Here is a 56482-nt window from a genome sequence, read left to right on the forward strand (position 1 = left end):
GCGCCCAGCGTCACCCGCCGGCTGCTGGACAAGTTCGCGACGCGCCTGCCCTCGGTGCGGGAGTCGACGCCCCCGCCTGGCCTGGACACTCTGACGGAGCGGGAGCGGGAGGTCCTGCGGCATGTGGCGCGGGGCCTGTCCAACGCCGAGATCGCCGCCGAGCTGGTGGTCAGTGAGACCACGGTGAAGACCCATGTCGGCAATGTCCTCGCGAAGCTGAGGCTGCGGGATCGGGTCCAGGCGGTGGTGTACGCCTACGAGACGGGTATGAGCCAGCCCGGCCAGTCCGGCTGAGCCCGTCCATACCCGGCTCATACCGTCTCAGGGCCGGGTCGCGGCCGGGAGGGTGAGCCCCGGGTCGGCCGAGTCGATGACGAAGGTGTCCCGGTCCTGGCCGAGGAGCACGATGCGGCCGCCGGGGCGCAGAACGCGCCGCGCCTCCTTGAGCGCACGCGTCCACGGCATCCCGCGAGCGAGCTCCCCTAGGGGGACCGGCAGCGCCGCCTCGTCCCCACGGGGGAGGGACAGGGGCGCGCTCATGCGGAAGACGGAGACGGAAGTCCCTTCCCAATGCCGATCACATAAGTCACGGGGACTTCTACCGTTGCTTATGGGTCGAGGGGGCGACCCACCCCAATCCGTACGACCATCCTTACCCCACAGGGAGTTCCAACGTGAAGAACACCGCTCCAACGTCCGCCGAGGGGCTGGAGCAGCCCGGGGCGGGCCCGCTCGCGGCGCAGGTCAGGGAGATCTCGAAGATCTACGGCACCGGTGACGCGGAGGTCATCGCCCTGGACCACGTGACCGTCGGCATCCCCAAGAGCCGGTTCACGGCCATCATGGGCCCTTCCGGGTCCGGCAAGTCCACCCTGATGCACTGCATGGCCGGCCTGGATTCGATCGACTCGGGCCAGGTGTTCCTCGGCGACGTCGAGCTCTCCCGCCTCGACGACAAGCGGCTCACCCGCCTGCGGCGCGACAAGGTCGGCTTCGTCTTCCAGGCCTTCAACCTCGTGCCGACGCTCACGGCGCTCGAGAACATCACGCTGCCCATGGACATCGCCGGCCGCAAGCCGGACACGAACTGGCTCGACCACGTCATCGACACCGTCGGCCTCCGGCCCCGTCTCAAGCACCGCCCCAGCGAACTCTCCGGCGGCCAGCAGCAGCGCGTCGCCTGCGCCCGCGCCCTCGCGGGCCGACCGGAGATCATCTTTGCCGACGAGCCCACCGGGAACCTCGACTCCCGCTCCGGCGCCGAGATCCTGTCCTTTCTGCGCAACTCGGTGCAGGAGATGGGCCAGACCATCGTCATGGTGACCCATGACCCGGCGGCCGCAGCCTACTCCGACGAGGTGCTGTTCCTGACCGACGGCCGCATCGTCGACCAGATGGTGGAGCCCACCGCCGAGAAGGTCCTGGAGCGCATGAAGGGCTTCGACCTGCCGGGGGTCACTGCATCATGATGACCAAGGTCACGCTGCGCAATCTCACCGCGCACAAGCTGCGGCTGGCGCTGACCGCGCTCTCGGTCGTGCTCGGGGTGGCGATGGTCGCCGGTACGTTCATCTTCACCGACTCCATGTCGAAGCAGTTCGACGACCTGTTCGCCGGCATCGGCAAGAACGTCGCGGTCGACGTACGGGCCAAGCAGGCCGTGCAGTCCGGATCGGACGAGCAGGTGAGCAGCCGGCCCCCGGTCCCGGCCGCGCTCGCCGACGAGCTGCGCAAGGTCGAGGGCGTCAAGGACGTCGTCGGCAACGTCGGCGGATACGCGGCGGTGATCGGCAAGAACGGCAAGACCGTCGCCACCCTCGGCCCTCCCCAAATGGGGATGAACTGGGTGAACGGCGGCGACTACGACATACAGTCCGGTCGCGCGCCACAGGGGCCGTCCGAGGTCGCCATCGACGAGGCGACGATGAAGAAGGCGGGCTACGGGCTCGGGGACCGCGCGCGGATCCTGCTCCAGGGCCCGACGCAGACGATGACGGTCGTCGGGGTGATCAAAACCGGCAACATGATGGGCGCGACCGTCACGGCCTTCGACACCGCGACGGCACAGCGGCTGCTGCTCAAGCCCGGTTACTTCAACGACATCCAGCTGGTGAGCAGCGGAGTCGGCGAGACCGTCCTGCGGGACCGGGTGGCGCGGACGCTGCCCGGCGATGTCGAGGCCATCACCGGCAGCGCGCTGCGGGACGAGCTCAAGGACGACATCCAGCAACTCCTGTCGTTCCTCCAGGTCCTGCTGCTGGTCTTCGGGCTCATCGCCGTCTTCGTCGGCGCCTTCATCATCTTCAACACCTTCTCGATGCTGGTCGCCCAGCGCACGAGGGAGCTGGCGCTGCTACGGGCGATCGGCGCGTCGCGCCGGCAGGTCACCCGGGCCGTGATGGGCGAGGCGCTCGGGGTGGGCATCGTCGGCTCGACCATCGGCCTGCTGGCCGGCGTCGGGCTGGCCGCGGGGCTACAGGCGTTGATGAGCGACGGTTCGGAGGGCTCCACCGGCCTGACGTTCACCGTCACCCCGGTCATCTGGTCCTACGCCGTCGGCGTCACGATCACTCTCATCTCGGCCTACTTCCCGTCCCGCCGCGCGGCGAAGATCGCGCCGGTCGCCGCGATGCGCGACGACGTCGCGCTCCCCCAGCGGTCGCTGCGGAGGAGGGCGGGCATCGGCTCGGCTCTGACCGTGCTCGGCGCCGGGCTCGTCGTGGCGGGGATCGCGGACGCCGGGCCGGAGCCGCTGCTACTGCTCGGCATCGGTGTCGGGATGGTGTTCATCGGCGTGGCGGTGCTCGCCCCGATCCTGAGCAAGCCGGTGATCCGGGTGCTCGGCGGGGTGTTCCCCCGGTTGTTCGGCACCCCGGGCCGGCTCGCCCGCGAGAACGCTCTGCGCAACCCGCGGCGCACCGCCGCCACGGCGTCGGCCCTGATGATCGGTCTCGCCCTGGTGAGCGCGATCAACGTGGTGAACTCCTCGGCCGTCGCGTCGATCGGCCGGTCGGTGGACCGGCAGTTCGGCGCCGACTACATGATCATCTCCGAGACCCAGGGCGGCTTCAGTCCCGATGCCATCAAGGCGGTCGGCCAGGCGCCGGGGGTCGACCAGGCCACGGCGATGTACGTCGGCAACATCAACGTGAACGGCAAGCGGGCCTCGGTGCTGTCCGGTGACATGGCCGGCATCACCGAGGGCGCCAAGCTCAAGATGCTGTCGGGCTCGACCGACCTCGGCGCCGACGGGCTGCTCGTCGACGAGGACACCGCGAAATCGAACGACTACAAGGTGGGCAGCACCCTTCCCGCCCAGTTCACCGACGGGGCGCGTCAGCAGTTGCGCGTCGCCGGGATCTACGAGAAGAACGACGTCATCGGATCGCGGCTGCTGTCGGAGCAGGCCTACCTGGCGCACACCGCGAAGCCCCTCGCCTTCATGGGCATGGTGCAGGTGGCGACGCCGGGCACGGCCAGCAAGCAGGCGGTCGAGGGAGCGCTGCGCGACTACCCCAACCTCCAGGTCCAGGACCGCTCCGAGGTGAAGGAGTCGTTCCAGAAGCAGCTCGACCAGGTCGTCGTGTTCTTCACGATCCTGCTGGCGATGTCGATCATCATCGCGGCGGTCGGGGTGATCAACACCTTGGCCCTCTCGGTGGTCGAACGGACCCGGGAGATCGGACTGCTCCGCGCCGTCGGCGTCAGCCGCCGACAGTTGCGCCGGATGATCCGGCTGGAGTCGGTGGTGATCGCGGTCTTCGGCGCGCTGCTCGGCATCGGGATCGGCGTGGCGCTCGGGGCGGCGGTCCAGAACGGTCTCGCCGACCAGGGCCTCGACATCCTCAAGATCCCCGTGGTGACGCTCGTCGTCTACGTCGTGCTCGGCGGCGTGATCGGCATGCTGGCGGCGCTGTGGCCGGCCTGGCGGGCGGGTCGCATGGACGTCCTCAAGGCCATCGCGACCGAATAGGGCCCGGCGCACCGGCCACCAAGGAGGCCCGCGAACGCCATCGCCCCGTACCGGCCACAGGGCCGGTACGGGGCGATTCGTACAGTGCGGTGTCTTACAAGTGCGGCGTCCTACAGTGCGGCGCTCTTGGCGACCGTCTCGGCCGCGCCGGCCGGCGCGTTCTCGGGGAAGTGGCAGGCGGTCTGGTGACCGGGCTTGAGCTCGACCATGGGCGGCTCGACCGTCTTGCAGATCTCCTGCGCCTTCCAGCACCGGGTGTGGAACCGGCAGGCGGGCGGCGGGTTGAGCGGACTCGGCACGTCACCCTGCAGCCGGATCCGCTCCCGTCCCTTGCGCTTGTCCGGGTCCGGAACCGGCACGGCGGACAGCAGCGCGTTGGTGTACGGATGCATCGGCGACTCGTACAGGCTGGTCCGGTCGGCCAGCTCGACGATCTTTCCGAGGTACATGACCGCGACCCGGTCGGCGATGTGGCGGACCACCGACAGGTCGTGCGCGATGACCACGTAGGTCAGCCCGAACTCGTCCTGCAGGTCCTCGAGCAGGTTGACGACCTGGGCCTGGATGGAAACGTCCAGGGCCGACACCGGCTCGTCGGCGACGATGAGCTTGGGCCGCAGGGCCAGCGTGCGGGCCACGCCGATGCGCTGCCGCTGACCACCCGAGAACTCGTGCGGGTACCGGTTGTAGTGCTCGGGGTTCAGGCCGACGAGCTCCAGGATCTCCTGGACCGCCTTCTTGATGCCGCCCTCGGTCTTGACCTTCTGCAGCCTGAACGGCGCCCCGACGATCGCACCGACGGTGTGCCGGGGGTTGAGCGAGGAGTACGGGTCCTGGAAGATCATCTGGATGTCACGCCGCAGCGGCCGAAGCTGCCGCTGTTTCATGTGCGTGATGTCATGGCCCTCGAAGACGATCTTTCCCGCGGACGGCTCGAGCAGCCTCATGATCATCCGGCCGGTGGTGGTCTTGCCACAGCCCGACTCGCCCACCACGCCGAGGGTCTCGCCCTTGCGCACCGAGAAGGAGATGTCGTCAACGGCCTTGACCGCCGCGACCTGCCGCCGGAGCATTCCCGAGGTGATCGGGAAGTGCTTCCGCAGGTCCGTCACCTCGAGGAGGGTCTCGCGGCTCGCCTCGGGCGCCGGTTCCTTGGTGACGTCGACCGTGGAGGTCGCCACCGCGTGGTCGTCCGCCGGCCGGTCCGCGTCGGGCCCGGTGACCGGGCCTTCCGATGTGCTCACACGTACTCCAGGATTGTCTTCAGGAGCGACGCTACTCCTGGTCCCCCGACCATGGCCGTCACAGTTTAGGCCTGATCTCGTTGTCCCAAATCTCCTTGCGCCTGGCCAGGGGCAGATGGCAGGCGACGCTGTGACCGGGCTCGAGCTCCTTGAGCTCGGGCCGTTCGGTCTCGCTCCGGCCGTCGTTCAGCTCGGCATACGCGCACCGCGGGTTGAAGGCACAACCGGACGGGAGGTTGATGAGGCTGGGCGGGGTGCCCTTGATGGGCAGCAGCCGCTCGGAGCGCTCCCGGTCGAGGCGGGGCATGGAGCCCAGCAGTCCCCAGGTGTACGGGTGCAGCGGCCGGTGGAACAGGTCGTCGACGGTCGCGTACTCCACGCTGCGCCCGCCGTACATGACCAGGATGTCGTCGGCCAGCTCGGCCACCACGCCCAGGTCATGAGTGATCATGATGATCGCGGAGTTGAACTCCTCCTGCAGGTCCCGGAGCAGGTCCAGGATCTGCGCCTGCACCGTCACGTCGAGCGCCGTGGTGGGCTCGTCGGCGATGAGCAGTTCCGGATCGCACGAGAGCGCCATCGCGATCATGGCTCGCTGCCGCATGCCGCCGGAGAAGTGGTGCGGGTAGTCGTCCACCCGCTTGTCCGGCTGCGGGATGCCCACCCGGCCCAGCATGTCGATCGCGTGCTTTCGCGCCACCTGCTTGGAAACGTCATTGTGGATCCGGTAGGCCTCGATGATCTGGTTACCGACCGTGTAGAACGGGTGCATCGACGACAGCGGGTCCTGGAAGATCATGGCCATGTTCCGGCCACGGAGCCGGCGGACCTGGTCGGGCGTCGAGCCCACGATCTCCTGGCCGTCGAGCCAGATCTCTCCCGAGACGTTGGCGTTCCGGCGGTTGTGCAGGCCGAGGATGCCGAGGCTCGTCACGCTCTTGCCCGAGCCGGACTCGCCCACGATCCCGAGCGTGCGGCCGCGTTCGAGCTGGAACGACAGGCCGTCGACGGACTTGACCAGGCCGTCGTCGGTCGGGAAGTGGATGCGCAGGTCACGGACCTCCAGGAACGCCGTCGGCGGCCGGTGCGCCGCCTCGGCGGCGGCCGGAGTGCCGTCGAGCGTCTCGGTCCGCTCCTTCTCGTCCCCCATCAGTTGTGCCTCACCCTCGGGTCGACGACCCCGTACAGAAGGTCCACGATCAGGTTGGCCAGGACCACGAAGAGCGCCGTGAACATCACGACTCCGAGCACCACCGGGAGGTCGTTGCCGGTGATGGCGTCGACCACCATCTTGCCCATTCCCGGTAGCGAGAAGGTGCTCTCGGTGAGAACCGCTCCGCCCAGCAACAGGCCGATGTCGAGACCGAAGATCGTGAGAATCGGTGTCAGAGTGGCGCGCAGAGCGTGTTTGGTGATCACGGTGCGTTCCGGGAGCCCCTTGGCCCGCGCCGTCCGGATGTAGTCCTCGTTCAACGTCTCCAGCATTCCCGACCGGGTCAGCCGGGCGTACATCGCCGCGTAGAGGAAGGCCAGCGTCACCCAGGGCAGCACGAGGTTGTAAGCCCATTTCACCGGATTGTCCAGCAGGTTCGCGTACTGAACGCCGTCGGGCCAGATCTTCCAGGTGTACGCGAACAGCGAGAGGGACACCAGGCCGGTGAAGTAGATCGGCAGTGAGACGCCCGCCAGCGCGATCGACATGGCCGCCCGGTCGAAGAAGCTCCGGCGTTTCAGCGCCGAGAGGACACCCACCGCGACACCCCCGGTCAGCCACAGGATCGACGCCCCGAAGACCAAGGAGGCCGTGACCGGGAACCGGTCCTTGATCAGGTCGAGCACGTTCTGCGACGTCCGGAAGGAGTAGCCGAAGCAGGGCGCCGAACATTTGACGGTCTGGGGTCCGTAGTCGAACTCGTCCCCCGCCACGATGCCCTTGACGAAGCGGCCGTACTGCAGCGGGACCGGATCGTCGAGATGCAGCCTCTTCTTGGCGGCCTGTACCGAAGTGGGGCTGGCATCGCGACCCACGTACCGAGACGCGAGGTCGTCGGGGGTCGAGCCGACCAGCCGCGGCACCAGGAAGAAGATCGCGAACGTCACCATGCTGACGATCACGAGGAGGAGAACGGCGGCCACCAGGCGCCGGACGATGAATGCGATCACTACGGGCGGCGGTGACGGCCGGCCGGACGGCGGATCCCCGCTGCCCGGCCGGCCATCGATGCCTTCACCTGCCTTCTACGGACTGTCTTATCTCGCGACTACTGCAGGCCGATGGAAGGGTAGTCGTACATCTTGTAGGCCAGGTGGAAGTAGACGTTGGTGAGGTTCGGCGGACGGTACAGGAGCGTCTTCTCGTAAATGAAGGGCACCAGTGCCGCCGACTCCATGATCTTCTTGTCCACCTGCGACCACATCTGCTCGCGCTGCGCGATGTCCTCGGTCTTCGCGCCGTCGTCCAGCAGCTTGTCGATCGCGGGGTCCTCGAGCTCCATCTCGTTGTAGTTGCTCGAGTCCTTGATCGCCTTGCTGTGCGCGATCTGCGAGAGGAAGCCGAAGCCGGTGGGCCAGTCCGAGCCCCAGCCGGCGATGATGATGCCGAGCTTCTCCTTGTGGACGAACGCCGGCTTGCCCGCGTACTGCGAGCTGTAGTCGCCCGAGGGGTACTTCTTGATCTGCGCCTTGATGCCGACCTTGGCCAGCGACTGCTGCATCGCCTCACCGGCGGCGACTTCCTTGTCGCGGTCACCGCGGACCGCGATGTTGGTCTCGAAGCCGTTCGGCTGGCCACAGGCCTGCAGGGCGGTCTTCGCCTTGTTCACGTCGCCCTTGTTGCCGGGCGTGGCGTACAGGTCGTACTTGGTGTACCCGGTCTCGGTCGGCGGCAGCGCCGTCGTGGCGATGTCACCGGCGACCGGCCCACCGTAGGCACCCTGCGTCGCCGTCCGGTCCAGCGCGTACTGCACGGCCTTGCGGCACTCGATGTTGTCGAACGGCTTCACCTTGGTCGACAGCATCGCGTAGCGCAGGAAGCCGGTCAGCGGGTTGTCGGCGTTCTTCTTCAGGCTGTCCGAGCTCAGAATCTTGGCCCGCGCCGCGGCCTCGGCCCCGGTGCCGGCGAGCATCAGGTGCTCGGTGCCGGCCAGGAGCCGGTTGTCGATGTCGGCGCCGGTCACCTTCATGGTGAGCTCGACCCGGTCGACGAGCTGCTTGCGCAGCGGGTCGGTGGCGGCGCTCCAGTTCGGGTTCTTCACCAGGGCGAAGGACTTGCCGATGGAGTGGTTCTCGAACATGTACGGGCCGGTCGAGACCGGGTGCTCCTGGTACTTCAGCCCGGTGTCCTTCGCCTTGGGCACCGGCGAGGTCTGCGGGTTGGTGAGCAGGTAGTCGAACTCGTAGAACGGCTGGTTCAGCTTGAAGACCAGCGTGTGGTCGTCGGGGGTCTCGATGCCCTTGAAGTCATCGAGGTTCTTGTCCTTGTACGGACCCTTGTAGTCACCCGCCGCGAGGTACTGGGTGAAGTAGTGCGGGCCGCCCTGCAGCTCGTCGGTGTAGTTGCTGCGGGCGACCGCGTACTTGATGTCCTCGGCCTTGACCTCGGTGCCGTCCTCGTACTTGACACCCTTGCGGATCTTGTACGTCCACGTCTTGCCGCCGTCGCTGGGCTGGCCCAGCCCCTCGGCGAGGTCCGGCACGACCTTGAGCCCCGCCTCACCCGGCTTGGGGTCGAAGGTCAGCAGCGCCCGCGCGAAGTACCGGGTGAAGTCCCAGTTGTACGCGTAGTAGGTGTTGCCCGGGTCCATCGAGTCCGGCGCGTCGGTGATGACGTACTTCAGCGTGCCACCGGTCTTGGTCGACGGATTGACGACCTTGCTCACCGCAGCGTCGAAGGCGGAGCCACCGCCGCCGCCATCACCGCCGCCGCCGTTGTCGTCGGAGCCACCGCCACAGGCGGCCAGCCCCAGCGCCAGCACCGCGCTCAGCGCGACGCCGACGGTCGTCTTGGTTCTTTTCATGCCCGAGACATTCCTCTCTGATTACAGAACGGGATGATTAGCGCGCCCGGGGGTCGAGGGCGTCCCGTAGGCCATCACCCAACAGGTTGAAGGCCATGACCGTGATGAAGATCGCCAGACCCGGAACGATCATGAAGTGCGGCGCGATCGGATACAGCTGCTTCGTTACCGCGTCCGACAGCATGCCTCCCCACGACGGGGTCGGCGGCGCCACACCCACTCCGAGGAACGACAGGGCCGCCTCGAACAGGATGTTGGTCGGGATCAGCAGGGTGGAGTAGACGAGGATCGGCCCTATCAGGTTCGGCAGCAGTTCCTTGAACAGGATGTGCGGGCTGCGGGCTCCCATGCTGCGGGCCGCGTCGACGAACTCGCGCTCCCGCAGCGACAGGGTCTGTCCCCGGATGATGCGGCCGATGTAGGGCCAGTTGAAGAAGCCGATGATGAAGATCAGCAGGGCGATGCGCAGCGAGTTGTCCTTCAGCTCGAAGAGGCCGAAGATCGAGGCCTGGCTGGGGATGGCGCCCACCAGCGCGATCGCGAAGAGCAGCAGGGGGAAGGCGAGGAAGACGTCCATCGCGCGGGCGATGACGGTGTCGACCCATCCCCCGAAGTAACCGGCGGCCATCCCGAGCACCACGCCGATCGACACCGACAGCAGCGTGGCGAGGAACGCCACCAGCAGCGAGATCCGCGCGCCGTAGAGGATCCGGCTGAACAGGTCGCGCCCGTTGATGGGCTCGACGCCGAACAGGTGGTCCCAGCCGATGCCGCCGTACGCTCCGGTGGGCCGGCTGAAGACCGGATCGATGAGCTCGCGGTGGAACTCGTCCGGGGGATATCCCAGTAGCTTCACCAGTACGGGCGCGAACACCGCGGCCAGGATGAGCAGCAGCACGACCACGCCGCCGCCGAGAGCGACCTTGTCGCGTTTGAGGCGGAGCCATGCGATCTGGCCGAGAGAGCGCCCCTGGATCGCCTTGCGATCGACTCCCGCAAGGACGGCGTCCGGCTGGGCTTCGACCTCAGACCCGGACACCTCGATCGGTGCGGTCACCTACATACCTCCCCAAACACGGCCACACTACGGACATCCCGACAAGCCAGAAAACCACGGTGTATTCACTGGTCCTGGACTCGCAACGTCCCTCTGCTGGAGGGAAACCTACTCTCCCCGGACGAATGTCGCGCGCAGGGGTCCCGTACGCTAGCCCCCGTGTCTGACTTGTGATCTCGTCGTCATCTAGGGCATATGTGCTCTTGATGCCATAACGGACGAACGCCCCAAAGCGTAACCAAGAGCATGTAACCCCTAGACGAGGGGCTACTGTACCTGAAAGGACGCAAGCAAAGATACGGCCGTAATCAAGTCGCGACCGCGATGGTTTTCAGGAGATCCCGCGCCTGCGCAGGATGTTCTCGATGTCGGCGAGATCAGGGTCGATGTCCGCGGACCGCTTCGGCTCTATCGCCTTCTTCTCGGCTCGGCGTCCAGCACCCCGTTGGTCCGCCGGTCGCGCCTCGGCGGCGCCCTTGTCGGCGCCCTTGCCCCCACCGGCCGCGCCGCGCCGCAGCATCACTCCGGAGACGAGATACAGCACGCCCGCGAGCCCGAGGAGCACGACACCGGCCCATTTCACCGGGCTGAAGACAAGGTCCGTCGCCCAGGCCGTCAGACCCGTGAGGTACGCGGCCATGGGCACCAGCGACCACGCGGTGCCGCGCAGGGCCGAGCCGGCGCCGCGGCGGCGGTAGGCGCGCATGCTGCCGACGAGACCCAGCAGGGTGACGGCGAGACTGACCGCGAACAGAAAGAAGTCATCCATGGCCGGCCTCCGCTCTCACTGCGATACGCCTCCATCCTCGCATCCCCGCGTGCCACGTCCACTCCTCCGCACGGACGGTTCCTCGCGGCCCGGCCTCATCCCAGCGCGCTACCCGATCCCTTAGGGGTGACGAGGGCCCTCAGGGGTCACGAGCGCGGACAGTGTCGGCACATCAAGATCGGACAACGATTCGACGACGAGGCGGCCCGGCGCCGGGGGGATGGCGACGACGCTGGGTACCGCCACGGATGCGCAGCCGGCCGCCTCGGCCGCGGTGATGCCGCTCAGCGAGTCCTCGAGCGCCACGCAGCGCTCGGCGGCGACCCCCAGCAGGCGGGCCGCGGTGAGGTAGGGCTCAGGGTGCGGCTTGTTGCTGGACACCTCGTCCCCGGCCACGGTCACGGTGAAGTGCTCACGGCCGATTCCGTCGAGAGCGTGCTCCATGACCCGCCGATGCGTGGACGACACCAGCGCGCTCGGCAGGCCCGCGTCACGTACCTCCCCCAGCAGGGCCTTGGCGCCGGGCAGCATCGGGACCTCGGTCCGCAACCGCTCGGTCATCCCGTCGAGAAGGCGCCGCCCCACCTCGTCCGGCGGCGCCACCGGCCCGCTGAGCGAGAGCATGTAGGAGACGGTGCGGGTCAGCGAACCGCCCACGAGCCGCTCTTGGTGCTCCGGCCCCCAGTTGCCGCCGAGCCAGGCCATGACCTCGGCCTCGACCTCCAGCCAGAGCCGTTCCGAATCAATGAGCAGCCCGTCCATGTCGAACAGGACCGCCTGCAGGCACCCATCGGGCTCCACGTGTCTCCCTCGCTCGGGCGCCTCGTGACCTCGCCGGATCACGTGTTGAAGTAGTTGGCCTCGGGATGGTGCGCGATGAGCGCGTCGGTGGCCTGCTCGGGCACGAGCTGGAACTCCTCCGACAGTGTTACGCCGACCCGCTCCGGCCTGAGCAGGCGTACGATCTTGGCCCGGTCCTCGAGGTCGGGACAGGCCGCGTAGCCGAAGGAGTAGCGGCATCCGCGGTAGTTCACCTTGAGGATGTCGTCGAGTCCCTCGGGGTCCTGCGCACCGAACCCGATCTCGGAGCGGACCCGCGCGTGCCAGTACTCAGCGAGCGCCTCGGTGAGCTGCACGGACAGGCCGTGCAGTTCGAGGTAGTCGCGGTAGGCGTTGCGCTCGAACAGCTCGGCGGTCGCCTCGCTCGCCTTGGCGCCGACCGTGACGAGCTGGAAGGCCACCACGTCGATCTCACCGGACTCGCGCGGGCGATAGAAGTCGGCGAGGCACAGGTGGCGGTCGCGGCGCTGCCGGGGGAAGGTGAAGCGCTCGCGCTCGGACCCGTCGTCGTGGAGCACGACGAGGTCGTCGCCCTCGCTGACGCACGGGTAGTACCCGTAGACGACGGCGGACTCGATCAGCCCCTCGGCCTGCACGTGGTCGAGCCACATGCGCAGCCGCGGCCGGCCCTCGGTCTCGACGAGCTCCTCGTAGCTCGGGCCGTCCCCGCCCCGGGTCGGCTTGAGACCCCACTGGCCGAGGAAGGTGGCCCGCTCGTCGAGGAACGACACGTAGTCCTTCATGGGGATGCCGCGGACGATCCGGTCGCCCCAGAACGGCGGCTCGGGCACCTTGTTGTCCGTGACGACCTCCGACCGGGCCGGCATGTCCTCGGGTGCGGTGACCTGGAGCCTCGCGCCGGTCTTGACGCGGCGCTCGCGCAGCGGGGGGAGCTGGGCGCCGACCTCGCCGCGCTTCACCGCCATGAACGCGTCCATGAGCCGCAGCCCCTCGAACGCGTCCCTCGCGTAGCGGACCTCGCCGGAGTAGAGCTCGGCGAGGTCCTGCTCGACGTAGGCGCGGGTCAGCGCGGCCCCGCCGAGGAGCACGGGCCACCGCCCGGACAGGCCCCGGGAGTTCAGCTCCTCGAGGTTCTCCTTCATGATCACCGTGGACTTGACGAGGAGGCCGGACATGCCGATCACATCGGCGCTGTGCTCCTTCGCGGCGTCCAGGATCGCCGACATCGGCTGCTTGATGCCGAGGTTCACGACGTCGTAGCCGTTGTTGGACAGGATGATGTCGACGAGGTTCTTGCCGATGTCGTGCACGTCGCCCTTGACCGTGGCGAGCACGATGCGGCCCTTGCCATCGTCGTCGGTCTTCTCCATGTGGGGCTCGAGGTAGGCGACGGCCGTCTTCATGACCTCGGCCGACTGCAGCACGAACGGAAGCTGCATCTGCCCCGACCCGAACAGCTCGCCGACGACCTTCATACCCTGCAACAGGACGTCATTGATGATCTCCAGAGCGGGACGCTCGGCCAGTGCGGCGTCGAGGTCGCCGGTCAGGCCGTGGACCTCGCCGTCGACGATGCGCCGCTTGAGCCGCTCCCACAGCGGCAGCGCGGCCAGTTCCTCGGCGCGCGACTGACGCATCGCCGTGGCGTCGACGCCCTCGAACAGCTCCATGAACCGCTGGAGCGGGTCGTAGGCGGGACGGCCCTCGGCCGCCGGGCGGCGCCGGTCGTAGACCATGTCGAGGGCGACCTGCCGCTGCTCGTCCGGGATCCGCGCCATGGGCAGGATCTTGGAGGCGTGCGCGATCGCCGAGTCGAGGCCCGCGTTGACGCACTCGTTGAGGAACACCGAGTTGAGCACGATGCGTGCGGCCGGGTTGAGGCCGAAGGAGACGTTGGACAGGCCGAGGGTGGTCTGTACGCCCGGGTAGCGCCGCTTGAGCTCGCGGATCGCCTCGATGGTCTCGACGGCGTCGCGCCGGGACTCCTCCAGCCCGGTTCCGATCGTGAAGGTGAGGCAGTCGACGATGATGTCCTCGACGTGCAGGCCCCAGATGCCGGTCAGGTCGTCGATGGTGCGGGAGGCGATCGCCACCTTGCGGTCCGCGGTACGGGCCTGCCCCTGCTCGTCGATCGTCATGACGACCACGGCGGCGCCGTGCTCCTTGATGACCGGCATGATCCTGGCCATCCGCGAGTCGGGGCCGTCGCCGTCCTCGTAGTTCACGGAGTTGACGACGGCGCGCCCGCCCAGCATCTCCAGCCCCGCCTGGATCACGGAGGGCTCGGTGGAGTCGAGCACGATGGGCAGCGTCGAGGCGGTCGCCAGCCGGAACGCGACCTCCTTCATGTCCGCTACGCCGTCCCGGCCGACGTAGTCGACGCAGACGTCGAGCAGGTGCGCGCCGTCCCTGGCCTGCTCACGGGCGATCTTGACGCAGTCGTCCCACCGCTCCTCGAGCATCGCCTCGCGGAAGGCCTTGGAGCCGTTCGCGTTGGTGCGCTCGCCGATGGCGAGATAGGAGGTGTCCTGCCGGAACGGCACGTGCTGGTAGAGAGACGACGCACCCGCCTCAGGGCGCGGCCGGCGCGTGGTCACGGCCCGGCCTCGGGGCGCGCCGTCGCGGGCCGTGCCATCACCGGGCATGCCGGCGCCGGCCGGTGCGGTCGCGCCGGCCCCGTCGAGCCCGACCCGCTCGATGACCCGGCGGAGGTGCTCGGGCGTGGTGCCGCAGCAGCCGCCGACGAGCGAGAGCCCGAACTCGCGGGTGAAGGTGTCGTGGGCGGCGGCCAACTGGTCGGGCGTGAGGGGATAGTGCGCGCCGTCGGAGGTGAGCTGGGGCAGGCCCGCGTTGGGCATGCAGGACAGCCCGATCCGCGCGTGGCGGGCGAGGTAGCGCAGGTGCTCGCTCATCTCGTCGGGACCCGTGGCGCAGTTGAGCCCGATCAGATCGAGTTCGAGCGGCTCGAGCGCCGTGAGCGCCGCGCCGATCTCGGAGCCCATCAGCATCGCGCCGTTCTGCTCGATGGTCACCTGGCCGATGAGCACCGTGTCGGTGCCGGCCTCGGCGATCGCCCGCTTGGCGCCGATGAGCGCGGCCTTGGCCTGGAGCAGGTCCTGGCAGGTCTCGATCAAGAGCGCGTGTACACCCCCGGCGACCAGCCCGGCGGCGTTGCGCTGGTAGGCGTCGCGCAGCTCGGCGAAGCTCACGTGCCCGAGGGTCGGCAGCTTCGTGCCCGGACCGACCGACCCGATCACCCAGCGCGGGCGCTCTGGCGTCGAGTGGGCGTCGGCGGCCTCCCGCGCGATGCGCGCCCCGGTCAGCGACAGCTCCTCGATCCGGTCGGCGATGCCGTACTCGCCGAGGTTGCCGAGGTTGGCGCCGAAAGTATTGGTCTCGACGCAGTCGACGCCCACGTCGAAGTAGGCGTCGTGCACCGAGCGGACGATGTCGGGACGGGTCACGTTGAGGATCTCGTTACAACCCTCGTGCCCCTCGTAGTCGTCCAATGTCGGGTCGTGGGCCTGCAACATCGTCCCCATCGCCCCGTCGGCAACGACCACACGCTCACGAAGTGCCTGACGCAGAGACTCTGGGGTTGCACTCATAGTGGACAACTCTATCCGCGTCCGGCTCGATCGCCGGTCCAGTCGGAGTTGAACAGATCACTGCGCGAACACCGAGCGGGATCTCCCCGTGACGGAAAGGGCATTGTGCCGCTACCGTTTCCCCCGCGACTACTCACCGGTAAGGAGTGCCAAGTGGCGATCTCGTACCGAACGATCCTCGTCGGCACCGACGGATCGGCTACCTCGTTCCGCGCCGTGGACAGGGCGGCCCGGCTGGCCGCCGACACCGGCGCCACGCTGCTCCTCGCCTGCGCCTACCACCCCATGTCCGAGCGGGAGCGCCAGAACGCCGCGGACCGGCTGGGCGACCTGGCGTACAAGGTCCAGGGCTCCACCCCCGCCGACGACGCCCTCCGCGCCGCGCGTGACCGCGCCATCGCCGCGGGCGTGCACGACGTCGACGAGGTGGCGGTCCAGGGCGACCCCGTCGACGTCCTGACCAAGGTCGCCAAGGAGCACTCGGCCGACCTGCTCGTGGTGGGCAACCGCGGGCTCGGCAGCCTGACCGGGCGCATCCTCGGCTCGGTCCCGGCGAGCCTGTCGCACCGCTCACCGTGCGACATCCTCATCGTGCACACGACCGACGGTAGGTAGCCGCACGCGACGGATGATCACTCCTCCGCGCGCGCTAGTCTTCGAGAGGCCGGGTAAGGCCGAAGTCATAGGATCGACACTGGAAGGGAGGCGGCACGTGGTCGAGCTCGAAAGCGTGCCGGATCTCGTGAATCCGGTGCTGGTCGCCGCCTTCGAGGGCTGGAACGACGCGGGCGAGGCCGCCAGCGGGGTGATCCAGCATCTCGAGTCGAGCTGGAACGCGACACCCATCGCCGAGGTCGACCCGGACGACTACTACGACTTCCAGGTGACCCGGCCCCTGGTCGAACTGGTCGACGGCGAGACCCGGGAGATCACCTGGCCCACCACCCGCGTCTCCTGGGCCCGGCCGCCGGACTCGAGGCGCGACGTCATCCTGGTCCGCGGCATCGAGCCCAACATGCGCTGGCGGTCCTTCTGCCGCGAGCTGACCGGGCTCATGCTCGAGCTCGAGGTGGAGACGGTGGTGCTGCTGGGGGCGCTGCTAGCGGACGCACCCCACACCCGCCCGGTGCCGGTCACCGGCGCCACCTCCGATCTGACCGTGACCAAGGCGCTGAACCTGGAGCCCACCCGCTACGAGGGCCCCACCGGCATCCTCGGCGTCCTGCAGGACGCCTGTTCCCGCGCCGACCTCTCGACCGTGGCGCTGTGGGCGGCCATCCCCCACTACGTCGCCCAGCCGCCCTCGCCCAAGGCGACGCTCGCGCTGCTGCGGCGGGTCGAGGACCTGCTCGACGTGACCGTGCCCCTCGGCGACCTGCCCGAAGAGGCGCGCGCGTGGGAGAACGGCGTCAACGAGCTGGCCGAGCAGGACTCCGAGGTGGCCGAGTACGTCAAGGCTCTGGAGGAGCAGAAGGACGCCACCGAGCTGCCCGAGGCCAGCGGTGACGCGATCGCCCGGGAGTTCGAGCGCTTCCTGCGCCGCCGCGGCCCCGGTGACTCCGACCCCCGGACGAACCCGCCAGGGCTGCCCTGAACCCGGCCCGGGCCGGCCACGGTACGGCCTTGTACGGCCCCGCACGCCCCTGATCTGGCCCTGACCGGCCACTGAACGAACCCTCGCTCAGTGCCGTCGCGGCCGCCCGGCACGGATCGCGCGCGGAATCCCTCATTCGCGTGCGTCGTCGATCACTTCATGTTACTTTTGCTCACCTGACGTGATCACGCGCGGCGTCCTCGATCCCTCCCGTACCGGATGCCACGTCCGTCGCGGCGCGCTCACGACATCACAGCACACCGACTGAGGGCTGGATGGGGCAGATGACACGGGGCAAACGGGGACTCGCGGCGGTCACCGGAGCCGGCGTCCTCGGCGCGGGCGTGCTGGGCTGCGGGCAGAGCAGCGCGCAGGACGACATGACGTTGAAGGTCATCGGCTCCGCCGACGTCGACCACCTCGACACCGCCAGCGGCTACGCCACCGTGGGCAGCGCGTTAACCAGGCAGTTCTCCCGCACGCTGTTCAACGTCAAGGCGGCGTCGACCTTCGACGAGGCCGTCGCCATCCATCCCGACGTCGCCACCGCGATGCCGACGACCGCCAACAGGGGCCTGAGCGCCGATCACCGGACCTACACCATCAAGCTGCGCTCGGGCGTGCTCTGGAACACCCCGACACCGCGCGAGGTGACGGCCGAGGACTTCGTGCGAGGCATCAAGCGGCTGTGCAACCCGGCCTCCCCCTCGGGCGCGCTGGCCTACTACACCTCGACCATCCAGGGCATGCAGACCTTCTGCACGGGCTTCGCCAAGGTCGGCGCCGACAACGCGCGCGCCATCGCCGACTACCAGAACCGCACCCGGGTGAGCGGGCTGGTCGCCAAGGACGACAAGACCCTCGTGATCAGGCTCGTCCAGCCCGCCAACGACTTCACCAACATCCTGGCGCTGCCCTTCGCCGCGGCGGCGCCGCGAGAGTACGACGCCTACGTGCCCGACAGCCCCGAGTTCCGGCGGCACACGATCTCCGACGGCCCGTACCAGATCACCTCGTATCTGCCGAACAAGCAGTACGTGCTCGAGAAGAACCAGAACTGGCGGCAGGACGCCGATCCGCTGCGCGCCCAGAACGTCCAGCGGATCCGGATCACGCTGGGGCAGGACTCCCCCGACTCGGTGCAGCAGCAGATCCTGCGGGGAACGGCCGACCTGTCGTGGGACCAGCCGGTCCCCCGGTCCAACCTCCCGCGCCTGCGGTCCAACCCCAACTTCAAGATCATGGACGGCTCGACGAACACGCCCTATCTGGTGTTCAACACGCTCAGCCCCAACAACGGCCGGGCCCTGGCCGACCGCGAGGTCAGGCGCGCGATCCTGTACGCGATCGACAAGGCCACGCTGATCCGGCTCTACGGCGGCTCCGACGTCGGCCAGTTGCTGCACCAGGTCATTCCGCCGGGCAGCATCGGCCATCAGCGGTTCGACCTGTACCCGACGCCGGGCGGCGCCGGCGACGCGGCCATGTGCAAGCGCAAGCTCGCGGCCGCCGGTCACCCGGGCGGGCTGCGGCTGATCTTCCCCTACCGGATCAACAGCTTCCAGCCACAGGTGGCGCAGTCGATCCAGGCCAACCTCAAGGCCTGCGGCATCACCGCACAGCTGTACCCGGACACCACCGGCAACCTCTACGGCCGCACGCTCGTCACCCCCGAGGAGACCAAGGCCGGCAAGTGGGACATCGCCACCCCGGGGTGGGTGCCGGACTGGTACGGCAACAACGGCCGGGCCACGGTCGTACCGCTGTTCGACGGCCGCCACTACGGGCCCAACTCCGCGAACTACGGCGGCTACAACAACGACAAGGTGAACGTCTTGATCGATGAGGCGCTCAAGTCAACGTCGCCGGCGCAGGCGGCGCGGCTCTGGACCCGCGTCGACAAATTGATCATGGAGGACGTGGCGGTCGTGCCCCTCATGAACAAGAAGCACCCGATCCTGCACTCCGCCCGGGTGCGCAACGCGCTCTACCTCCCGACGTCGCAGAGCTTTGACTTCAACCAGGTCAGGCTCTCGTCCTCCTGAGGAGCCGGTGGCGCCCCGCGCCGGCGTCCGCCCGTCGAAGTCACACCGGCGTCGAGTGAAGGACGACGTATGATCTCCATCCGATCGCGGCGCGGCGGCCCCACCGCCGGCGCCGGGTGGGAGCCGGTCCCCGGCAACGATGCCGCGCGGCTCGCGTGGGCGCGGTTACGCCGTGATCGGTCCGCCGCGGTGTCCATCGCGTTGATCGCCCTGATCGCCCTGATCGCCCTCGCGGCCCCCTTGCTGGCGGCGGGCACCGGGCACGCCTATGACGGCACGTATCCCGACAGCGGCCTCGACACCGCCGGGCAGCCGGTGGGACCGGGACGGGAGTTCTGGCTCGGCGCCGACCAACTGGGCCGCGACGTCCTGGTCCGGGCCTCCTACGGTGCCCGGATCTCCCTGGTGGTCGGCGTCGGTGCGACCGCGCTCGCCACGCTGCTCGGCGTCGCCACCGGGCTGGCGGCGGGCTTCCTCGGAGGCGTCGCCGACAGTGTGCTCGCACGCTCTATGGACGTCGTCCTCTCGCTGCCGTACCTGCTCATCGCCGCCGTGCTCGCCACCAGCTTCCAGCTCGGCTCGGTCCCGGCCAGCGTGGCGCTGACGATCCTGACGATCGGCGTCTTCTCCTTCGCCTCCATCGGCCGGGTCGTGCGGGCGAAGGTCAGGTCACTGCGGGAGGAGGAGTTCGTGACGGCCGCACGGGCGCTCGGCGCCGGCCGGTTACGGATCATGTGCGTCGAGCTCGTGCCCAACCTCGTCACCGAGATCACCGTGCTGGCCTCGATGATGCTCCCCGCGGCGATCATGTTCGAGGCGACCATGTCCTTCCTCGGCATCGGCGTCCGGCCCCCGATGCCCAGCTGGGGAAGCATGCTCGGTGAGAGCGGCGAGGTGTTCACGACGGCCTGGTGGCTGCTGGCGGTCCCCGGAACGCTCCTCCTGCTCACGACCCTCTCGTGCGTGCTGCTGGGCGACGGGATCCGGCGGGCGCTGGCCCCGCGTGACCACCTCGCCGGTTCCGGGCGGTAGGGCGCCGTGCTCCGCTTCCTCCTGCACCGGATGCTGTTCGCGCTTCTCGTCATGTGGCTGGTCGCCACCTCGGTCTTCGTGCTTCTGCGGCTGTCGCCGGGCCCGGTCGAGCGGGTCATCGCGGGCCCCCGCGCCTCCGCCGAGACCCTGGCCCAGATCCACCACAATCTCGGGCTCGACCAGCCGGTACTGACGCAGTACGGCGCTTTCCTCGGCGGGCTGGCGCACGGCGATCTCGGCTACTCCTACGTGAACGGCACCGCGGTGACGGCGCTGATCGGCGACCGGCTCCCGACCACGCTGTGCCTGGTGCTCGGCGCCGCGGTCCTGTGCTTCGCGGGTGGTGTCGCCACCGGCGTGCTCAGCGCGATCCGGCCGCACGGCCGATTCGACCGGATATCGACCGGCCTGGTGCTCGTGGGCCTGTCCACGCCCTCCTTCCTGCTGGCCCTGGTGCTGCTCCAGGTGTTCGTGGGCAGGGCGGGTGAGCTCGGACTGACCTTCTTCGAGGCGGGTCCGCCGCTGCAGGAGAACTTCCTGCGCCGGATGATCCTGCCGTGGGTGGGCCTGGCCTTCCTCATGGTCGCCGCCTACACCCGGCTCACCCGCGGCTCGATGCTGGAGGTGCTCGGCGCCGACTACGTCCGTACCGCGCGGGCGAAGGGCCTGCCCGAACGCCGGGTCACCTGCGCGCACGCCCTGCGGTCGGCGCTGAGCCCGGTGGTCGCCCAGTTCGGCGTAGACGTGGGCGTGCTCATCGGCTCGACGATCGTCACCGAACAGGTCTTCGGGCTGCAGGGCATCGGCCAGCTCGTCTACCACTCCATCTCCGTGGGCGACACCCCGGTGATCATCGGAGTGACGATGCTGGCCTCGCTGTGCGTCGTCGCCGCCAACCTGGCCGTCGACGTCGTCCACTCGTTCCTGGACCCGCGGCTGCGCCCGGACTGAGCCCGTACGGGCGCCGGTGACCGGCTCGAACCGACCAGGGGCTAGAGGGCCACGCCGAGCAGGGCGTCGACGATGTCACGAACCTCACCGGGTGCCCGCACATCCGTACCGTCACCGGCGGCGGCGTGCTCGGCCCAGCGGTCCACCACGGTCAGCGCGGCGGGCGCGTCGAGGTCCTCAGCGAGATGACGGCGCACGTCGGCGAGCAGCGGCGCCGCGGACGGCCCGGCCGCCAGCCGTACGGCCGCGCGCCACCGGGCCAGCCGGGCGATCGCGCGATCCAGGTCGGCGGCGGTCCACTCCCAGTCCGACCGGTAGTGGTGCGCCAGCAGCGCGAGCCGGACCGCCATCGGATCGGTGCCGGCGACCCTGAGCCGGGACACGAACACCAGATTGCCCTTGGACTTCGACATCTTCTCGCCGTCGAGGGCGACCATCCCCGCGTGCACGTACGCCCGCGCGTGCGGACGCTCGCCGGTGGCGATCTGAGCGTGCGAGGCGCCCATCTCGTGGTGCGGGAAGGCCAGGTCGGAGCCGCCGCCCTCCACGTCGAACGCCATGCCGAGGGCATCGACCGAGATCGCGGAGCACTCGACGTGCCAGCCGGGCCGGCCACGGCCCAGCGACGAGTCCCATCCGGGCTCACCGGGGCGCTCGGCCATCCAGAGCAGCGCGTCGAGGGGGTCCTTCTTACCGCGGCGGTCGGGGTCGCCGCCGCGGTCGGCGAACAGCGGCAGCATCTCGGCCCGGCTCAGCCCGCTGACCTGACCGAAGTCGGGGTCGGCGCTGATCGGGAAATAGACGTCGCCGTCGAGATCATAGGCCGCGCCCCTGGCCCGCAGCCGCTCGATCATCCGGACGATCAGCGGGATCGCCTCGACCGCTCCGATGTACTGGTCCGGCGGCAGGATCCGCAGCTCGGTCATGTCCTCGCGGAACAACGCGATCTCACGCTCGGCGAGATCCCGCCAGTCGTCGCCGGTCTGCCGGGCGCGTTCCAACAGCGGATCGTCGACGTCGGTCACGTTCTGCACGTAGTGCACGTCATGCCCGGCGTCCCGCCACACCCGGTTGATCAGGTCGAAAGTGAGATAGGTCGCGGCGTGCCCCAGGTGGGTGGCGTCGTACGGCGTGATCCCGCAGACGTACATCCGCGCGGTCGAGCCGGGGTCGGTGGGCCGGACGGCATCCGCTCCGGTGTCGTACACGTGCAGTTGGAGGCCCGTACCGGGCAATCCCTTGTCCGCCAGGCGAGGCACCTGCGGTGCGGGCCACGATCGCATGGGGGCAGCTTATCTGTGCTTTGCACACGCCCGGTGATCGGGCATGCCGGCATCCGCCCGGTTCCCCGGCTCACCGGACGCGGTACCACGCGTCGCGGCGACCCGGTTCGGCGGAGAAGTCAAAGCGCAGCCCTTCGCCGGAGAGGGCGACCAGGCTGGTCGACGTCGTGCCGTAGACCCGGCCGTCGCCGATCTCACGCCGGACGACGAGGGCACGCGGGTCCGCGCGGTCGAGACCGTCGCCGTCGATCAGCGGCAGCCACTCCCCCCATGCCTCCGCGGTGGGGCCGTCACCGGCGACCGGGCGCGGGACGGCCGCCAGCCGGGGCCGGAAGTGGGCGAGGCGTGCCGACATGTGCTCGCCGCCGGGCCCCAGGTCCGCCAGGTCGTCACCCCCCTTCAGGCCGCTGTTCACGATGAGGTGGAGCCCCGGTGCCAGGGAGCGTTCGGTGAGCTCGTCGCCGTTCCAGCTCCACAGCCGCACCTCGGTGGGCTCGGCGCACAGCAGGTGGAACGGGTCCAGCCGCTCCGGGTCGATGTCGCCGGGCTTTCCGTCGGCCGCCGCGTTCAGCGGCAGCACCCCGCGCGACACGCGCACGCCCTCGGGAGCCGGCCGTCCGTGCCCGTTGAGCACGCACGCCACCCGGGACGTCCGGGGGTCCACGGCCAGCCAGGTGCCGCCCGCCCGCAGGTCCCGTCCGCCGATCACCCCCGGCCGGTCCGGCCAGTGCGGGCCGGGTGGCTCCCAGAGGCGGTCGACGACCTCATCCCGGATCCCCGCGAGGAGCACGGGCACGGGAGCTGACGGAACAAAGCTGATCAAGGCGGTGCACATAGCGATATTGGAACATCCGGCGCGCGCGGTGCCCACAGCGGCGCGCGGCTTCCCGGGCCGGCGGCTCCTCCTGCCGGCTGCCGGCGGCTCCTACAACGGCGGCCAGGGGATCGCCGGCCAGTCCTCCGGCGGGTACGGATGGATGCGGTGCTTGAGCATCAGGTCGACGCGCCGCCGGGTCGCGTCGACCTCCTCGGCGGTGAGCAGCGCCGACAGCCTGGTGCGCAGCGCGCCGGCGTCGAGCACGGCCTTGAGCCGACGCAGTGCCTCGACGGCCTCATCGGTCAGCGGCTTGCCCCGCCACTGCCACAGGACCGTGCGGAGCTTGTACTCCACCGAAAAGCACACGCCGTGATCGCAGCCGTACACGTGACCGTCGCCGGGGGGCAGCAGATGCCCGATCTTGCGGTCGGCGTTGTTCACGACCGCGTCGAAGACCGCCATGCGGCGGATGACCGGGTCATCCGCGCGCGACAGCGCGACGAGATCGATGTCGGCGTCGGGCTCGACCCAGAGCTGCACCATGCCCGGGCCGTACGGGCCGTCACGGTGCACGGTGGGCGGCACCACGCGCCACCCCATCGCCTCGGAGACCGCGTAGGCGGCCACCTCGCGGGCGGCCAGCGTACCGTCCGGGAAGTCCCACAGCGGGCGCTCGCCCGCGACCGGCTTGTAGACGCAGGCGCCGGAGAGACCGTCCAGCTCGATCGAGCAGTAGAGGGTCGCGTTGGACGCCGCCATCAGGCGGCCTTCCACGGTGATCCGGCCCTGGGTGAGCAGCGCCTCGGCGGTCTCGACGTCCGCGGGGTCGACCGAGCCGTCGTGGCCGGACGAGGAGGCCCGGTCCCGGGAGGGCTGCGTCATAGGGCCATTGTCCAGGGCTTGGAGCGCGTCATCCAGCGCGCCTCGGTCCGCGGGTCGATGCCCGGACGGTTCACGATCACAGCGCCCATGTCAGCCGAGGTGCCCGTTCTGCCGCGGGCATACATGCCCCGCGGCGTTGAGGGGCAGGCCGCACAGCGGGCAGGGCGGGCGTCCGGCGGCCACCACCTTCAACGCGCGTTCGGTGAACGCGCGCGCCTGCGCCGCGGTGATCCGCACCCGCAGCACGATGACGTGGGGCTCCTCGACGCCGATCGTGGCCTCTTCCTCGTCCTCGGTGACCTCCTGGGCCTCGATGATGACCCGCTCGTCCTCGGGATCCCAGGCCAGCGCCATCGTGCCGACGCGGAACTCCTCCTCGACCGGCTGGTCGAGGGGGTCGTCGTCCTGCAGTTCGGCCGGGGTCACGGCGGGCACGGAGGCCGAACCACCGCTGCGGCGCAGCACCTCGTCGAGCAGTTCCTCGAGCCGCTCGGCCAGCAGAGTCACCTGGAACTTCTCCAGGCCGACGCTCGTGACCCTACGGCCCGCCCGGGCCTGCAGATAGAAGGCACGCTCGCCCGGCTGTCCGACCGCACCGGCGATGAACCTGTCCGGCATGTCGTAGGAGATGACGGGCATACGACGACCCTACCGCCGAGCCGGGCCGTTGCCGCGCTCCGCACGGCGCCGCGCGGCCACCCGGAGGCGGCGGCGTGCCGTCCGCCCGTTCACGCACCACCGCCGACCGGCGCGTCGCCGCCCGTCTCCCCGACCGGGGGCAAGATCCCCTCGGTGCCGCCGCCGGTGTCGTTCAGCCGGACGAGGAACGGGCGCAACTCGGTGTAGCGGATGACGGTCAGCGACGCGGGGTCGGCGTGGATGCGCTGGAACTGGTCGAGGTGCAGTCCGAGCGCGTCGGCGACCACGGCCTTGATGATGTCGCCGTGGCTGCAGACGAGGTAGGTGGCTCCGGGGCCGAGGCGCGCGTTCCAGTCGCGGATCGCCGTGACCGCGCGGTGCTGTGCCTCGAGCAGCGACTCACCGTCTTCGCCCGGAAACCGGGCGGCGCTCGGATGGGCCTGCACCACGCGCCACAGCGGCTCTTCGGCCAGCTCCTTGAGCGGCCGGCCGGTCCAGTCTCCGTAGCGGACCTCGCCGAACCGCTCGTCGATCTCCATCTTCTCCACGGGCGCCGACCCGGGACGCGCGAAGAGGACGGCATCGGCGGTCTCGCGGCAGCGATCGAGCGGGCTGGAGACGACCGCCGCCAGGGGTACGTCGACGAGACGCCCGGCGAGACGCCCGGCCTGGGCCCGGCCGCGTTCGTCGAGATGCACGTCGGGGGTCCACCCGGCCAGCACCGGTCCGGTCAGTGCGGTGAGGCCGTGCCGCACCAGAAGAAGCGTCGTCACGCCTGGCACTCTACGAGGTGCCACGGGGCGGTTCGTCATGGTCCATGCATCCGTATGTGCCCGAGGAGGCCGGGATTGGCCCACAATCGTCGAGTGATTGTTGACTGCGCGATCTACCGATCCGGCGTCCGTGAGGATGTCACGGGCGATTTCAGCGACGCCCTCGACGCCGCGCGCGATGACAGCGGCGCCTTCATGTGGGTCGGCCTGCACGAGCCCACCGAGCAGACGTTCCAGCACGTCAACGAAGAGCTGAAGCTGCATCCGCTGGCCGTCGAGGAGGCTCTCAGCGGCGAACACCTGCGGCCCCGGCTGGAGCGGCACGGCGACACGACCTTCGTCGTGCTCAAGACGGTGCGGTTCGACGAGCGGACCTCGGACATCGAGGTCGGCAACATCATGGTCTTCGTGGCCGACCGGTTCGTCGTGACCGTCCGGCAGGGCGACAGCACACCACTGGCGGAGACCCGCCGCCGTCTGGAGGCGAACCCGCCGCTCCTCAGCGCCGGTCCGACCGCCGTGCTGTACGGGGTGTGCGACGAGGTAGTGGACCGCTACGGAGCGGTCGCCCATCACGTCGAAGCCGCGATCATGAGCCTGGAGAAGCAGATCTTCGCGACGACGCAGAGCGACGTGACCGAGAAGATCTACGAGCTCAAGCGCGAGGTCCTCGAGTTCCGGGCCGCCGAGGACCCGCTCATCCCGATCCTCCAGGAGTTCGCCAAGGGCCGGGTGGCCGGCTGCGAGCACACGGTGGAGTACTTCCGGGACGCCCTCGAAGGCCTGCTCCGCGTCGACCAGGAGGTCGACGCGCACAACGAGCTGCTGACCAGCGTGCTGACCGCCCACCTGGCACTGCTGAGCAAGCAGGAGAACCAGGACCAGCGCAGGATCTCGGCATGGGGCGCGATCATCATGATCCCGACCATGGTCGCCGGCATCTACGGCATGAACTTCGACCACATGCCCGAGCTGCACTGGACGGCGGGCTATCCGGCCGTGCTGACCCTGATCGCGAGCATCTGCCTCTTCCTCTACTGGCGGTTCAAGAAGGGCGGCTGGCTCTAGCCGCGGGCGCCGGTCAGGTCGCGGACAGGGCGCCGGCGGCGAGGAGCCCGAGGATGATCCCGCCCAGGGCGACCCGGTAGTAAACGAAGATCATCATCGAGTGCCGCACCAGGAACTTCAGCAGCCAGGCGATGGCCGCGTAGCCGACGACGAACGAGACGATCGTCGCGACCACGGTGGGGGCGATCTCCAGCCCTCCGCCGCTGACCTTGCGGAGCTCGAACAGCCCCGACAGCACCACCGCGGGCACCGACAGCAGGAAGGAGTACCGGGCCGCCGCCTCGCGGGTGTAGCCGAGGAACAGGGCTCCGGTCATGGTCGAGCCGGACCGGGACGATCCGGGGATCAGCGAGAGGCACTGGAACCCACCGATGATCAGTCCGTCCTTGAGCGTGAGGTCGTCGACCTCACGCTTCTGCCGGCCCGCCCACTCCGAGACCATGAGCAGCAGGCCCATGGCGATCAGCGAGCTCGCGTTCAGCCACAGGTTGCGCGCGGGATCCTCGATGAAGTCCTTGAACGCCAGCCCGCACACGCCGATCGGTATCGTGCCGAGGCCGATGTACCAGCCCATCCGCGCGTCGCGGTGAGCGCGAAGCTCACGCGTCCAGAGGCTGCGGGTCCAGGTGGAGATGATCCGGGCCAGGTCGTTGCGGAAGTAGATCAGGACGGCCGCCATGGTGCCGAGCTGGATCACCGCCGTGAAAGCCGACCCCGGGTCATCCCAGCCGAGGAACTTCGGCACGATCAGCAGATGTCCCGAACTCGAGATCGGCAGGAACTCGGTCAGGCCCTGCACGATCCCGAGCACGGTGGCTTCCACGAAGTTCACGGTTTGCGGTTTCCCCTCCAGCTACAGGACGTGGCCATCCGCGGCAAAGCGTAGCGACCCGGCGGCGGCTCGTGCGCCAGGACCTGCCCGGCCTCCCGTGGTGAGCCGGCCGGCGCCGTCCGGTAACCTCCGCGTCCATGAAGCAGCGTCGCCTCGGGCGGAGCGGGCTCACGGTCTCGCGGCTCGGGCTGGGCACGATGACGTGGGGACGTGACACCGACACCGGTGAGGCGGCGGCCCAGCTCACGGCGTTCGTCGACGCCGGCGGCACGCTGCTCGACACCGCCGACGTCTACAGCGAAGGCCAGAGCGAACTGCTGATCGGCCACCTCCTGCGCGAGGTCGTCCCCCGGGACGACCTGGTCATCGCCACCAAGGCCGCCATCACGCCGGACGGCCACTATGACGCGTCCCGCCGCCACCTGCTCGGCGCGCTGGACGCCTCGCTCGACCGGCTGGGGGTCGACCATGTAGACCTCTGGCAACCGCACGTCTACGACCCCGCCACCCCGCTCGAGGAGACCCTCTCCGCGCTGGACGAGGCGGTCTCCTCGGGCCGGGCGCGCTACGCGGGGGTGTCGAACTACGCGGCGTGGCAGCTGGCCAAGGCGACCACCTGGCAGCGATCCTGGCCGGGCCGGGCACCGATCGTGTCGACCCAGGTGGAGTACTCCCTGTTGCACCGCGAAATCGAGCGCGACGTCGTACCCGCGGCACTCGACGCGGGGGTGGGCGTTCTGCCGTGGTCGCCGCTCGGCCGGGGCGTCCTCAGCGGCAAGTACCGCACCGGCATCCCCGCCGACTCACGCGCGGCGACCCCGCATTTCGCCGAGTTCGTCCAGCCCTACCTCGGCGAGGACAGCCGCCGCATCGTGGAGTCGGTGGCGACCGCCGCCGACGGCCTCGGGGTCTCCCCGCTGGCCGTCGCCCTCTCCTGGGTGCGCGACCAGCCCGGGGTGGTGGCCCCCATCATCGGCGCCCGTACGTCAGGCCAGTTGCTCGGCATCCTGGAGACCGAGCAGCTCACCCTTCCCCAGGAGATCCGCGATGCCCTCGATGACGTCTCCGATGTCTGAGCTCGCCGAACTGTTCGCGGCCACGGGCGTCCCGGCGGCCCAGGTCGCCCGCGTCACCTCCCGCCTCGGCGACAGCGCCGCCGCGCGGCTGCGCGAAGACCCCTGGCGGCTGCTGCTCGTCCCCGGTGTCGGGCCCGGGCAGGCCGACGGCTTCGCCCGCCGCGTGCTCGGCCCCGAGGCCACGCCGGGCGACGAGCGGCGGTGCCGTGCCCTGGTGACGCATCTGCTGATGAACGCGGCCCGTGCGGGGCACACAGCGACGCCGCTGCCGGATGTGCTGGCCGAGCTCGCGAAACTGCGCGTGCCCGATCCCCCGCGCGCGGTGGAGGCGGCCCTCGACGAGGCCGCGGTGATGGCCTTCATCGAGGAGCCCGATGAGGCCGAGGACTTCGACGACATGGCGGACTTCGGAGCGGCCGGTGCCCCGGACGGCGAGCCGCCCGAACCTCCGCAGACCCTCGCTCCGGCGCGGTACGGACTGGCCGAGGAGGCCGTGGCCGAGGGGGTCGTACGGCTCGCGGCGACGGCGGAGCCGCTGCTCGACGAGCCCGCGCTCGAGGCGGCGCCGGCCGGTCCGGCGGGAGGGCACGGAGCCGCCGTGACCGCCGCGGTCCGGTACGGGGTGAGCGTCGTGACCGGATCCCCCGCGGACGTGGAGCCGGCGATCACCGCGCTGGCGGGAGCCGCGGCCGCCGGAGGGCGGCGGGTGGCGGTCGCCACCGCGACCGCGCTCGCCACCGCGGCCGTCACGGTACCCGCCGGGACGACGGTCGAACCGCTGCACCGGCTGCTCGACGCGCGGGAGGTCGAGGGCGGCATCGCGTTCGCCCGGGGTGAGCAGGCGCCGCTGGACTTCGACCTCGTGATCGTGCAGGAGGCGTCCGCGCTCGACGTGGAGCTCGCCGCCGCTCTCGTTGAGGCATGCGCGGACGGGACCCATCTGGTGTTGTGCGGCGATCCCGCGGTGCTGCCGCCCGTCGGGCCCGGCCGCGTCCTCGCCGACCTGGCCGAGTCCGAGACGGTCCCGGTCGTCTCCGTGAACGCCGCGGAGGACCCGGCCACCGGCGCGGAGGGCGGGGCCGTCCGCCGTCTCGCGGCCGCCGTCGGGCGGGGCGAGCTACCCGAGGTCGACTCGCCGGAGCGGGAGGTCGTGGTCGTGGCCGCGAGCGGAGACGGCGAGGCGGTCCACCGTGCGGTGCAGCTCGTCATCGACTCGATCCCGCGTGCGCTGGGCATCCCGGTCGAGGACGTCCAGGTCGTCACGCCCGCCTGGTCCGGCGACGCGGGCGCGGCGGCGCTCAACCGGGCGCTGAAGGACCGGCTCAACCCCGGGCCGGGCGAGCACGCCGGCTTCGACGTGGGTGACCGGGTCGTGGTCTACGGCGCGCTGGCACAGGCACCGACGGGCGAGACCGGCGTGGTCACCGCCGCCGACGAGCGCGAGCTGGAGGTCGCCTTCGCGGCCGGCCCGGTCACGGTGCCGGTACCGCTGCTGCCGCGGCTCCGCCACGGGTGGGCGATCACCGCGGCCCAGGCACACGGCACGCGGTGGCCCGCCGTGGTGGCGGTCCTGCCGGCCGAGGCCGCCGGCCAGCTGTCCCGGCCGATGGTCGTCACCGCCTTCACCCGGGCCCGCCGGCACCTGTCGGTGGTGCAGGCGGCCGGGCCCGCGCTCGCCCGCGCGGTCGGCTCGCCCGATACGCCGGGCTCGCGGCGGCGCACCCGGCTCGTCGGGCTGCTGCGCGGCTGATCGGCCGCGGGGATCCACCGGCGGGGCCGCCGCCCGTTCGCCGGGCCGGCCCGCGCCGGTCCGGCGCGGATCGGGCGCCGGTCAGGCCCCCATCGCGTGCACGCCGCCGTCGACGTGCACGATCTCGCCGGTCGTTGCCGGGAACCAGTCCGACAGCAGCGCCACGCACGCGCGCGCGGTCGGCTCTGCGTCGGCGATGTCCCAGCCGAGCGGGGCGGTCTTGGGCCAGAGCTCGGTGAACTCCTCGAAACCCGGGATGCTCTTGGCGGCCATGGTGGTGAGCGGCCCGGCCGCGACCAGGTTCACCCGGATGCCCTCCGGGCCGAGGTAGCGGGCAAGGTAGCGGGAGCAGGACTCCAGGCCGGCCTTGGCCACGCCCATCCAGTCGTAGACAGGCCACGCCTTGGTCGCGTCGAAGTCCAGTCCGACGACGGAGCCGCCGCCCTTCATCAGCGGCAGGCAGGCCATCGCGAGGGCCTTCAGCGAGTACGCCGACACGCCCATCGCCGTGGAGACGTCCTCCCACGAGGTGTTCAGGAAGTTGCCGCCGAGTGCGGTCTGCGGCGCGAAGCCGATCGCGTGCACAACCCCGTCGAGGCCGTCGACGTGCCGCCGGACCTGGTCGGCGAGCCCGTCGAGATGCTCGGTGTTCATCACGTCGAGTTCGATCACCGGCGGCGGGTTGTCCGGCCCGGAGGGCAGCCGCTTGGCGTAGCGCGCCGTCAGGGTCGGCCGGGGAAAGGCCGTGAGCACGACCTCGGCACCCTGCTCCTGCGCGATCCTCGCGACGTGGAAGCCGATGGAGGCGTCGGTGAGGACGCCGGTTACGAGGATGCGCTTGCCGTCGAGAAGTCCCACGTCAGTGCCCCATTCCCATGCCGCCGTCGACCGGGATCACGGCCCCGGTGATGTAGGCGGCGTCGTCGCTCGCCAGGAACCGTACGACCTTGGCGATCTCATCGGCGGTCGCGATGCGGCCCAGCGGGATGTGCTTTTTGATCTCCGCGTGCCGGTCTTCGCCCAGCGCCGCGGTCATGTCGGTCTCGACGAACCCGGGGGCGACGACGTTGGCGGTGATGTTGCGCGAGCCGAGCTCGCGCGCCAGCGAACGGGCGAAACCGACCATGCCCGCCTTGGAGGCGGCGTAGTTGGACTGCCCACCCGAGCCCAGCATGCCCACGACGGAGGAGACCAGGATGATCCGCCCCTTGCGCTTGCGCATCATGCCCTTGACCGCGCGCTTGGAGACGCGGAAGGCACCGGTCAGGTTGGTGTCGAGAACCGAGCTGAAGTCGTCCTCGCTCATGATCGCTAGGAGCGTGTCCTTGGTCATCCCGGCGTTGGCCACCAGGACCTCGACCGGCCCCTGCTCGGCCTCGATCTTGCCGAAGGCGGCGTCGACGTCCTCTGAGCTCGTCACGTCGCACTTGACGCCGAAGAACCCTTCGGGGGGGCCGCCGGACCGATAGGTGACGGCCACGGAGTCGCCCGCGGCGGCCAGCTGCCGGGCGATGGCGAGCCCGATGCCCCGGTTGCCCCCGGTCACGAGCACCGATCTGCTCTGCACCGATCCGCTCTGGCCACCGGCGCGGTCGCCGCCCCCGGTCTCGCCACTCATCGCTGAACCTCCGTACCTCATCGCGTACCGCATCGCACCGATTCGACCTCGGTGAGCGTATCGGGCTACCAGCAGGTAGCCAGATGTGGCGGACCGACAAGAACGGCCGGGCGGCCTTGTCGCCCCGCGCGGTTCCGGCCGGTTCGACGTGCTACGGATCACGCGCGATAGGTTGCCCTGGTGCACCAGATCGATCCCGCCTTCGCCGCCCTGCCGCTGCGGGCGCTCGCCGACGCCGCGCTGGCCCGCGCCCGGGAACTGGGCGCCGAGCATGCCGACTTCCGGCTGGAACGCATCCGCAGCCAGACACTGCGGTTGCACGACGCCGCACTTGAGACCTCCCTCGACGCCGACGACGTCGGCCTCGCCGTACGCGTGGTCAAGGACGGCACCTGGGGATTCGCGTCGGGCATCGATCTGACGCCCGCGGCCGCCGCGCGGGTCGCCGAGCAGGCGATCGAGGTCGCGGTCGTCGCTTCGGCGATCAACCGGGAGCGCATCGAACTCGCCCCCGAGGCCGTGCACGGCGAACGCACGTGGATCTCGGCCTACGAGACCGACCCGTTCGACGTGCCGACCGGCGACAAGGTCGCGCTGCTGACCGACTGGAGCAGGCGGCTGCTCTCCGACGACCGCGTCGACCACGTCGACGCGACACTGCTCCAGGTGAAGGAGAACAAGTTCTACGCCGACACGGCGGGCACGCGCACGACGCAGCAGCGGGTGCGGGTGCATCCGGTCGTCGAAGCCGTCGGTGTCCGCGACGGCGCCTTCGACTCGATGCGCACGCTGGCGCCACCGGCCGGGCACGGTTACGAGTGGCTGACCGGCACCGCGTGGGACTGGGACGCCGAACTGGCCGCGATGCCGGACCTGCTGGCCGAGAAGCTGGCCGCGCCGTCCGTCGAACCCGGCGTCTACGACGTCGTCGTCGACCCGTCCAACCTGTGGCTGACCATCCACGAGTCGATCGGCCACGCCACCGAGCTCGACCGGGCGCTCGGCTACGAGGCCGCCTACGCGGGCACGTCGTTCGCCACCCCGGACCTTCTCGGCTCGCTGCGGTACGGCTCCGAGGTCATGAACGTCACCGGCGACCGCACCGCCGAGCACGGGCTGGCCACCATCGGCTACGACGACGACGGGGTGCAGACGCAGTCGTTCGACATCGTCAAGGACGGCATGTTCGTCGGCTACCAGCTCGACCGGCGGATCGCCCATCTCACCGGGCGGCCGCGCTCCAACGGCTGCGCGTTCGCCGACTCGCCGTCGAGCATGCCGCTGCAGCGCATGGCCAACGTCTCGCTGCGGCCCGCGGACGGCGGGCCGTCGACCGACGAGCTCATCGCCGGGGTCGACCGCGGCGTCTACATCGTCGGTGACAAGAGCTGGTCGATCGACATGCAGCGCTACAACTTCCAGTTCACCGGCCAGCGGTTCTACCGGATCGAGAACGGGCGGATCGCCGGTCAGCTGCGGGACGTCGCCTACCAGGCGACGACCACCGACTTCTGGAGGTCGATGGAGGCCGTGGGCGGTCCGCGGACCTATGTGCTCGGTGGCGCGTTCAACTGCGGAAAGGGCCAGCCCGGCCAGGTCGCGGCGGTGAGCCATGGCTGCCCGTCGGCGCTCTTCCGCGGGGTCAACATCCTGAACACCCTGAAGGAGGGCGGCAAATGACGCCTCAGGAGTCGGTGGAGAGGGCGCTCGCGCTGTCGCGCGCCGACGACTGCATCGTCATCGCCGACGAGTCGAGCGGGGCCAATCTGCGCTGGGCCGGCAACACGCTGACCACCAACGGCGTCAGCCGGTCCCGGCGGCTCACGGTCATCGCCCTGCGGAACACCGGCGACGGCGTGTCCACGGGCGTGGTCTCGCGGGCGGGGGTCGGCCCCGACCAGATCGAGGACCTGGTCCGGGCGGCCGAGCGGGTCGCGGCCGACAGTGAGCCGGCCGAGGACGCCGCCCCGCTGATCACCGAGAGCGCCGAGGCCGGCGACTGGACGGGAACGCCCGCCGAGACCTCCATCGGCGTCTTCGCCGGGTTCGCCCCCGCGCTGGGTGAGGCGTTCGCGGCCGCCGCCTCGACCGGCCGCAAGCTGTACGGCTTCGCGCATCACGAGATGACCTCGACCTTCGTGGGCTCGTCCACGGGCCTCCGGCTGCGGCACGACCAGCCGACCGGCAAGGTGGAGATCAACGCCAAGACCGGCGACATGTCGAGCTCGGCGTGGACCGGGGTGAGCACCCGTGACTTCACCGATGTCGACGTGACGGCCCTCACCGCCGAGCTGACCCGCCGGCTCGACTGGGGCAAGCGGCGCGTGGCCCTCCCCGCCGGGCGCTACGAGACGCTCCTCCCGCCGAGCGCGGTCGCCGACCTGATGACGTACCTGTACTGGTCCGCCGGCGCCCGCGCGGCGCACGAGGGCCGTACGGTCTTCAGCGCGCGGGAGCGGAACGGCGACGCGGGTGGCACGCGGGTGGGCGAGACGCTGGCGAACCTGCCGATCCGGCTGTACAGCGACCCCGGCGCCGAGGGGCTGGAGTGCGCTCCGTTCGCCATCAACCACGCCTCCGGCGGCGACTCCTCGGTGTTCGACAACGGCGTACCGCTCCGGCCGACCGATTGGATCGCGAACGGGAGGCTGAGCGCGCTGCTGCAGAGCCGGCACTCCGCGTCACTCACCGGCCTGCCGCTCACTCCCGAGATCGACAACCTGCTGATGAGCGGCCCGGCCGGCGGCGCCCCGCTCGACGAGATGGTCGCCCGCACCGAACGGGGACTGCTCCTGACCTGCCTGTGGTACATCCGGGAGGTCGACCCGCAGACGCTGCTGCTCACCGGGCTCACCCGTGACGGGGTCTATCTCGTCGAGGACGGCGAGGTCGTGGGCGAGGTGAACAACTTCCGGTTCAACGAGAGCCCCGTCGACCTGCTGTCCCGGCTGGCGGAGGTCGGCGAGACCCGGCGCACCCTCCCCCGGGAGTGGTCGGACTACTTCACCCGCGCCGCGATGCCGGCGATCCGGATCCCGGACTTCAACATGTCGACGGTGAGCCAGGCGTCCTAGCCCCGGGGCGCTCGCGGCCCCGGGGTGCTTCGCTCAGAGATAGTGGCGCTGGGCCTTCTTGTCCTCGTCGTAGCGGGCCCGCGCCGCGCGGGTCGTGTCCAGCTCCGACACCTCGGCCACCGGCACGTCCCACCAGGCGTCGCTGTCGGGCGCGGGCGCCAGCGGGTCGGTCTCGACGTGCACGACGGTCGTCCGCGACGACGCCGTGGCCTCCCTCAGCGCTTCGCGCAGCTCGGCGATCCCCTCGGCGCGCAGGACGTCGGCACCGAGGCTGGCCGCGTTGGCGGCCAGGTCGACGGGCAGCAGCTCTCCGTCGAGCCCGCCGGTGTCCTCGGAGCGGTACCGGTAACGGGTGCCGAACCGCTGCGCGCCCACCGACTCCGAGAGGTTGCCGATGGAGGCGAAGCCGTGGTTCTGCACGAGCACGACGACGAGCTTGACGCCCTCCTGCACCGCCGTGACCAGCTCCTGCGCCATCATGAGGTAGGAGCCGTCGCCGACCAGCACGAACACCTCACGGGCCGGGCCGGATCCGTGCGCCGCGGCCTCCTCGAGAGCGGCCATCTTCACGCCCAGGCCACCCGCGATCTCGTAGCCCATGCAGGAGAAGCCGTACTCCACGTGGTAGCCCTTGGGGTCCCGTGGCCGCCACATCTTGTGCAGGTCACCAGGCATCGATCCGGCCGCGCACACCACCACGTCGCGGGGTCCGGCGATCTCGTTGACGACGCCGAGGACCTCCGACTGCGCGGGCAGCGGGCCGTGCCCGAGGCCGTACGCCCGGTCGACGGTCGCGTTCCACGACGCGACCAGCCGACCGGTCCGCTCGCGGTGGCCCTCCTCGACATGGTGGCCGTCCAGGGCGGCGGACAGCGCGGCCAGCCCGGCGCGGGCGTCGGCGACCAGCGATACGCCTCCGTGCTTCGCGGCGTCGAAGGCGGCGACGTTGAGGTTGACGAAGCGCACCGCGGGGTCGGCGAACACACTCCGCGAGGCCGTGGTGAAGTCGCTGTAGCGGGTGCCGACGCCGAGCACCACGTCGGCGTCGCGGGCGAGCGCGTTGGCGGCGGTCGTGCCGGTCGCCCCGATGGCGCCCACCGCGCACGGGTGGTCCCACGGCAGGGCGCCCTTGCCCGCCTGGGTCTCGCCCACCGGGATGCCGGTGCTCTCGGCGAAGGCGGCGAGCTCGGCGGTGGCGCCGGAGTAGATGACGCCGCCGCCCGCGACGATCAGCGGCCGCCGCGCGCCGCGCAGCAGCTCGGCCGCCCTGTCCAGCGCCGCCGGTTCGGGAACCGGCCGCCCGACGTGCCACACCCGCCGGTCGAACAGCTCGTCCGGCCAGTCGAACGCCTCGGCCTGCACGTCCTGCGGCAGCGAGAGCGTCACCGCGCCGGTCTCGGCCGGATCGGTGAGCACGCGCATGGCGGCGAGCAGCGCCGAGGGCAGCTGCTCGGGCCGGGTGATCCGGTCCCAGAACCTCGACACCGGCCGGAACGCGTCGTTGACCGACACGTCGTACGTGCGCGGGTCCTCAAGCTCCTGGAGCACCGGGTTGGCCGCCCGGGTGGCGAAGACGTCGCCGGGCAGCAGCAGTACCGGGATCCGGTTGATCGTCGCCAGCGCGGCGCCGGTCACCATGTTGGTCGCGCCCGGGCCGATCGAGGAGGTACAGGCGAGGGCCCTCAGGCGATCGTGCATGCGGGCGTAGCCGACCGCCGCGTGCACCATCGCCTGCTCGTTGCGGGCCATGTAGAAGGGCAGTTCGGCGGTGCCGGTCCGCTCCGCCTCGAGCAGCCCCTGGCCGAGACCCGCGACGTTGCCGTGCCCGAAGATGCCGAAACAGCCGCCGAAGAACCGCCGCTCCACGCCGTCGCGCTCGGACCACTGGGCGGCCAGGAACCGCACGATCGCCTGTCCCACCGTCAGTCGCGTGCTCATGAGGCGCCCTCCGTGGTCGTGGTCGTGTTCGGGGTCGTGCCCGTCGCCGTGCCCTTCGTCGTGCCCGTCCCGGTCAGCGGCAGGCGGGGATCCATCTCCTGCGCCGCCCAGTCCCGCCGCACCCAGGCGTGGGCCGGGTCGTCGCAGATGCGCCAGGCCCGCTCGGCGGACGGCCCGGCCATCACGTTCAGGTAGTAGAGGTCGTAGCCCGGCACCGCCATGGAGGGGCCGTGCCAGCCGTGCGGGATCAGCACGACGTCGCCGGTGCGGACCTCGGCCAGCACGTCGATGGGGCGGGTGTCGGTGCCGTAGACCCGCTGGTAGCCCATGCCCTCGCGGGACACCTCGAAGTAGTAGATCTCCTCCAGGACCGACTCGCCCGGCCGGTCCGCATCGTGCTTGTGCGGCGGGTAGGACGACCAGTTGCCGTCCGGGGTGAGCACCTCGCAGGCGATGAGCCGGTCGGCCTCGAAGGCCTCGGGCGTGCAGAAGTTGTTGACCTGGCGGCTCGCCCGCCCGGCGCCGCGCAGCTCCACCGGTATGCCCTCGGCCGGCCCGTACCTCGCGGTCAGCCGGTTCTCGCAGCGGGCCGCGGGGAGCGCGAACCGGCCCCGGCCGGTCACGGTCACGGTCGCGTCCCGCGGGGCGTAGGCGAAGTCGGTCACCCGGGAGAACACGCTCGCCCGGCCCTCGAGCTCGAACGTCCGCCCGTCGCAGACGACCGTGCCCGCACCGGCGAGCGGCAGCACGAGCGTCTCGAACTCACCGGTGCTCAGGGTGATCGAGCCACCGGCGCCGAGGTCCAGGACGCGCAGGGCCGACCGATCCCACCCCGCCGCCTCGGGTGTGACTTCCAGGGCGTACGAGTCCGTCGCGGTGCTCCCCGCGCGCAGATGGTGTTTCATCGCAGCACCTCCACGGCCGCGTCGACCGCCGCCTCGACGTCGCCGCCCGGCGGGTAGAGCAGCGACCGGCCGACCACCAGGCCCCGCACGGTGGGCAGCGCGAGCGCCTTGCGCCATCCGGCCAGCGCGGCGCCGGGATCATCGGGTACCTCGCCGCCGAGGAGCAGGGCGGGCAGCGTCGACGCGGCCATCACCCGCTCCATGTCGGCGACCACCGGCACCTTGAGCCAGGTGTACGCCGAGGTCGTGCCCAGCGCCGACGCGATCGCGATCGCCCGGATCATCGCCTCGGGGGTGAGGATGTTGCGGACCCGCCCGTCGACCCGGTGCGACAGGAACGGCTCGACCATGCTCACCAGGCGGTGCGCGGCCAGCTCGGTCACCGCGTGCGCGCAGGATTCCAGCGTACGGACGGTCGCGGGATCGCCGGTGTCGACACGCAGGAGCATCTTGCCGCCGTCCAGGCCCGACGCGGCGATGGCGGCGGCGTCATAGCCGGTGAACCGGTCGTCGATCTCGAAGGACGAGCCGGCCAGCCCGCCCCGGTTCATCGAGCCCAGCACGACCTTGCCGTCGAGCGCACCGAGCAGCAGCAGGTCCTCGACGATGTCCGGCGTGCCCAGCACGCCGTCCACGCCGGGGCGGCCGAGCGCGAGGCACAACCGCTCCAACAGGTCGCGCCGGTCACCCATCGCAAGCGGATCCCGGCCGGCGGCCAGCGCACCACGGCCCGGGTGGTCGGCGGCGACGATCATCAACCGGCCGGACGCGCCGAGCAGGGAGTCCCGCCGGACCCGCCGCCGCGCCGCGTCCTCGATCGCCGCGGGACCGGTGGCCCGCATCTCGACGAGCGCGTCGAGCCGCTCACGGAACGTTCCTTGCGTCATGGGCGAATCCCCTCCATGAGCCCCTCCACCTCGGCGGCCGTCGGCATCGCCGGCGCGCAGGCCAGCCGGGAGGCGACGATGGCGCCCGCCGTGTTGGCGAACCGGACGGTCCGCTCGATGTCCCAGCCGGCGAGGAGCCCGTGGCACAGAGCGCCACCGAAGGCGTCGCCCGCGCCGAGGCCGTTGACCACCTCGACCTCCACGGGCGGCACCTCCACGCTCCGCGAGCGGGTCGCGGCCAGGACCCCCTTGGGTCCCTGCTTGACGATGGCGAGCTCGACCCCGAGGTCCAGCAGCGCCCGCGCCGCCGCGTGCGGCTCACGCTCTCCGACGGCGACCTCGCACTCGTCGAGGTTGCCGACCGCGACGCTCACGTCCCCGAGCGCGGCCAGCACCCACTGCCGCGCCTCCTCCGGAGCGGACCAGAACATCGGCCGGTAGTCCAGGTCGAGCACGGTGAACTCGGCCCGCGCCCGCGCCGCGAGGGCGGCGAGGGTCGCCGAGCGGCTCGGCTCCTCCGACAGCCCGGTCACGGTCGCCCAGAACACCCGCGCGGAGCGGATGGCCGTCAGATCCAGCTCGTCCGGCTGGATCTCCAGATCGGGCGCCTTCGGAACCCGGTAGAAGTACAGCGGAAAGTCGTCCGGCGGGAAGATCTCGCAGAACGCGAGCGGCGTCGGCAGCCCCGGCACGGCGCTCACATGACGATCGTCCACCCCGTAGTCCCGCAGCGCCCGGTGGATGTACCGGCCGAACGGATCGTCACCGGTCCGGGTGATCACCGCGGTACGGCGCCCGTAACGGGCCGCCGCGACCGCGACGTTCGTCGGGCTGCCCCCGAGGTACTTTCCGAACGTCTCGACGTCCTCCAGCGCCACCCCGACCTGGTCCGGATAGAGGTCGACGCTGACCCGCCCCATCGTGATCAGCTCTGCGGGAGGCATCAGGCGACCTTGCGCAGGTACTCGACGGCCGCGGCGACGTCGGCGTAGGGGCCGTCGCCGGCCGGCGGCTCGGCGTCGAGGACGGTGTCCTGTTCCATCACGTACCACCCGTCGTAGCCCGCGCCCTCGAGGGCGCGCACGATGCCGGCGATGTCGACGTCACCGGTACCGAGCGGCCGGTAGATCCCGGCGCGCACCGCCGCGGTGTAGGTCAGTTCGCCGCCTTGGACCCGGGCGGCCAGCGCAGCGTCGACGTCCTTCAGGTGCACGTGCGCCACGCGCGTGGCGGACGATCTTGCGAGCTCCACGGGATCGGTGCCGCCGATGAGCAGGTGGCCGGTGTCGAGGCACAGGGCGATGCCGGAGCCTTCCAGCACCTGCTCGACCTCGGCCCGGCGCTCGACGACCGTTCCGACGTGCGGGTGCAGCGTGGCGCGCACGCCGCGCCCGGCCGCGTGGCGGTCGATCCGGTCGAGGTTGCCGAGCAGCCTCGACCAGGCATGTTCGTCCAGGTTCGGCCGCCCGTCGTAACCGTCGAACCCGGTCGCCGCGGCGAGGACGAGCGTGCCCGCCTCTCCGAAGCCGTCGAGCGCCCGGTCCACCTCGGCGAGCGGGTCCGCGGCCGCGTCGTGCAGCACCACCGGGACGAACCCGCCCACCGCCCGCAGCCCGTAGGAGCCCAGCAGGGCCGAGCGGTCGGAGGCGGCCGTGGGAAGGAACCCCTCCGGCCCGAACTCGGTGGCCGCCACTCCAAGCCGCCGCATCTCACCGAGCACCCGCTCCGGTGTCAGCTGGTGACCCCAGCCGGGCACCTCGCAGACTCCCCACGAGATGGGAGCCCCGGCGATCCTGTCGGCGATGGAACTCATCGACCCCCCTCATCAGACCGGTAGGCCGGCTTGCCGGCACGGCCGAGTCTGCTGACCGGGCGGCCGACGTGTCAACAGTTTGTCCTGACATTAGGACAGCACTAGGCTGCCGCGAGTAGCACCTTTCGATGTCCCATGTCCCGGATCCGTCACGCGGGGAGGCCGGCCGTGCAGCAGCCCGTCGTGGTGGTGGACCGGGGCAGCCCCGTGCCGCTCTATTTCCAGCTGGCCCAGCAACTCGAGGCGGCGATCCGCGACGGGGTGCTCGCCCCGGGCACCAGGCTCGAGAACGAGGTGCTGCTCGCCCACCGCTGCGGCCTGTCGCGGCCGACCGTACGGCACGCGATCCAGCACCTGGTCGACAAGGGGCTGCTGGTGCGCAAGCGCGGGGTCGGGACCCAGGTGGTCCAGGCCCAGGTGCGCCGCCCCATCGAGCTGACCAGCCTCTACGACGACCTGGCGGCGGCCGGCCGGGAGCCGCGCACCGAGGTGCTCGAGCTCGCCCCCGTCCGGCCCGAGGACGAGGTCGCCGCGGAGCTCGGCACGGCGCCCGGCTCGGACGTCCTGCGGCTGCGGCGGATCCGGTTCACGGGCGCCGAACCGCTCGCCGTGCTGACCAACTACCTGCCCCGGGACATCGCCGCCGTCACGGGCGACGAACTTCGCCGGCACGGCCTGTACGAGTTGCTGCGCCGGGCCGGGGTGAACCTGCGCATCGCCAACCAGACGATCGGCGCGCGCGGGGCGACCGCGGCGGAGGCCCGGCTGCTCGACGAGCGCCGCGGGGCGCCGCTGCTGACGATGACCCGTACGGCCTACGACGACAAGGGTCGGGCGGTGGAGTACGGGACCCATGTGTACCGGGCCAGCCGTTACTCCTTCGCGCTCACGCTCGTGGAACGCTGAGCACGACGGAGCGGCGGCGGATCAGGTGTCCTCGAGCCGGAATCCCACCTTGAGGCCGACCTGGAAGTGCCCGACCTCGCCGTCCACGATCTGGCCGCGCACCTCGGTCACCTCGAACCAGTCGAGGTGCCGAAGCGTCTCACCGGCCCTCCGGATGGCGTTGCGGATGGCCGCCTCGACGCTCTCCGGCGACGTTCCCACGATTTCCGTCACCCGGTATGTACGGTCCGTCACTGAGGTCCTCCTGATGTCGCATCCGGCAGGGGCTGGGCTTAACGTGGAAACGTGAGGGTGATTCCACGGCGCCGAGTAGATGTCTACACGGTCACTGACGCGCACCGGCCGATGTCCGAGGACATCGGCTACCGCCAACGGCGTTATCTGGTGTCGATGGGCATCCGGACCGCATGCTTTCTCCTTGCCCTCTTCCTGACCGGGCACGCCCCGATCTGGATCGTGGGCGTGCTGATCGTCGGCGCGGTGGTGCTGCCGTACGTCAGCGTGGTGTTCGCCAACGGCGGTCGCGAGCCCGAGAACGCGGCGCGGTTCGACGAACGCGAAAGTCCGAACCGTAACCAGATTTCCGGACGTCCCCCAGAAATCCGGTCGTGACATCTCTTGACTAAACCATGGGGGTTTCGGTGTACGATTTGTACCGGCGCTCTGGTCCCCCGTCGGAGCGCCCGTGCCGGTGTTCCGGGCCCCCGTCGGAACACCGATGATGCGACGCCGGGTGGATTGCCCCCGTATCCACCCGGCGTCGCTTTTATTTGGCGGACGACTCTCCGGGCCGACCATCCTGACCGGCTCCCTGACTCACAAGCCTCGCACCCGTCCTGGCCGGGATCGGCCAGCGGCTCTGACCGTTATCCCGCACCGCCGTCCGCGGCCCGCCCTCCCCGACCGCGAGGAGCCCGCGCCGCGTCGCCCGGCACCGTCCCGTACCCCGGTCCGGCGGCACGGGCGGCCGGCGCCGCCTGACACACCGCGCCTGACACACTGGGTTCGTGACCGACCCCCGAGACGAGGCTCCGCTGTGCTCCGCGAAGGGCTGCCGCGCCGACGCGCGCTGGGGCATCCGCTGGAACAACCCCAAGATCCACACACCGGAGCGGCGGAAGGTGTGGCTCGCCTGCGACGAGCACCGCGAGCAGCTGTCGCAGTTCCTCGGCATGCGCGGATTCCTGCGCGACGTCGTTCCCGTGGACGAGCTGGAACCCACCGACGGCTGACGGCTCGGGCGGCTCGGGCCGGGCCGTACTCGTCACGCGCCCGTGAGCGGCGCGCCCCGCCGCCAGACTCCGGCCCTCCGGAGATCGCGGCATAACTCCGGCGTTATGAGCTTTCGAGATGTGACTGGCCGTACCTCCTGATCAAGGATTGCCGACGAATCAGGCGACAGGGAGGTCTCGTCCATGGGGAGAGGGAAGGCGGCCAGAGCCGTCCCCGTGCTGGCGGCCACGGTGGCGCTGCAGCTGGTGGCGCTGAGCGGACAGGTCCTCGACGCCGAGCCGGCGGCCGCGGACGAGGTCGGCGAGGCGGCGGTCGTGCCGATCCAGGTCACCGGTGATCCCGCGAAACGGTTCAACTTCGTGATTCTCGGCGACGGCTACACCGCGGCGGACATGCCCAAGTTCCGCGCCGACGTCGACGAGCACCTCAGCACGCTGTGGGCGTTCGAGCCGTGGAAGACCTACCGCAGCTACGTCAACGTCTACGCCGTCGAGATCGTCTCCGGCGAGTCGGGCGTGAGCTGCGACCCGGACCTGACCTCGGCCAGGCGCACTACGCCGCTGAAGATGGGCTTCTGGGGCGGTTGCAATCCCGCCAGCGTGCAGCGCCTGCTCACGGGGGACAACGCGGCGATCGACGGCTACGCGAACCTGGTGACCGGCACCACGAACGCCAACCGGCAGGTGCTGGCGCTCGCCAACAGCACCACCTACGGCGGCGCGGGCGGCAGCAAGGCCACCGCCTCGGGCGGCAACGCGCTCTCCTCGCTGATCATGCCGCACGAGATCGGCCACTCGCTCGGGCGGCTGGACGACGAGTACACCTACTACGCGCGCGGCGTACCGGGCGCCGCATACGCCGGCGGCGAGCCGGGCTCGGTCCACCACACCCTCCTCACCGAGCGGCAGATGCGCGAGCAGCGCGTGAAGTGGTGGCGCTGGCTCGGCGAGGAGAGCACCTCCGGCGGGGTCATCGGCCGCTACGAGGGCGGTCTCTACGCCACGGCGGGGGTCTGGCGCCCCAGCGAGCACTCGATGATGAAGGTGCTCGGCTACGAACACGACCAGGTGCAGCGCGAGCGCATGACACAGGCCATCGCCGAGAAGGTCGACCTGATCCAGGACCACACCCCCACCACCGCCGCCATCGGGCCGGACCGGGTCGTGTGGCTGGAGACGCTGCACCCGGCCGACCACACCCTGCGCGTCACGTGGACGCTAGGCGGCCGGCAGGTGCCGGGCAGCCGCGACGAGCACAACCTGGACCTGCGCCGCCTCCGGCTGAGGCCGGGCACGCACAGTCTCACGGCGACGGTCACCGATCCGACCGGTTTCGTCCGCGACCCGGCAGTCCGTTCCTCGGCCGCCCTCACCCGCACGCGCACGTGGACCATCGACACACGGGTCAGGACCGCGCCGGACACGGTCGCACCGGACTTCACCGGCACCACCCCCCAGGACTGGAACCTCGCCGCCCACAGCGTCGTCCACGCGGAGACCACCCATCCGGCCGGATCGGTCCCGGTCGTCCGCTGGACCCTGAACGGGCGGCGGGTCGCCACCGCGGGCAATGACCGCGACCTGGACCTCAAGCGCTTCCGGCTGCGCTCGGGAACACACCGGGTCACCGCCACCGTGACCGACCCCGCCGCGCCGCACGGCGGCGCCCGGACGCTCACCTGGACGGTCGACGCACAGCGGCCGACGGTGACCGCCGCACTGTCCCGGCCGGCCGGGACGTCGGGTGCGGCCGGCCGCGACGAGTACGTCTTCGACGAGCGGTTCACGATGAGGCTGACCCCTGCGGACATCGGGCGGGGCGCGCCGCTGGCGGAGTTCCAGGTGGACGGGGACGGCTGGTACCGCTACTTCGGCTGGCCCACCGACTCGAACGCGCCGTTCCTGTTCACCCCGCTCGGCACGAACGTCGACGGGCTGGTCTACGGCAAACTGGGCAAGCCGGTCCGTACGGTCGACTGGGACGCCGTCCCGCCGGGATATGGCCGGCACACCGTCGAGTACCGCGCCATCGACGCCGCCGGCAACGTCGGCCCCACGCAGAGCTTCACCGTGACCCTCCGCAAGTCGGGCTGACCCGGGCCATGGACGGGGCGGCCGAAGCCGCTACTCTCCGCCTGTGCAACTCGAGTTCCGCCACCTCCGCACTCTGTGCGCCGTCGCCGGCGAGGGCAGCCTCACGAAGGCCGCCGCCGTCCTGGGGGTCTCGCAGCCGGCGTTGAGCGCACAGGTGCGGCGCATCGAGAGACTGCTCGGCGGAGCGGTCTTCGAACGCGGCCGGTCGGGCGTGGCGCCGACGGCGTTCGGGGAGTTCGTGCTCGCTCGCGCCCGCACGGCGCTCATGAATCTCGACGAGCTCACCGCGGGCACCCGGCACGACACGGGGACGGCGCGGTTCGGCGGTGTCTCGAGCCCGGCGCTGGTGACCGTGCTCGAGGGCCTGCGCGGGCTGCTGCCCCAGGGCGTCCGGATCTCGGTGCAGACCGAGCAGTCCCCTCGCCTGGTGCGGGACCTGCTGGCGATCAGGCGAGTGGACGCCGCAGCCCTGGTCGACTACCCGGGCCGGGAGCTCTCCACCCTGCCCGGCATCGGCAGCCGCGTGGTGGGCGTCGAACCGGTCTTCGTGGCACTGCCGGCCGGTCACCCTCTCGCGGCCCGCGAGGAGGTGGCGCTCGGCGACCTGGCCGCGGAGGTCTGGGTGCTGTCCCCGCCGGACGGCTCCGGCTGGCCGGAGTGCTTCCTCGACGCCTGTGCGCGCGCCGGCTTCACACCGGACGCACCGCACCGGATGGCCGAGCCGTCCGTGCTGTGCGAGCTCATCATCGCACGCGGCGTGATCTCGCCCTGCCGCGCGAGCTTCCGGCACCGGCCGGGCGTGGCCGTCCGCCCGCTGGCGGGAACGCCGCTGTGGCTGCGTCATGTGATCGCCTGGCGGCACGACGGCCCGTTCGCCCCAGTCGCCGCGGAACTCTGCCTGATCGCCGCGCGGGCCCAGGCCGAGGCCGCCGAGAGCCGTCCGCACTACGCGCGCTGGCTGGCCCGCCACTCCGACGCCCCCGTTCCGCGCTGACCGCCACCGCGCCCGGCGGCGTCACGATGCCCAGGACGCGCCGACCGAGCGGCCACGCCGGGTGAGCCAGTCGAGGTAGGCCGGGCAGCCGCCGGCCACGGCGGCGTGCGCCTCCCGCGCCAGCCGGACGAGCGGCTCGCCGGGGCCGGTGAGCGGGCCCGCCGGATCCCACGTGACCAGGTGGCGCATCCATACCGGGTCCCCGGTGAGCGGCCGGACCACCACGCCCCGCTCGGGCTCGAACGTCGCCTGGCACGGCCCGACGGCCCGGCCCGTGGCGATGAGCTCGCGCTTGGTCTCGGCGTCGACCATGCGGTAGCGCACGTCGGGGGTGAATCGCCGCGCAGCGCACGCCTCCAGGAAGTGCTCCGGCCAGCCGGTGCCGTCCGAGGGAGGCAGCACCCACTCCTCTCCGGCGAGGTCGGCGAGATCGATCTGGGCCCGGGCGGCCAGCCGGTGCCCGGCCGCCAGCGCGACGAAGACCGGCTCGACCGCCACCAGGTCGTGGCGGACCGGCGGCGGCGGCCGGAGCTCGTGCCCGGGATAGTCGCTCACCAGGGCGAGGTCCAGCCGGTGCGCGGCGATCAGGTCCAGCAGGAGCCGGGTGGAGTATTCCGCGTGGACCGTGACGTGCGCGCCCGGCAGCGCCGCCTCGAGCCGACCGATCAGGCCGATGAGGAGGCGGCTCTCAAACCCGCCCACGCGCACGGTCGACACACCGGGGGCCGGCGGCCGGGCCGCGAGGATGTCGTCGACGTCGGCCAGGGCGGCGCGGGCCCGGGCGAGGACGAAGTCGCCGAAGGCCGTGGGCATGACGCCCTGCGGGCCGCGGGCGAACAGCTCCCCGCCGAGCAGCCGCTCGATCCGCCGCAGCTGCATGGTGAGCGCGGGTTGCGAGACGCCGAGCACGGCCGCGGCCCGGGTGACGCTGGCGTGCCTGGCGACGGTGTCGAGCGCGCGGAGATGGCGCACCTCCAGCTGCACGGCGGCTCCCGGGGCCGGACTACCTGGTGGCCCTCCAACCGTGCCTGCGCATCAGGACGGCGGCGACCCGCGCGAACCGCTCCGGGGCGAACACCGCGCCCTCTCGGCGGATGTCGTCCTCGTCCAGCGCGAAGACCCGATCGAGCCGCAGATAGGAGCGCCGCCCCCCACGGTCCCAGTCGCCGGAGCCGAGGTCGAGCCAGTCCGGCGAGTCCCCGTCCCCGCGGCTGGACAGCATCATCGCGAGCAGCCTGCGGCCGTGCCGGCCGACGACGAGCATCGGGCGGTCCTTCCCACGGCGCGGGTCCTCCTCGTAGGGCACCCACGCCCAGACGATCTCGCCGGGATCCGCGAGCCCGTCGAGATCCGGGGAGTACTCGATGGTCGCCGCCCGTTCGGGTGTGTAGATCTCCCTTACCGCGCCACGGGCCGGCCGTGGGTCCTCACCATGATCGAGCATCCGCGCAGCCTATCCGGCCTCACCCGAGGACCGGCCGGGTGCCCGCCCGTCCTCGGGTGCCGTCCAGCCCTCCGTCAGCGCGACGATGCGACCGGCCGTCGCCTCGCCGCTCGCCCCCCGGCCGACGGCCAGCCCGAGCAGGTACGTGGTGAGCGGCGCGGCCGGTCTGGCGACACCGTGCGCCACGTCCCTGGCGAGGTCCAGGATCAGTTTGCGGTCGACGTCCGCCGGGTCGAGCCCGAGCTCCTGGCACACGCTGTCGATCCACTTGTCGAGCACCGGTCCTACCGCCTTCCGTGATCATGATCGAGGGCCGTCCCAGGATCCCAGATCGCCCGGCGGCGGCCGTCAGCACCGCCTCGTGCCCACCCCGGAGCGCCCGGCGCCCACGCCGGTTCGGCCCGGCCCGAACCGAACCGGGCGGCGCTTCACATGCCGGTGGCGGCGTCGAGATCCGCGGGGGTGTCGCAGTCGTACCACGGCGGCCGCGGCCCTGCCGCGCCGACGAGCGCGGGGCCGAGCGGGCCCAGCAGGCCCTTGAGCGAGGCGCCGCGATAGCCGCTGAGAGCGCCCCGCAGCGTCTCGCCGTTCCACGCTCCAGCGAGCCACTGCTCGCGGCCGGAGTCGTCGGTGAGCACCGCACCGCGCCCATGCTGGCGCGCCCGCGCCAGCAGCGCCGTGACATGCGCGGCGCGCAGGAACGGCAGGTCGGCGGCGAGCACGGCCACCCAGGCGGCCCGTACCTCGGCCAGCCCGGCACGCAGCGCCGGCACCGGGCCCGAGCCGGGCGGGTCCTCCCGTACGGTGACGACGCCCGGCAGATCGGGTCGCGCCGGGCCGACGACCACGACCCGGCCGGCGTCCGAGACGGCGTCCGCCACCCAGGCGATGAGCGGCCGGCCCGCCACCCGCAGGCCCGGCTTGTCGGCACCCCCCATCCGGCGGGCCCGCCCGCCCGCCAGAATCACCGCGTCGTACCCGCCGGCGGGGACGCCACCGGGCCCGTCCGGGCCGCGGGCGACGTCGTGGTCCGGAGGGCGGTCATCCCTCGGCACTGCCGCCACCGGGATCGCCGGTCTCACGCTCGTAGGCGCTCAGGTTCTGCTCCAGCGCCTTCATCAGCTCCCACACCTGGCCGGGCGGAATGCGGACGCGCGCCACGACCTGCGCGGGAACGTGGACGAACCGGGTGGTGGACTCGGGCTCCTCGCTGACCTCGGGCGGCCGCACCTCGATGGCGAAGTCGATCACGAAGCACTCCTGGGCACGCCATACCGAGGCGAAGCTGGCGTACTCGCCCACCTCTTTGTCGGCGGGCACCGCGATCTCGACCCGGTGCTCAAGCGGCTGGTCGCTCACACTGCACATCCTTCCCGCCCGGGGCCGTCCACGCACGCGGGACGCCCGCCCGGCTGGGCGGCGCCGTGTTCAGCCACCGATCGCCGACATCGGCCGGGCGGGCTGCAGGAAGGTCGGATCATCGATGCCATGCCCGGGTCGTTTGGTGCGTACGGCCGCCCGCCACCGGTCGGCGATCTCTTCGTCGGTCGCACCGGCCCTCAGCGCGTCACGCAGGTTGGACTCCTCGGTGGCGAACAGGCAGTTGCGGATCTGGCCGTCGGCGGTGAGCCGCACCCGGTCACAGGCACCGCAGAACGGCCGCGTCACCGACCCGATCACCCCCACCTTGGCGGGGCCCCCGGCCACCAGGAAGCTCTCGGCCGGGGCGCTGCCCCGGCTGCCTGGCTCGGCGGGGGTCAGCTCGTACGCCGTCTTCAGGTGGGCCAGGATCTCGTCGGCGGTGACCATGTCCTCACGCCGCCAGCCGTGCTGCGCGTCGAGCGGCATCTGCTCGATGAACCGCAGCTCGTAGCCGCGCTCCAGGCAGTACGCGAGCAGGGGCACGGCCTCGTGCTCGTTGACCCCTCGCATGAGCACCGCGTTGACCTTCACCGGGGTCAGCCCCACGCGGACGGCGGCGTCGAGCCCCGCGAGCACGTCGCGCAGCCGGTCGCGGTGCGCCAGGCGGACGAAGACGTCGCGGTCGAGGGTGTCGAGCGAGACGTTGACGCGTTCGAGGCCGGCCTCCCGAAGCGGACCGGCCAGCCGCTCCAGGCCGATGCCGTTGGTGGTCAGCGAGACCTGCGGCCGGGGCTCGAGCTCCGCGGTCCTTCGCACGATGTCGGCCAGGCCGCGCCGCAGCAGCGGTTCACCGCCCGTGTAGCGGACCTCGGTGATGCCGAGCAACTCGGTGCCGACGCGCACCAGCCGGACGACCTCGTCGTCGGTGAGCAGCTCCGGTTTCGGCAGCCACTCCAGGCCCTCGGGCGGCATGCAGTAAGAGCAGCGCAGGTTGCAGCGGTCGGTGAGGGAGACCCGCAGATCCGTCGCCACTCGGCCGAAGGTGTCGACCAGCACGGGCGCGCCCCCTCCTGGGATCACGGCAGCCTGACGCTCAGACCTCCAATGCCCATATTGCCTCACCTTATGTCGATCGCCCGCGTACTGGTGACCTTCGCCGGCAGATCCGCCCCGGCGGCCCGCCGCCGTCAGCAGATCCGCGGCAGCGGGTCACCGACGAGCAGGTCGACGATGCGCGTGCCGCCGAAGGCCGTGCGCAGCAGGACCAGCCCCGGCGGGTCCTCCTTGATCCGGCCGATGACCGCGGCGCCCGCACCGTGCGGATGGGCGCGGACGGCCTCGAGGGCCGCGTCCGCGACCGAGGAGTCCACGATGGCGACCATGCGGCCCTCGCACGCCACGTACAGCGGATCGATGCCGAGCAGCTCGCAGGCGCCGCGCACCTCCGGCCGGACCGGGACGGCGTCCTCGTCCATGACCACGGCGACGCCCGCGTCGACCGCCACCTCGTTGAGGACCGTCGCGACGCCGCCCCGGGTGGCGTCGCGCATCCAGCGCACCGAGTCTCCGCAGGTCTCCAGCAGCGAGGCGATCATCCCGTTCAGCGCCGCGGTGTCGGAGCGCAGGTCGGCCTCGATGTCCAGCTCGCCGCGGGCCAGCATCACGGTCGTGCCGTGCTCGCCGATCGGCCCGGAGACCAGCACGGCGTCGCCGGGCCGCACCGGCCCGGGCGGCGGGCGGCCCACGAGGCCGACGCCTGCGGTGTTGACGTAACAGCCGTCGGCCTTGCCGCGCTGGACGACCTTGGTGTCGCCCGTGACGATCCGCACCCCGGCGCGCTCCGCGGCGTCCTTCATCGACGCGACGATCCGTCGCAGGTCCTCGACCGGGAAGCCCTCCTCGAGGATGAAGCCGGCGGACAGGAACATCGGCACCGCGCCCGACACCGCCAGATCGTTGACCGTGCCGTTGACCGCGAGGTCGCCGATGTCGCCGCCGGGGAAGAAGAGCGGCGACACGACGTAGGAATCGGTGGTGAAGGCGAGGGACGCGCCGCCGACGCCGAGGAGGGCGCTGTCGCCGAGCGGTTCCAGCAGCGGGTTGCGGAACGCCTCCAGGAACACCGCCTCGATGAGCGTCTGGGTCGCCTTGCCGCCGGCGCCGTGCGCGAGGGTGATGTTGTCCTCACGCAGCCTGGCCTTGCGACGGCGAACCCGTTCGATGCGCTCGAGCACCTGATCTTCCCGGGAGGCCCGCTCGACGTGGGCGTGCTCGCGCACGACCGCTTCGGCCCACTCGGCACTGCGCTCTGTGATCCCGCGCTCAGCCATGCGTGGCCTCCCGCACCCGCTCGCGGGAGAACCGGCCGAAGTTGTAGTAGGCGGCGCAGGCGCCCTCGGAGGAGACCATGCAGGTGCCGATGGGGGTCTCCGGGGTGCAGGCGGTGCCGAAGACCTTGCACTCCCACGGCTTGAGCACGCCCTTGAGGACCTCACCGCACTGGCAGGCCTTCGGATCGGCGACCCGCACGCCCGGGATCTCGAAGATCCGCTCGGCGTCGAACTCGGCATGGGCGTCACGCACCCGCAGCGCCGAGTGCGAGATCGAGCCCAGCCCCCGCCACTCGAAGTAGGGGCGAAGCTCCATGGTCTCGTTGATGACCTTCAGCGCCTTGGGGTTACCGTCCCACGGCACCACCCGGCCGTACTGGTTCTCCACCTCGGATCGGCCCTCGGCGAGCTGCGTCAGCAGCATGTGGATCGACTGCAGGATGTCCAGCGGCTCGAAACCGGCGACGACGAGCGGTTTGCCATAGGTCCGCGCGATGAAGTCGTACGGGCGGCAGCCGATCACCGTCGACACGTGACCGGGACCGATGAAGCCGTCCAGCCGCAGGTCGGGCGAGTCCAGGATCGCCTTGATCGCCGGGATGATCGTGACGTGGTTGCAGAAGATCGAGAAGTTCTTCAGCCCTTCGGCCTTCGCCCGCAACATCGTCATCGCGGTCGAGGGCGCGGTCGTCTCGAAGCCGATCGCCATGAAGACGACCTTCTTGTCCGGATTCGTTCGAGCGATCTTGAGGGCGTCCAGTGGCGAGTACACCATCCGGATGTCGGCGCCCTGGGCCTTGGAGTCGAAGAACGACCCGCGCCCGCCGGGGACCCGCATCATGTCGCCGAACGAGGTCATGATCACGCCGGGCTGCTCGGCGATGTGGATGGTGTCGTCCACCCGGCCCATCGGGATCACGCAGACCGGGCAGCCGGGCCCGTGCACGAGCGTGACGTTCTCGGGCAGGTAGTCCTCAAGGCCGTGCTTGTAGATCGTGTGCGTGTGCCCGCCGCAGACCTCCATGAACTTGTACGACCGGCCCGGCTCGCACAGCGACGCGATCGACGCGGCCAGCGCCCGCGCCTTCCCCGCGTCGCGGTATTCGTCGACGTAACGCATCACTCGATCCTCGATTCCTTCAGGGCCTCGATCTCGTCCTCGTACGCCTGGCCGATCCCCTCCAGGAAGTCCATCGCGGCCTTGGCCTCGACTTCGTCGATCTTGGACAGGGCGAAGCCGACGTGAATGAGGATCCAGTCGCCCGGCTCCGGCTCGTCCTCGGTGATCAGGCCGATGTTGATCGCCCGCCGGACACCGCTGACGTCGACCGTGGCGAGGTCGGGCTGATCAGGCAGGATCTCCACGATCACGCCGGGAATTCCCAGGCACATCGCGCGCCTCCGCTATCTCGATGGATTCCAGCACCAACTCGTCGCCGCCGGACAGGTCGACGTCACCGCCACCACAGGAGGGGCAGACGGCCAGTGGGTCGTACACGCCGTCCTGGTGACCGCACGACCGGCAGGTGACCTGCGCCGGCGTGACCACCAGATCGATCGCCGCGCCCTCGGCCACCGTGCCCTCCGCCACGAGGCGGAAGGCCTGGTCCATCGAGGGCTCGACGACGCGCAGCAGCGCGCCCGCCCGGACCTTCGCCCAGGCCACCCGGCGGCCGCCGGCGCGCTTCTCGATCACCTCGAGGACCGCCTCGGCGAGACCGATCTCATGCACCGCGACGTCGCCTCCCCCGGCCCTGCCGAGACGACCTCATGCGGCCCGTCACAGGGCTCATGTCAGATCCTCCTGATCTTGAAGTACGGGATGATGTCCGCCGCGAAAACACCACAAGAGCCGCCACCCCCACCAGCACCGCTCCTACCAGCACGTACTCCACCATCTATTCCTCCTGAGGTGGCCCTCGAACCAATGGGAGCGCCGGGTCAGCCCTTGGGTGCACCGGGACTAAAGCGCCTCTTGGATGAGCTCCCACAGAACGTGGAAGACGGTCGTCTGGGCCTCTTGGATGCGGTGCACCGATGGAGAGGGAACCACGAAAAGGTGATCGAGGCCCTCCAGCCCCGCCATCTGCCCGCCGGTGTAACCCGCCATTCCGACGGTGAGCATTCCCCGCCGCATCGCTTCCTCGAAAGCGCGGATCAGATTGACCGAGTTGCCGCTCGTGGACAACCCGAACGCGATATCGCCGGGACGGCCGAACGCGGCGAGCTGCCGCGCGAAGGCGACCTCGAAGCCGACGTCGTTGGACAGCGCGGTCACCACGGCGACGTCGGTCGTGAGCGCGAGCGCCGGCAGCGGGCGGGCGTCGCGGCCCGGGTTGAGGAACAGCGCGGCGACGTCCTGCGCGTCGGTCGAGCTGCCGCCGTTGCCGAAGGTGAACAACCGGCCGCCGGCCCGGAACACCTCGGCCATCCGCTCAGCGCAGGAGGCCATCCGCGCGCCGTCCCGCTCCAGGACGAGACGCCGCAGCGCCACGATCTCGTTCGCCTTGTCCACCGTCGACCGGCGCACGTCGTCGAGCACGTCGCCGAGGCCGCCGCCGGCGCCGGAGCCCGGGTCACCGGAGTAGAGGAAGGGGTAGAGGTCGCGCATCTCCGTCACGAGACGACCCCTATCGCCTCTTTCGCGTGGACGAGGATGACGTCGCCGACGGAGACGTCGACCAGCGCGACGCTGACCTCCTCGGTGCGGCCGCCGCCGACGTCGGTCTCCGCGAGGTCGTCGCCGAGCAGCCGTACGACGGTCACCCGGACGGCCTCGTCGGAGCAGGTGACGCAGTGGTCGCCCTCGCAGTGGTTCATGTGATCGCGCCCTTCACAAACCCGCGCCCTTCACAAGCCCGCGCCCTTCACAAGCCCGCGCCCTTCACAAGCCCGCGCCCGGGACGAGCACGCTCGGCCGCTCGAAGAACACGTGCACCAGCTCCCAGAGCACGTGGTACATGGTGACGTGCACCTCCTTGACGACCCGCTGATCATCGGAACGCACCACGAGGGCGTGGTCGACCGCCGGGCTGGGCGCGATGGCGCCGCCGTCGCCGCCGAGCAGCGCCACCGTCAGGAGGCCGCGGTGCCTGGCCGCCTCGAACCCGCGGAGCACGTTGTCGCACCGGCCGTCCGGGGAGACCCCGAGCGCGATGTCACCGGCCTGCGCGAGATACCGGAGCTGGTGGGCGAAGACGTCGCCGAACCCGGAGGCCGCGCCGACGCCGGTGAGAGTGGCGATGTCACCGGTCAGGGATAACGCCGGCAGCGCCTGCTTTCCCATGATGACCGGATGCACGAATTCCACGGCCATATGCTGGGCATCGGTGGCCGCGCCGCCATTTCCGAAGGTGAACAGCCGACCACCTCGATGGAAGCGGATCGCCATGGAATGACAGGTGGCGGCGATCTCACCGGCGGCATTGGCCAGCCCTCGCCCAGGCGCCTCTCTCTTTTCGAAAAGCCGAGCCATCTGACCGGGCGCAGACGGCATTATCGATCACTTCCCTGATCAAGATTAGTGGCAGATCACTCACCGACGTACCCATAATGACCGCATCCGAGGCACATTGATCGTTCTTTTGGTCATTCATTTATCTTTGCTCAGAAAATGTGATCATTCTTGCCGTGATCCGGATCATTCGCCTGGAGGGCGGCCACGGCCGCCTGCCCCAGGGCCAGTCCCCCGTCGTTGGGCGGCACGATCCGATGGGTCAGCACCTCGAACCCCGCGGCGCGGAGCCGCTCCCGGCACGCTCTCAGCAGGAGGACGTTCTGGAAGACGCCGCCCGAGAGCCCGGCCAGCCGCACGCCGCTCCGCCGGCCGACGTCCGTCACGACCTCGGCGACCGCGCGGGCCACCGCCTCGTGGAACCCGGCGCCGAGCGCGGCGACCGGCACGCCCGCGCGCAGCCCCGCCACGAGGGCGCGCAGCAGGGGCCCCGGATCGAGCACCCCGTCGGGGCCGACCGTGAGCGGCAGGGACGGAGGCGGCTCAGCAGCCGCGCCCGCCAGCGCCTCGAGCTCGATCGCCGCCTGACCCTCGTACCCGATCCGGTGGCGGACCCCGAGCAGCGACGAGACCGCGTCGAACAGCCTGCCCATGCTCGTGCAGTCGGCACAGCCGAGACCGCTCGCGAGCTGTGAGCGCAGCACCCGGATCTCGGCCGCCGTGCACGCGGCGACGGGGGGCAGGTCGTCGTCCCAGGGGATCCCCGCCGCCCCGAGGTGGGACAGTGCCATGCGGCAGGGGTTGCGCACGGCCGCGTCTCCGCCCGGTAGCGGAACCGCGCGCAGGTGGCCGGCCCTGGTGAATCGGTGACTGTCCGGGCCGAGCAGCAGTATTTCGCCGCCCCAGACGGCCCCGTCGGCGCCGTGGCCGGTGCCGTCGAAGGCGACGCCGATGACGGGCTCGCCGAGCCGGCCGTGTTCGGCGAGCAGCGAGGCGACGTGCGCGTGATGGTGCTGCACGAGGTGCAACGGCCGGTCGCCCACGTGCCGCTCCGCCCAGGCGCGGGTGAGGTATCCGGGATGGGCGTCGGCAGCGAGCCGGACCGGGCGGGCGCCGCACAGCTCCGTCAGCTGTGCGGCCGACCGCTCGAACGCGACGAGCGTCTCGAGGTTGCCCATGTCGCCGATGTGCGCCGAGCAGAACGCGTGGTGTCCCTCGGTGACGCAGAAGGTGTTCTTCAGCTCGCCACCGACCGCCAGGATCGGCTCGGCCGGGACTCCGAGCCGGACCGGCAGGGGCGCGTATCCGCGCGACCGCCGGATGGGCAGCTCGCGGCCCTCGACCACTCGCACGACCGAGTCGTCGCACGGCACGTGGATCGGCCGGTCGTGCGTCAGCACCGCGTCGGCCAGCGAGGGCAGCCGCGCCCGCGCGTCCTCGTCGTCGAAGCAGATCGGTTCCTCGGCCAGGTTCGCGCTCGTCAGCACGAGGACCTCGGGCGGTTCCGTCTCGGTGCCGGGCACCGGGGCGAACAGCAGGTGGTGCAACGGGGAGTAGGGCAGCATCACTCCGATCAACGGGTTGCCCGGTGCCACTCCCCCGGCGACGGGCGCGTCCGGCCGGCGGCTCAGCAGCACGATGGGCCGGGCCGGGCCGAGCAGCACCGCGGCCTCGGCATCGTCGATCCAAGCGAGCCGCCGCGCCGCCGCCAGGTCTCGTGCCATCACCGCGAAAGCCTTGCCGCCACGGGCCTTGCGCTCCCGCAGCCGCCGCACCCCCGCGGCGCTGTCGGCACGGCAGGCGAGGTGGTGGCCGCCGATGCCCTTGACCGCGACGACGAGTTCCTCCGACAGCGCCCCCTGGGCCGCGGCCAGCACCTCGTCGGAGCCGGTCACGACCGCCCGGCCACGGGTGAACGACAGCCGCGGGCCGCAGCCGGGGCAGCACAGCGGCTGGGCGTGGAACCGCCGGTCGGCCGGGTCGGCGTACTCGGCCGCACAGGGCCCGCACATCGGGAAGGCGGCCATCGTCGTGGCCGGCCGGTCGTAGGGCAGCGACCGGATGATGGAGAACCTGGGCCCGCAGTTCGTGCAGGTGATGAACGGATGGCGGTGGCGGCGGTCGCCCGGGTCGAAGAGCTCGCGCACACAGTCGTCGCACACCGCCACGTCCGGCGGCACCAGGGTGCGGGCGCCCGAGGACGCGTGGCTGGGCACGATCC

General features: G+C 71.0%; 56 protein-coding genes (1 of these 56 cut by a window edge). 19 read left to right on the forward strand and 37 right to left on the reverse strand.

Annotated elements, in window-relative coordinates:
* Window positions 1-294 (forward strand): response regulator transcription factor (locus HKK74_RS19155; RefSeq protein ID WP_187244621.1); only part of this gene is annotated, 294 nt, incomplete at its 5' end.
* 27 nt (window positions 295-321) lie between these two features.
* On the opposite strand, the gene HKK74_RS39140 is transcribed toward HKK74_RS19155, so the two are convergent.
* The gene (locus HKK74_RS39140; protein WP_222722473.1) at window positions 322-540 is read right to left on the reverse strand and encodes a methyltransferase domain-containing protein; all 219 of its coding nucleotides are present in this window, start codon (window positions 538-540) and stop codon (window positions 322-324) included.
* 134 nt (window positions 541-674) lie between these two features.
* Here HKK74_RS39140 and HKK74_RS19165 point away from each other — a divergent pair, with 134 nt between their 5' ends.
* Together HKK74_RS19165 and HKK74_RS19170 are read left to right on the forward strand one after the other, a co-directional pair.
* The gene (locus tag HKK74_RS19165; protein WP_187244622.1) at window positions 675-1469 is read left to right on the forward strand and encodes an ABC transporter ATP-binding protein; all 795 of its coding nucleotides are present in this window, start codon (window positions 675-677) and stop codon (window positions 1467-1469) included.
* Complete coding sequence (locus HKK74_RS19170) at window positions 1466-3973, forward strand: ABC transporter permease (RefSeq protein ID WP_246491754.1); 2508 nt, start codon at window positions 1466-1468, stop codon at window positions 3971-3973. The genes HKK74_RS19165 and HKK74_RS19170 overlap by 4 nt, the downstream gene beginning before the upstream one ends.
* 110 nt (window positions 3974-4083) lie before the next feature.
* Here the strand turns inward: HKK74_RS19170 and HKK74_RS19175 are convergent, their stop codons facing one another.
* The 8 genes from HKK74_RS19175 to metH form a co-directional block, all read right to left on the reverse strand.
* A complete protein-coding gene (locus HKK74_RS19175; RefSeq protein WP_187244792.1) occupies window positions 4084-5154 on the reverse strand; it encodes an ABC transporter ATP-binding protein in 1071 nt (356 codons plus the stop codon).
* A 121-nt stretch (window positions 5155-5275) separates the two neighbouring features.
* Window positions 5276-6367 carry an ABC transporter ATP-binding protein gene (locus HKK74_RS19180; RefSeq protein WP_187244623.1) on the reverse strand — a complete coding sequence of 364 codons (1092 nt, stop codon included), beginning with the start codon at window positions 6365-6367 and terminating at the stop codon, window positions 5276-5278.
* The gene (locus tag HKK74_RS19185) at window positions 6367-7380 is read right to left on the reverse strand and encodes an ABC transporter permease (RefSeq protein WP_187244624.1); all 1014 of its coding nucleotides are present in this window, start codon (window positions 7378-7380) and stop codon (window positions 6367-6369) included. The genes HKK74_RS19180 and HKK74_RS19185 overlap by 1 nt, the downstream gene beginning before the upstream one ends.
* 98 nt (window positions 7381-7478) lie before the next feature.
* Window positions 7479-9233: an ABC transporter substrate-binding protein gene (locus HKK74_RS19190; protein WP_187244625.1), complete on the reverse strand. Its 1755-nt coding sequence runs from the start codon at window positions 9231-9233 to the stop codon at window positions 7479-7481.
* A 37-nt stretch (window positions 9234-9270) separates the two neighbouring features.
* Window positions 9271-10290: an ABC transporter permease gene (locus HKK74_RS19195; RefSeq protein ID WP_187244626.1), complete on the reverse strand. Its 1020-nt coding sequence runs from the start codon at window positions 10288-10290 to the stop codon at window positions 9271-9273.
* Window positions 10291-10621: 331 nt separating this feature from the next.
* Complete coding sequence (locus tag HKK74_RS19200; protein ID WP_187244627.1) at window positions 10622-11059, reverse strand: hypothetical protein; 438 nt, start codon at window positions 11057-11059, stop codon at window positions 10622-10624.
* Window positions 11060-11179: 120 nt separating this feature from the next.
* Entirely contained in the window at window positions 11180-11860 is a 681-nt protein-coding gene (locus tag HKK74_RS19205; RefSeq protein WP_312881612.1) for an HAD family hydrolase, read from the reverse strand.
* Between the two features lie 38 nt (window positions 11861-11898).
* Window positions 11899-15468: a methionine synthase gene (metH, locus tag HKK74_RS19210; protein ID WP_187244628.1), complete on the reverse strand. Its 3570-nt coding sequence runs from the start codon at window positions 15466-15468 to the stop codon at window positions 11899-11901.
* A 153-nt stretch (window positions 15469-15621) separates the two neighbouring features.
* Between metH and HKK74_RS19215 the strand changes: the two genes are divergently transcribed.
* From HKK74_RS19215 to HKK74_RS19235, 5 genes are all read left to right on the forward strand, one after another.
* The gene (locus HKK74_RS19215) at window positions 15622-16083 is read left to right on the forward strand and encodes a universal stress protein (protein ID WP_187244629.1); all 462 of its coding nucleotides are present in this window, start codon (window positions 15622-15624) and stop codon (window positions 16081-16083) included.
* 97 nt (window positions 16084-16180) lie between these two features.
* Complete coding sequence (locus HKK74_RS19220; protein ID WP_187244630.1) at window positions 16181-17062, forward strand: PAC2 family protein; 882 nt, start codon at window positions 16181-16183, stop codon at window positions 17060-17062.
* A gap of 284 nt (window positions 17063-17346) precedes the next feature.
* Window positions 17347-19107, forward strand: a complete 1761-nt coding sequence (locus HKK74_RS19225; RefSeq protein WP_187244631.1) for an ABC transporter substrate-binding protein — start codon at window positions 17347-17349, stop codon at window positions 19105-19107.
* Window positions 19108-19176: 69 nt separating this feature from the next.
* Window positions 19177-20139, forward strand: a complete 963-nt coding sequence (locus tag HKK74_RS19230; RefSeq protein ID WP_187244632.1) for an ABC transporter permease — start codon at window positions 19177-19179, stop codon at window positions 20137-20139.
* A gap of 6 nt (window positions 20140-20145) precedes the next feature.
* Window positions 20146-21090 carry an ABC transporter permease gene (locus HKK74_RS19235; protein ID WP_187244633.1) on the forward strand — a complete coding sequence of 315 codons (945 nt, stop codon included), beginning with the start codon at window positions 20146-20148 and terminating at the stop codon, window positions 21088-21090.
* Between the two features lie 41 nt (window positions 21091-21131).
* Here the strand turns inward: HKK74_RS19235 and mshC are convergent, their stop codons facing one another.
* The 5 genes from mshC to HKK74_RS19260 all read right to left on the reverse strand — a co-directional run bounded on the left by mshC (window position 21132) and on the right by HKK74_RS19260 (window position 25484).
* Window positions 21132-22373: a cysteine--1-D-myo-inosityl 2-amino-2-deoxy-alpha-D-glucopyranoside ligase gene (gene mshC, locus HKK74_RS19240; protein WP_187244634.1), complete on the reverse strand. Its 1242-nt coding sequence runs from the start codon at window positions 22371-22373 to the stop codon at window positions 21132-21134.
* Window positions 22374-22443: 70 nt separating this feature from the next.
* Complete coding sequence (locus tag HKK74_RS19245; protein WP_376771537.1) at window positions 22444-23169, reverse strand: NRDE family protein; 726 nt, start codon at window positions 23167-23169, stop codon at window positions 22444-22446.
* Window positions 23170-23298: 129 nt separating this feature from the next.
* The gene (locus HKK74_RS19250) at window positions 23299-24072 is read right to left on the reverse strand and encodes an Rv2133c family protein (RefSeq protein ID WP_187244636.1); all 774 of its coding nucleotides are present in this window, start codon (window positions 24070-24072) and stop codon (window positions 23299-23301) included.
* A 90-nt stretch (window positions 24073-24162) separates the two neighbouring features.
* Window positions 24163-24711, reverse strand: a complete 549-nt coding sequence (locus HKK74_RS19255) for an Rv2134c family protein (protein ID WP_187244637.1) — start codon at window positions 24709-24711, stop codon at window positions 24163-24165.
* 89 nt (window positions 24712-24800) lie between these two features.
* Window positions 24801-25484 (reverse strand): histidine phosphatase family protein, encoded by a 684-nt coding sequence (locus tag HKK74_RS19260; protein WP_187244638.1) that lies wholly within the window; start codon window positions 25482-25484, stop codon window positions 24801-24803.
* A gap of 93 nt (window positions 25485-25577) precedes the next feature.
* Between HKK74_RS19260 and HKK74_RS19265 the strand changes: the two genes are divergently transcribed.
* On the forward strand, window positions 25578-26552 hold the full coding sequence (locus tag HKK74_RS19265; protein WP_187244639.1) for a magnesium and cobalt transport protein CorA: 975 nt from the start codon (window positions 25578-25580) through the stop codon (window positions 26550-26552).
* Window positions 26553-26565: 13 nt separating this feature from the next.
* On the opposite strand, the gene HKK74_RS19270 is transcribed toward HKK74_RS19265, so the two are convergent.
* The gene (locus HKK74_RS19270) at window positions 26566-27384 is read right to left on the reverse strand and encodes an undecaprenyl-diphosphate phosphatase (protein ID WP_187244640.1); all 819 of its coding nucleotides are present in this window, start codon (window positions 27382-27384) and stop codon (window positions 26566-26568) included.
* Window positions 27385-27521: 137 nt separating this feature from the next.
* Between HKK74_RS19270 and HKK74_RS19275 the strand changes: the two genes are divergently transcribed.
* Together HKK74_RS19275 and HKK74_RS19280 are read left to right on the forward strand one after the other, a co-directional pair.
* The gene (locus tag HKK74_RS19275) at window positions 27522-28460 is read left to right on the forward strand and encodes an aldo/keto reductase (RefSeq protein WP_187244641.1); all 939 of its coding nucleotides are present in this window, start codon (window positions 27522-27524) and stop codon (window positions 28458-28460) included.
* Window positions 28453-30210, forward strand: a complete 1758-nt coding sequence (locus tag HKK74_RS19280; protein WP_246491756.1) for a helix-hairpin-helix domain-containing protein — start codon at window positions 28453-28455, stop codon at window positions 30208-30210. The genes HKK74_RS19275 and HKK74_RS19280 overlap by 8 nt, the downstream gene beginning before the upstream one ends.
* A gap of 81 nt (window positions 30211-30291) precedes the next feature.
* Here HKK74_RS19280 and fabI read toward each other — a convergent pair whose 3' ends face one another.
* Both fabI and HKK74_RS19290 read right to left on the reverse strand, forming a co-directional pair.
* Entirely contained in the window at window positions 30292-31068 is a 777-nt protein-coding gene (gene fabI, locus HKK74_RS19285; protein WP_187244642.1) for an enoyl-ACP reductase FabI, read from the reverse strand.
* Window position 31069: 1 nt separating this feature from the next.
* A complete protein-coding gene (locus HKK74_RS19290; RefSeq protein WP_187244643.1) occupies window positions 31070-31828 on the reverse strand; it encodes a beta-ketoacyl-ACP reductase in 759 nt (252 codons plus the stop codon).
* Between the two features lie 180 nt (window positions 31829-32008).
* Between HKK74_RS19290 and HKK74_RS19295 the strand changes: the two genes are divergently transcribed.
* Together HKK74_RS19295 and HKK74_RS19300 are read left to right on the forward strand one after the other, a co-directional pair.
* Window positions 32009-33508 (forward strand): TldD/PmbA family protein, encoded by a 1500-nt coding sequence (locus tag HKK74_RS19295; protein ID WP_312881613.1) that lies wholly within the window; start codon window positions 32009-32011, stop codon window positions 33506-33508.
* Window positions 33505-34902, forward strand: coding sequence for a metallopeptidase TldD-related protein (locus tag HKK74_RS19300; protein ID WP_187244644.1), 1398 nt, complete (start codon window positions 33505-33507; stop codon window positions 34900-34902). The genes HKK74_RS19295 and HKK74_RS19300 overlap by 4 nt, the downstream gene beginning before the upstream one ends.
* 33 nt (window positions 34903-34935) lie before the next feature.
* On the opposite strand, the gene iolD is transcribed toward HKK74_RS19300, so the two are convergent.
* Genes iolD through HKK74_RS19325 form a run of 5 tightly spaced genes read right to left on the reverse strand, consistent with a single transcriptional unit; the run spans window position 34936 to window position 40445 of the window.
* Window positions 34936-36840: a 3D-(3,5/4)-trihydroxycyclohexane-1,2-dione acylhydrolase (decyclizing) gene (gene iolD / locus HKK74_RS19305; RefSeq protein WP_187244645.1), complete on the reverse strand. Its 1905-nt coding sequence runs from the start codon at window positions 36838-36840 to the stop codon at window positions 34936-34938.
* Window positions 36837-37745 (reverse strand): 5-deoxy-glucuronate isomerase, encoded by a 909-nt coding sequence (iolB, locus tag HKK74_RS19310; protein WP_187244646.1) that lies wholly within the window; start codon window positions 37743-37745, stop codon window positions 36837-36839. The genes iolD and iolB overlap by 4 nt, the downstream gene beginning before the upstream one ends.
* The gene (locus HKK74_RS19315) at window positions 37742-38632 is read right to left on the reverse strand and encodes a Cgl0159 family (beta/alpha)8-fold protein (RefSeq protein WP_187244647.1); all 891 of its coding nucleotides are present in this window, start codon (window positions 38630-38632) and stop codon (window positions 37742-37744) included. Before HKK74_RS19315 ends, iolB begins: the two co-directional genes overlap by 4 nt.
* Window positions 38629-39576 carry a 5-dehydro-2-deoxygluconokinase gene (iolC, locus tag HKK74_RS19320; protein ID WP_187244648.1) on the reverse strand — a complete coding sequence of 316 codons (948 nt, stop codon included), beginning with the start codon at window positions 39574-39576 and terminating at the stop codon, window positions 38629-38631. The genes HKK74_RS19315 and iolC overlap by 4 nt, the downstream gene beginning before the upstream one ends.
* Window positions 39576-40445, reverse strand: a complete 870-nt coding sequence (locus HKK74_RS19325; RefSeq protein ID WP_187244649.1) for a TIM barrel protein — start codon at window positions 40443-40445, stop codon at window positions 39576-39578. The genes iolC and HKK74_RS19325 overlap by 1 nt, the downstream gene beginning before the upstream one ends.
* Before the next feature lie 135 nt (window positions 40446-40580).
* Between HKK74_RS19325 and HKK74_RS19330 the strand changes: the two genes are divergently transcribed.
* Window positions 40581-41351 (forward strand): GntR family transcriptional regulator, encoded by a 771-nt coding sequence (locus HKK74_RS19330; RefSeq protein ID WP_187244650.1) that lies wholly within the window; start codon window positions 40581-40583, stop codon window positions 41349-41351.
* 21 nt (window positions 41352-41372) lie between these two features.
* On the opposite strand, the gene HKK74_RS40060 is transcribed toward HKK74_RS19330, so the two are convergent.
* A complete protein-coding gene (locus HKK74_RS40060; protein WP_187244651.1) occupies window positions 41373-41585 on the reverse strand; it encodes a dodecin in 213 nt (70 codons plus the stop codon).
* A gap of 57 nt (window positions 41586-41642) precedes the next feature.
* On the opposite strand from HKK74_RS40060, the gene HKK74_RS19340 reads away from it, so the two are divergent.
* The 4 genes from HKK74_RS19340 (at window position 41643) to HKK74_RS19355 (ending at window position 45671) form a co-directional block, all read left to right on the forward strand.
* Window positions 41643-41963 carry a DUF3099 domain-containing protein gene (locus HKK74_RS19340; RefSeq protein WP_312881630.1) on the forward strand — a complete coding sequence of 107 codons (321 nt, stop codon included), beginning with the start codon at window positions 41643-41645 and terminating at the stop codon, window positions 41961-41963.
* A 395-nt stretch (window positions 41964-42358) separates the two neighbouring features.
* Window positions 42359-42583, forward strand: coding sequence for a hypothetical protein (locus HKK74_RS19345; protein WP_187244653.1), 225 nt, complete (start codon window positions 42359-42361; stop codon window positions 42581-42583).
* A gap of 183 nt (window positions 42584-42766) precedes the next feature.
* On the forward strand, window positions 42767-44677 hold the full coding sequence (locus HKK74_RS19350) for a M64 family metallopeptidase (RefSeq protein WP_187244654.1): 1911 nt from the start codon (window positions 42767-42769) through the stop codon (window positions 44675-44677).
* 43 nt (window positions 44678-44720) lie between these two features.
* Window positions 44721-45671, forward strand: coding sequence for a LysR family transcriptional regulator (locus tag HKK74_RS19355; protein ID WP_187244655.1), 951 nt, complete (start codon window positions 44721-44723; stop codon window positions 45669-45671).
* 21 nt (window positions 45672-45692) lie between these two features.
* Here HKK74_RS19355 and HKK74_RS19360 read toward each other — a convergent pair whose 3' ends face one another.
* The 13 genes from HKK74_RS19360 to HKK74_RS19420 form a co-directional block, all read right to left on the reverse strand.
* Window positions 45693-46655 (reverse strand): LysR family transcriptional regulator, encoded by a 963-nt coding sequence (locus HKK74_RS19360; RefSeq protein WP_187244656.1) that lies wholly within the window; start codon window positions 46653-46655, stop codon window positions 45693-45695.
* 19 nt (window positions 46656-46674) lie between these two features.
* A complete protein-coding gene (locus tag HKK74_RS19365; protein WP_187244657.1) occupies window positions 46675-47115 on the reverse strand; it encodes a type II toxin-antitoxin system PemK/MazF family toxin in 441 nt (146 codons plus the stop codon).
* A 9-nt stretch (window positions 47116-47124) separates the two neighbouring features.
* On the reverse strand, window positions 47125-47394 hold the full coding sequence (locus HKK74_RS19370; RefSeq protein WP_312881614.1) for a DUF6457 domain-containing protein: 270 nt from the start codon (window positions 47392-47394) through the stop codon (window positions 47125-47127).
* A 149-nt stretch (window positions 47395-47543) separates the two neighbouring features.
* Window positions 47544-48170 (reverse strand): molybdenum cofactor guanylyltransferase, encoded by a 627-nt coding sequence (mobA, locus tag HKK74_RS19375; protein ID WP_376771538.1) that lies wholly within the window; start codon window positions 48168-48170, stop codon window positions 47544-47546.
* Entirely contained in the window at window positions 48157-48474 is a 318-nt protein-coding gene (locus HKK74_RS19380; RefSeq protein ID WP_187244658.1) for a DUF3467 domain-containing protein, read from the reverse strand. The genes mobA and HKK74_RS19380 overlap by 14 nt, the downstream gene beginning before the upstream one ends.
* Before the next feature lie 69 nt (window positions 48475-48543).
* Entirely contained in the window at window positions 48544-49533 is a 990-nt protein-coding gene (gene moaA / locus HKK74_RS19385) for a GTP 3',8-cyclase MoaA (RefSeq protein ID WP_187244659.1), read from the reverse strand.
* A gap of 131 nt (window positions 49534-49664) precedes the next feature.
* Window positions 49665-50807: a hydrogenase expression/formation protein HypE gene (gene hypE, locus HKK74_RS19390; protein ID WP_187244660.1), complete on the reverse strand. Its 1143-nt coding sequence runs from the start codon at window positions 50805-50807 to the stop codon at window positions 49665-49667.
* Entirely contained in the window at window positions 50800-51927 is a 1128-nt protein-coding gene (gene hypD, locus HKK74_RS19395) for a hydrogenase formation protein HypD (protein WP_187244661.1), read from the reverse strand. Before hypD ends, hypE begins: the two co-directional genes overlap by 8 nt.
* Window positions 51927-52178: a HypC/HybG/HupF family hydrogenase formation chaperone gene (locus HKK74_RS19400; RefSeq protein ID WP_344396466.1), complete on the reverse strand. Its 252-nt coding sequence runs from the start codon at window positions 52176-52178 to the stop codon at window positions 51927-51929. The genes hypD and HKK74_RS19400 overlap by 1 nt, the downstream gene beginning before the upstream one ends.
* Window positions 52156-52539, reverse strand: coding sequence for a hydrogenase maturation nickel metallochaperone HypA/HybF (locus tag HKK74_RS19405; protein ID WP_187244663.1), 384 nt, complete (start codon window positions 52537-52539; stop codon window positions 52156-52158). Before HKK74_RS19405 ends, HKK74_RS19400 begins: the two co-directional genes overlap by 23 nt.
* Before the next feature lie 231 nt (window positions 52540-52770).
* A complete protein-coding gene (locus tag HKK74_RS19410; protein WP_187244797.1) occupies window positions 52771-53418 on the reverse strand; it encodes a D-sedoheptulose-7-phosphate isomerase in 648 nt (215 codons plus the stop codon).
* Window positions 53419-53423: 5 nt separating this feature from the next.
* Window positions 53424-53627, reverse strand: coding sequence for a HypC/HybG/HupF family hydrogenase formation chaperone (locus tag HKK74_RS19415; RefSeq protein ID WP_187244664.1), 204 nt, complete (start codon window positions 53625-53627; stop codon window positions 53424-53426).
* Window positions 53628-53691: 64 nt separating this feature from the next.
* Window positions 53692-54198: a D-sedoheptulose-7-phosphate isomerase gene (locus HKK74_RS19420; RefSeq protein WP_246491758.1), complete on the reverse strand. Its 507-nt coding sequence runs from the start codon at window positions 54196-54198 to the stop codon at window positions 53692-53694.
* Between HKK74_RS19420 and HKK74_RS40065 the strand changes: the two genes are divergently transcribed.
* Entirely contained in the window at window positions 54103-54321 is a 219-nt protein-coding gene (locus HKK74_RS40065) for a hypothetical protein (RefSeq protein ID WP_246491788.1), read from the forward strand. The genes HKK74_RS19420 and HKK74_RS40065 overlap by 96 nt on opposite strands.
* A gap of 92 nt (window positions 54322-54413) precedes the next feature.
* On the opposite strand, the gene hypF is transcribed toward HKK74_RS40065, so the two are convergent.
* Window positions 54414-56482: the 3' portion of a carbamoyltransferase HypF gene (gene hypF, locus HKK74_RS19425; RefSeq protein WP_312881615.1), read on the reverse strand. The gene runs 289 nt beyond the window's last position; only the last 2069 of its 2358 coding nucleotides appear in the window; its start codon lies beyond the right edge, outside the window; its stop codon occupies window positions 54414-54416.

This window comes from Actinomadura alba (assembly GCF_014323705.1).
Lineage (GTDB): Bacteria > Actinomycetota > Actinomycetes > Streptosporangiales > Streptosporangiaceae > Actinomadura_C > Actinomadura_C alba.

Excerpts from the sequence above, each read along its gene's own strand:
- HKK74_RS19190 (WP_187244625.1), bottom strand. The coding sequence starts at position 9,233 with ATGAAAAGAACCAAGACGACCGTCGGCGTCGCGCTGAGCGCGGTGCTG.
- HKK74_RS19315 (WP_187244647.1), bottom strand. The coding sequence starts at position 38,632 with ATGACGCAAGGAACGTTCCGTGAGCGGCTCGACGCGCTCGTCGAGATG.
- HKK74_RS19180 (WP_187244623.1), bottom strand. The coding sequence starts at position 6,367 with ATGGGGGACGAGAAGGAGCGGACCGAGACGCTCGACGGCACTCCGGCC.
- mshC (WP_187244634.1), bottom strand. The coding sequence starts at position 22,373 with ATGCGATCGTGGCCCGCACCGCAGGTGCCTCGCCTGGCGGACAAGGGA.
- HKK74_RS19420 (WP_246491758.1), bottom strand. The coding sequence starts at position 54,198 with ATGGCGATCCGCTTCCATCGAGGTGGTCGGCTGTTCACCTTCGGAAAT.
- HKK74_RS40065 (WP_246491788.1), top strand. The coding sequence starts at position 54,103 with ATGCACGAATTCCACGGCCATATGCTGGGCATCGGTGGCCGCGCCGCC.
- iolC (WP_187244648.1), bottom strand. The coding sequence starts at position 39,576 with ATGCCTCCCGCAGAGCTGATCACGATGGGGCGGGTCAGCGTCGACCTC.
- iolB (WP_187244646.1), bottom strand. The coding sequence starts at position 37,745 with ATGAAACACCATCTGCGCGCGGGGAGCACCGCGACGGACTCGTACGCC.
- HKK74_RS19330 (WP_187244650.1), top strand. The coding sequence starts at position 40,581 with ATGTCCCGGATCCGTCACGCGGGGAGGCCGGCCGTGCAGCAGCCCGTC.
- iolD (WP_187244645.1), bottom strand. The coding sequence starts at position 36,840 with ATGAGCACGCGACTGACGGTGGGACAGGCGATCGTGCGGTTCCTGGCC.
- HKK74_RS19230 (WP_187244632.1), top strand. The coding sequence starts at position 19,177 with ATGATCTCCATCCGATCGCGGCGCGGCGGCCCCACCGCCGGCGCCGGG.
- HKK74_RS19225 (WP_187244631.1), top strand. The coding sequence starts at position 17,347 with ATGACACGGGGCAAACGGGGACTCGCGGCGGTCACCGGAGCCGGCGTC.
- HKK74_RS19200 (WP_187244627.1), bottom strand. The coding sequence starts at position 11,059 with ATGGATGACTTCTTTCTGTTCGCGGTCAGTCTCGCCGTCACCCTGCTG.
- HKK74_RS19300 (WP_187244644.1), top strand. The coding sequence starts at position 33,505 with ATGACGCCTCAGGAGTCGGTGGAGAGGGCGCTCGCGCTGTCGCGCGCC.
- HKK74_RS19255 (WP_187244637.1), bottom strand. The coding sequence starts at position 24,711 with ATGCCCGTCATCTCCTACGACATGCCGGACAGGTTCATCGCCGGTGCG.
- metH (WP_187244628.1), bottom strand. The coding sequence starts at position 15,468 with ATGAGTGCAACCCCAGAGTCTCTGCGTCAGGCACTTCGTGAGCGTGTG.
- HKK74_RS19170 (WP_246491754.1), top strand. The coding sequence starts at position 1,466 with ATGATGACCAAGGTCACGCTGCGCAATCTCACCGCGCACAAGCTGCGG.
- HKK74_RS19325 (WP_187244649.1), bottom strand. The coding sequence starts at position 40,445 with ATGAGTTCCATCGCCGACAGGATCGCCGGGGCTCCCATCTCGTGGGGA.
- HKK74_RS39140 (WP_222722473.1), bottom strand. The coding sequence starts at position 540 with ATGAGCGCGCCCCTGTCCCTCCCCCGTGGGGACGAGGCGGCGCTGCCG.
- HKK74_RS19280 (WP_246491756.1), top strand. The coding sequence starts at position 28,453 with ATGTCTGAGCTCGCCGAACTGTTCGCGGCCACGGGCGTCCCGGCGGCC.
- hypE (WP_187244660.1), bottom strand. The coding sequence starts at position 50,807 with ATGGCTGAGCGCGGGATCACAGAGCGCAGTGCCGAGTGGGCCGAAGCG.
- HKK74_RS19275 (WP_187244641.1), top strand. The coding sequence starts at position 27,522 with ATGAAGCAGCGTCGCCTCGGGCGGAGCGGGCTCACGGTCTCGCGGCTC.
- HKK74_RS19250 (WP_187244636.1), bottom strand. The coding sequence starts at position 24,072 with ATGACGCAGCCCTCCCGGGACCGGGCCTCCTCGTCCGGCCACGACGGC.
- hypD (WP_187244661.1), bottom strand. The coding sequence starts at position 51,927 with ATGCGTTACGTCGACGAATACCGCGACGCGGGGAAGGCGCGGGCGCTG.
- HKK74_RS19365 (WP_187244657.1), bottom strand. The coding sequence starts at position 47,115 with ATGCTCGATCATGGTGAGGACCCACGGCCGGCCCGTGGCGCGGTAAGG.
- HKK74_RS19415 (WP_187244664.1), bottom strand. The coding sequence starts at position 53,627 with ATGAACCACTGCGAGGGCGACCACTGCGTCACCTGCTCCGACGAGGCC.
- HKK74_RS19410 (WP_187244797.1), bottom strand. The coding sequence starts at position 53,418 with ATGCGCGACCTCTACCCCTTCCTCTACTCCGGTGACCCGGGCTCCGGC.
- HKK74_RS19350 (WP_187244654.1), top strand. The coding sequence starts at position 42,767 with ATGGGGAGAGGGAAGGCGGCCAGAGCCGTCCCCGTGCTGGCGGCCACG.
- HKK74_RS19290 (WP_187244643.1), bottom strand. The coding sequence starts at position 31,828 with ATGAGTGGCGAGACCGGGGGCGGCGACCGCGCCGGTGGCCAGAGCGGA.